The organism is Acanthopleuribacter pedis, from assembly GCF_017377855.1.
Lineage (GTDB): Bacteria > Acidobacteriota > Holophagae > Acanthopleuribacterales > Acanthopleuribacteraceae > Acanthopleuribacter > Acanthopleuribacter pedis.
Window position 1 is genome coordinate 173,014 of record NZ_JAFREP010000001.1, and the last position, 57,671, is coordinate 230,684.

The 57,671-nt window shown below is 54.5% G+C and carries 34 protein-coding genes and 1 pseudogene (1 of these 35 running past the window's edge); 23 read left to right on the plus strand and 12 right to left on the minus strand.

Translation table 11 applies throughout. From position 1 onward, the window contains the following. Positions 1–877 carry the beginning of a pseudouridine synthase gene (locus J3U88_RS00560; RefSeq protein ID WP_207856165.1) on the minus strand. It extends 995 nt beyond the left edge of the window, so 877 of the gene's 1,872 nt are visible here — the first part of the coding sequence; the start codon lies at positions 875–877; its stop codon lies beyond the left edge, outside the window. Positions 878–886: 9 nt separating this feature from the next. Beyond that, complete coding sequence (rnc, locus tag J3U88_RS00565; RefSeq protein WP_207856166.1) at positions 887–1,984, minus strand: ribonuclease III; 1,098 nt, start codon at positions 1,982–1,984, stop codon at positions 887–889. Here rnc and J3U88_RS00570 point away from each other — a divergent pair. The 8 genes from J3U88_RS00570 to J3U88_RS00605 all read left to right on the plus strand — a co-directional run bounded on the left by J3U88_RS00570 (position 1,983) and on the right by J3U88_RS00605 (position 12,733). Further along, on the plus strand, positions 1,983–3,041 hold the full coding sequence (locus tag J3U88_RS00570; protein ID WP_207856167.1) for a GGDEF domain-containing protein: 1,059 nt from the start codon (positions 1,983–1,985) through the stop codon (positions 3,039–3,041). The genes rnc and J3U88_RS00570 overlap by 2 nt on opposite strands. Positions 3,042–3,731: 690 nt before the next feature. Then, positions 3,732–5,168: a fibronectin type III domain-containing protein gene (locus J3U88_RS00575; RefSeq protein ID WP_207856168.1), complete on the plus strand. Its 1,437-nt coding sequence runs from the start codon at positions 3,732–3,734 to the stop codon at positions 5,166–5,168. 232 nt (positions 5,169–5,400) lie between these two features. Continuing rightward, complete coding sequence (locus J3U88_RS00580) at positions 5,401–5,961, plus strand: CarD family transcriptional regulator (RefSeq protein ID WP_207856169.1); 561 nt, start codon at positions 5,401–5,403, stop codon at positions 5,959–5,961. A gap of 407 nt (positions 5,962–6,368) precedes the next feature. Beyond that, positions 6,369–6,863 (plus strand): phosphatidylglycerophosphatase A family protein, encoded by a 495-nt coding sequence (locus J3U88_RS00585; protein WP_207856170.1) that lies wholly within the window; start codon positions 6,369–6,371, stop codon positions 6,861–6,863. Further along, a complete protein-coding gene (locus J3U88_RS00590; RefSeq protein WP_207856171.1) occupies positions 6,860–7,795 on the plus strand; it encodes a bifunctional riboflavin kinase/FAD synthetase in 936 nt (311 codons plus the stop codon). The genes J3U88_RS00585 and J3U88_RS00590 overlap by 4 nt, the downstream gene beginning before the upstream one ends. A gap of 454 nt (positions 7,796–8,249) precedes the next feature. Then, on the plus strand, positions 8,250–9,434 hold the full coding sequence (gene ispF / locus J3U88_RS34570) for a 2-C-methyl-D-erythritol 2,4-cyclodiphosphate synthase (protein WP_207856172.1): 1,185 nt from the start codon (positions 8,250–8,252) through the stop codon (positions 9,432–9,434). Positions 9,435–9,492: 58 nt separating this feature from the next. After that, entirely contained in the window at positions 9,493–12,063 is a 2,571-nt protein-coding gene (locus tag J3U88_RS00600) for a 1-acyl-sn-glycerol-3-phosphate acyltransferase (protein WP_207856173.1), read from the plus strand. 13 nt (positions 12,064–12,076) lie between these two features. Further along, on the plus strand, positions 12,077–12,733 hold the full coding sequence (locus J3U88_RS00605) for a pseudouridine synthase (RefSeq protein ID WP_207856174.1): 657 nt from the start codon (positions 12,077–12,079) through the stop codon (positions 12,731–12,733). Here J3U88_RS00605 and J3U88_RS00610 read toward each other — a convergent pair. Together J3U88_RS00610 and J3U88_RS00615 are read right to left on the minus strand one after the other, a co-directional pair. Then, a complete protein-coding gene (locus J3U88_RS00610) occupies positions 12,730–13,764 on the minus strand; it encodes an NAD(P)/FAD-dependent oxidoreductase (RefSeq protein ID WP_207856175.1) in 1,035 nt (344 codons plus the stop codon). The two genes, J3U88_RS00605 and J3U88_RS00610, sit on opposite strands and share 4 nt — an antisense overlap. A gap of 70 nt (positions 13,765–13,834) precedes the next feature. Then, complete coding sequence (locus tag J3U88_RS00615) at positions 13,835–16,822, minus strand: ligand-binding sensor domain-containing diguanylate cyclase (RefSeq protein WP_207856176.1); 2,988 nt, start codon at positions 16,820–16,822, stop codon at positions 13,835–13,837. A gap of 648 nt (positions 16,823–17,470) precedes the next feature. On the opposite strand from J3U88_RS00615, the gene J3U88_RS00620 reads away from it, so the two are divergent. The 3 genes from J3U88_RS00620 to tmpT all read left to right on the plus strand — a co-directional run bounded on the left by J3U88_RS00620 (position 17,471) and on the right by tmpT (position 25,521). Further along, positions 17,471–22,849, plus strand: a complete 5,379-nt coding sequence (locus J3U88_RS00620) for a trifunctional serine/threonine-protein kinase/ATP-binding protein/sensor histidine kinase (RefSeq protein WP_207856177.1) — start codon at positions 17,471–17,473, stop codon at positions 22,847–22,849. 863 nt (positions 22,850–23,712) lie between these two features. Further along, the gene (locus tag J3U88_RS00625; RefSeq protein ID WP_207856178.1) at positions 23,713–24,711 is read left to right on the plus strand and encodes an RpnC/YadD family protein; all 999 of its coding nucleotides are present in this window, start codon (positions 23,713–23,715) and stop codon (positions 24,709–24,711) included. Between the two features lie 177 nt (positions 24,712–24,888). Then, the gene (tmpT, locus tag J3U88_RS00630; RefSeq protein ID WP_207856179.1) at positions 24,889–25,521 is read left to right on the plus strand and encodes a thiopurine S-methyltransferase; all 633 of its coding nucleotides are present in this window, start codon (positions 24,889–24,891) and stop codon (positions 25,519–25,521) included. Between the two features lie 371 nt (positions 25,522–25,892). Here tmpT and J3U88_RS00635 read toward each other — a convergent pair whose 3' ends face one another. From J3U88_RS00635 to J3U88_RS00660, 6 genes are all read right to left on the minus strand, one after another. After that, entirely contained in the window at positions 25,893–27,509 is a 1,617-nt protein-coding gene (locus J3U88_RS00635) for an MBL fold metallo-hydrolase (RefSeq protein ID WP_207856180.1), read from the minus strand. 313 nt (positions 27,510–27,822) lie between these two features. Then, on the minus strand, positions 27,823–30,168 hold the full coding sequence (locus J3U88_RS00640; RefSeq protein WP_207856181.1) for a glutamine--tRNA ligase/YqeY domain fusion protein: 2,346 nt from the start codon (positions 30,166–30,168) through the stop codon (positions 27,823–27,825). A 172-nt stretch (positions 30,169–30,340) separates the two neighbouring features. Continuing rightward, entirely contained in the window at positions 30,341–33,631 is a 3,291-nt protein-coding gene (locus tag J3U88_RS00645; protein WP_207856182.1) for a two-component regulator propeller domain-containing protein, read from the minus strand. A 14-nt stretch (positions 33,632–33,645) separates the two neighbouring features. Next, complete coding sequence (locus tag J3U88_RS00650) at positions 33,646–37,008, minus strand: sensor histidine kinase (protein ID WP_207856183.1); 3,363 nt, start codon at positions 37,006–37,008, stop codon at positions 33,646–33,648. Positions 37,009–37,444: 436 nt separating this feature from the next. After that, on the minus strand, positions 37,445–40,828 hold the full coding sequence (gene mfd, locus J3U88_RS00655) for a transcription-repair coupling factor (protein WP_207856184.1): 3,384 nt from the start codon (positions 40,826–40,828) through the stop codon (positions 37,445–37,447). 71 nt (positions 40,829–40,899) lie between these two features. Then, entirely contained in the window at positions 40,900–42,588 is a 1,689-nt protein-coding gene (locus J3U88_RS00660) for an AarF/UbiB family protein (RefSeq protein WP_207856185.1), read from the minus strand. A gap of 540 nt (positions 42,589–43,128) precedes the next feature. On the opposite strand from J3U88_RS00660, the gene J3U88_RS00665 reads away from it, so the two are divergent. The 5 genes from J3U88_RS00665 to J3U88_RS00685 all read left to right on the plus strand — a co-directional run bounded on the left by J3U88_RS00665 (position 43,129) and on the right by J3U88_RS00685 (position 48,868). After that, positions 43,129–43,716 carry a hypothetical protein gene (locus tag J3U88_RS00665; protein WP_207856186.1) on the plus strand — a complete coding sequence of 196 codons (588 nt, stop codon included), beginning with the start codon at positions 43,129–43,131 and terminating at the stop codon, positions 43,714–43,716. Between the two features lie 725 nt (positions 43,717–44,441). Further along, the gene (locus tag J3U88_RS00670; RefSeq protein WP_207856187.1) at positions 44,442–45,128 is read left to right on the plus strand and encodes a response regulator transcription factor; all 687 of its coding nucleotides are present in this window, start codon (positions 44,442–44,444) and stop codon (positions 45,126–45,128) included. Between the two features lie 3 nt (positions 45,129–45,131). Beyond that, positions 45,132–46,910, plus strand: a complete 1,779-nt coding sequence (locus J3U88_RS00675) for a sensor histidine kinase (RefSeq protein WP_207856188.1) — start codon at positions 45,132–45,134, stop codon at positions 46,908–46,910. A gap of 186 nt (positions 46,911–47,096) precedes the next feature. Next, complete coding sequence (locus J3U88_RS00680) at positions 47,097–48,125, plus strand: MBL fold metallo-hydrolase (RefSeq protein WP_207856189.1); 1,029 nt, start codon at positions 47,097–47,099, stop codon at positions 48,123–48,125. After that, positions 48,122–48,868 (plus strand): sulfite exporter TauE/SafE family protein, encoded by a 747-nt coding sequence (locus J3U88_RS00685; RefSeq protein WP_207856190.1) that lies wholly within the window; start codon positions 48,122–48,124, stop codon positions 48,866–48,868. Before J3U88_RS00680 ends, J3U88_RS00685 begins: the two co-directional genes overlap by 4 nt. A gap of 42 nt (positions 48,869–48,910) precedes the next feature. Here the strand turns inward: J3U88_RS00685 and J3U88_RS00690 are convergent, their stop codons facing one another. Further along, on the minus strand, positions 48,911–49,291 hold the full coding sequence (locus J3U88_RS00690) for a thioredoxin family protein (protein WP_207856191.1): 381 nt from the start codon (positions 49,289–49,291) through the stop codon (positions 48,911–48,913). Between the two features lie 609 nt (positions 49,292–49,900). On the opposite strand from J3U88_RS00690, the gene J3U88_RS00695 reads away from it, so the two are divergent. The 4 genes and pseudogenes from J3U88_RS00695 to J3U88_RS35195 all read left to right on the plus strand — a co-directional run. After that, a complete protein-coding gene (locus tag J3U88_RS00695) occupies positions 49,901–50,239 on the plus strand; it encodes an FmdB family zinc ribbon protein (protein WP_207856192.1) in 339 nt (112 codons plus the stop codon). A gap of 354 nt (positions 50,240–50,593) precedes the next feature. Further along, positions 50,594–51,085 carry a ribosome maturation factor RimP gene (locus J3U88_RS00700; RefSeq protein ID WP_243435716.1) on the plus strand — a complete coding sequence of 164 codons (492 nt, stop codon included), beginning with the start codon at positions 50,594–50,596 and terminating at the stop codon, positions 51,083–51,085. A gap of 10 nt (positions 51,086–51,095) precedes the next feature. Then, a complete protein-coding gene (gene nusA / locus J3U88_RS00705; RefSeq protein WP_207856194.1) occupies positions 51,096–52,571 on the plus strand; it encodes a transcription termination factor NusA in 1,476 nt (491 codons plus the stop codon). A gap of 49 nt (positions 52,572–52,620) precedes the next feature. Further along, a pseudogene (locus J3U88_RS35195) lies at positions 52,621–52,758 on the plus strand (translation initiation factor IF-2 N-terminal domain-containing protein); the annotation flags it as partial. 423 nt (positions 52,759–53,181) lie between these two features. On the opposite strand, the gene J3U88_RS34095 reads toward J3U88_RS35195, so the two are convergent. Next, positions 53,182–53,964, minus strand: coding sequence for a hypothetical protein (locus tag J3U88_RS34095; RefSeq protein ID WP_243435717.1), 783 nt, complete (start codon positions 53,962–53,964; stop codon positions 53,182–53,184). A gap of 6 nt (positions 53,965–53,970) precedes the next feature. On the opposite strand from J3U88_RS34095, the gene infB reads away from it, so the two are divergent. From infB to truB, 3 genes are all read left to right on the plus strand, one after another. Then, the gene (gene infB, locus J3U88_RS34100) at positions 53,971–55,908 is read left to right on the plus strand and encodes a translation initiation factor IF-2 (RefSeq protein ID WP_243435718.1); all 1,938 of its coding nucleotides are present in this window, start codon (positions 53,971–53,973) and stop codon (positions 55,906–55,908) included. A 386-nt stretch (positions 55,909–56,294) separates the two neighbouring features. Continuing rightward, entirely contained in the window at positions 56,295–56,687 is a 393-nt protein-coding gene (gene rbfA, locus J3U88_RS00715) for a 30S ribosome-binding factor RbfA (RefSeq protein WP_207856196.1), read from the plus strand. A gap of 6 nt (positions 56,688–56,693) precedes the next feature. Continuing rightward, positions 56,694–57,599: a tRNA pseudouridine(55) synthase TruB gene (gene truB / locus J3U88_RS00720; RefSeq protein ID WP_207856197.1), complete on the plus strand. Its 906-nt coding sequence runs from the start codon at positions 56,694–56,696 to the stop codon at positions 57,597–57,599. Positions 57,600–57,671 lie beyond the last annotated feature (72 nt).

Sequence of the window (57,671 nt, forward strand, 5' to 3'; positions counted from 1 at the left end):
GTTTTTTTCCGATCCCGTCGCGTTGGAAGCTTGCGGTTGACTTGGGTTTGCCGGAGGCACCGCGTTTTTGGGTCCACTTTGAGGATTTGGCGGGGCGACGACGGACCTCAACCCCGTAATCGCGCAAAAAGCGCAGCGGGTTGATGGGGATCAGTGAATCGTACTCGGCTTTTTTCAGACGCGCGACCTCGACCTCGTTAAGCTCGCGCCATTCGCCTTGCTCCAGGCCGTTGGTGGTCAGGAAGGCGAAAGCAATGCGTTTCAATTTGGAAACGGGGTGGCCGACAACCTCGAACATCTTGCGGATTTGCAGGTTTTTACCTTCAAATAGCACGACTTTAATCCAGGTGTTGTTGCCGCTTTTGAGGACCTCTACGTCACAGGGGTTGTAGCGGGTGCCTTCCACCGTCAAGCCCCGCTTCAACCGTTCCAGGGTTTTCTCGGAGGGGGTTCCGAATACCTTGACCACATAGATCTTGGGACATTTTGAGGCCGGGGCCAGCAGTTTGTTGGTTAACTCGCCGTCGTTGGTAAGGAGCAAGGCGCCTTCCGTGTTTACGTCGAGACGGCCGACCGGGTAAAGCCTGGCCTTGATGCCTTTGACCAGCTCGGTGACCGTGGTGCGGCCCTCGGGATCGTGTACCGTTGATACGACCCCCTTGGGTTTGTTCAGCAAGACGTAGTAGTTGGCGACCTGATCCAATTGCAGCAATTTGCCCTTAACCTTGATGTGGTCTTTGTTTGGGTCGGCTTTGGCACCCAACTCGGTGATCTGTTCGCCATTAACCGTGACCAAACCGTCAAGGATCAGTTGTTCGGCATCGCGACGGGATGCCACGCCCGCGCGGGCGATAATTTTCTGTAAGCGCTCTTCCAAAATAGGCTCCTATTTGGCCTGAACCGCTTGGTTTGATTCGACTTCATTCCAGAAGTTTGTGTCGTCCAAAAGCAGTCTGGCACTCTCTTGCTGGGCGTTTTTTTTGGAGGTTCCTTCGCCTACCGGTCCGGCATAACCACCGACCTCGGCGCAGACGCGAAAAACACGGCTGTGTGCCGGTCCTTCCTCGCTTTTTAAGATGTACTTCGGCAAGCCCAGTCCTTGTTCTTGAAGTTTTTCCTGTAAAAGGGTTTTAAAATCCACCGCGTTTTTAATTTCTATGGTGGCGTTGGCGATGTCCTCGCCAAAAAGCACGTTAATTAATTCGTCGGCTTTATCAAGGCCGCCGTCCAGAGAGACCGCGCCGATCAAAGCCTCGACCGCGTCTGCTAAAATCGATGTTTTCTTGTGGCCGCCTGCTTTGCGTTCACCGCGACCCAAGCGCAAAACCTCGCCGAGTTGTATTTCTTTGGCTTTTCGAGCTAAGGTTTTGGATGAGACCAATACGGATTTCAGCTTCGACAAGGTGCCTTCATTTTTGTTGGGGAACTGGAGATACAAGTTCCGGGAAACCACATAACCCAAAATCGAGTCGCCCAAAAATTCGAGCCGCTCATTGTGGGGAACAGAACGTTCGTAGCCGTAGGAGGAGTGCGTCAGTGCTTGTAAAAGAAGTTCTTTTTTGTCGAACCTATATTGAATGATTTCCTCTAAACGATCCATGACGACTCCCAATTCAAGCGCTCTATCATAGGGGAAAAGCAGGCGGCTGTCCAGCATCGCAAACGCACTCGGCCGGTGCTTGATTTTGCCGGGGCTGCCGCGCAATTGCCACCGGCAGGAGACCGGCACGTTGTGGCCGGTTCGTCTTGCCGACTGTTGGGTGCCACGGCGATCTTCGCGATGGAACTTTAAAATGATGGAAATCCGCGCCGTTTTGTGGACGACGCACAAAAAATCATTCGTTCGTGGATTAAACCAGAGTAAAATTTGTAGATAACTTTCAACAGTGTGCATCTGTCTCGGTTGTTTACGCGAGCGCGTCTTGCTGTTTGTTCCAGCCAAGGGGCGTACCGGCATCAGCCGAATGATTTTGGGAAAACGCATGAGTACCGCGCTGGAAAAGAAGTACATCGAAATTATTGAAATCATTCTGGAGTCGCTGTTGCTCCAGGATCAGGATGAACTGGAATCCCTGCTTCAACCGCTCCGTATTTTTATCCACGATGTGCCCCGTTTTTCTTCCAACCGCATTTTTGTGTCCAAGTTTCGTGCCTTCCTTGAAACCCGTGATGAGGTGCTTGCCGAGCAAGCCGAGGTACCCGAGGTTGTTCCCGGCAAAGACCAACAGACCAAAAAAACCGTTAACCATTTACTAGACCAGGCCCTGGCCTTGCTCGAGGACGCGTTGCGGTCTTCTTCCAAAGTTGACGACAGTTTGAAGGGGATCGTCGATAAGATTCAAGAGGCCAAAACCGTAAATAATTTGCGGGCCCTGTCCGCGATTTTTTTGGATGCCGGTTCGCGCATGCGGGCTGTCGGTCAGGATTTTCAAAATGACGTCGGTCGGATCGCGGTTGAATTGTCCTTTTACCAGAAGCAAATTGAAATTCTCGAAAATGCGTTGCAACAGAGTAAGTTAGAGGCGGAGCGCGACCATCTGACGCGACTGTGGAACCGTCGCATCTTTGACCGGAACCTGGAGGAGGCGGTCCAGCGGGCCAATCGTTTCCACGGGCCGCTATCTCTGTTGCTGGTCGATATCGATCACTTTAAAGAAATCAACGACGAGTGGGGTCATCAAGTTGGTGACGATGTTTTGGTTAACTTTGCCGGCTTGTTAAACACCAGCTTGCGGGAGCTTGATTTGACTTATCGGCTGGGCGGTGATGAGTTTGCGGTGATTTTCTCGGGCAGTAACGGCGAGCAATCGCTGATGGTCGCCCATCGCTTGCACCAATTTGTCGGTCGCAATCCCTACCACATTGAAAAAGTGCGTTTCCAAACCACCATAAGCGGCGGCCTTACCCAGTACCGGGATGGTGAAACACCTGCCGCATTTTTTAAGCGGGCCGACGATCAGTTGTACCGAGCGAAGCGGTCGGGGCGCAATAAAATCTGTTCGGATGTTCATGATCCACCCGACACCTTTCCGCCCATTTGAGTGATCGGGTGTTGTTTGGGTTCCGTCCCCGTGAAAAAGGGACCTTTTGTTGGGAATGGTGAATCTTTTTCGACTTTTCCAGCGGCCCGCGCGTTTGACTCCCAGACGGTATGGGTGCCTCGCCCGCCACGTCGTGGCTAACCCGCATTTCTCACAAAGATTCGTCGCGAGAAGCTGAAAGCCTTGTGAATACGAAGATTACGACCGAGAGGCGGCACAGGGGGCCGACCTTTCGCGGGGCCGACCTTCCGCGGGAGGCCGCCCCCTCGTAATCGCATGGCTTTCGGCTTCGCAGCAGCATTCCTCGTGAGAAATTCGGGCTAAATTCCGCGGTACCCGCGCTTGGCACGGGTGGCGGGAATGGGTAGGATGATCCCTTGCGCGGTCCCGCCCCCCGATTGCAGGATCCGTCCTTTTTGCCGTGTTTTGCGCTGCGCCCTCCGCCCTGCCGGCCGCAAAGGCCCGGTGTGAACGGTTTTTTGATGGCTGGAGTACAACGGTTTTCGGAAAAACGCGATGGTGTTCCTCCGAGCCGGCCTCTGGATGTTGTGACAAAACCGTTGTTCCGGTGTCTTTTGAGTGATTGATCCACGGAAAATGTGCGCTTCTGCCACGTCTCGAATTGAAGCCGAACGTCCCCTTGTGGCGGAACGGTCCCTTTTTCCACCCCTATTCCAGGAGCCCCGAGAAATGATGAAAAAATGTTGTTGCTTGTTGCTGATTGCTGTTTTATTTGCGGCGTGTGAACCGCTCGAAACCGGTGACCCGCCGACCTTTACCAGCGGTGTCACCGCCACCGCGATCAGCCAAAGCCAGATCGCGCTGTCTTGGACCCCCGCGACCGATGATTTACTCGAACCCGAGGAATTGAGCTACGCGATTTGGTACAGCAAAAGCTCGGAAACCTTTGATGTCGCCACCGACGAACCCAGCGTGATTACGCCCGAGGGTGCCCACGGCTATGCCTTGCTGGGCTTGGACGCCGGTACCGAATACCGGATCAGTGTTCGGGCTAGGGATCGTGGCAACAGCTACAGTGAAACCCTTTCCAACGATCCTCAGACCAAAGTGATTGCGACCGAAGCGGCTAATGCCGGGGCCTTTCGCGAGGAATTGGTGATTGACCTGACCCGCACGCCCGAGGGGTTGGCCGTCGGTGTCGGTGATAACGCACCGCGTGCGACCGTTGCCTTGTTGAGCGGTAATCTGGTGACCTTGCAGACCTTTGACAGTTCCGATGCGGCCGAAACCACGACCGACCTGAATTTTGGTGCCGCCGTGACCGAGGCCCACTTTGTCCGCAATCGCGACAACCTTAATTACGACGATTTGTTTGTTTTGGCCGGTGGTTCCCTGGTGTATCTACCCAACAGCGGAACGGGTTTCGACATCAGCGATTTGGAGCAGCCCTTCACCGGTTCCGCCACCACCCATTCTTTTTCCACTTTTCGCGGTGAATCAGGCGTGCGCGGGGTGATGTACCAAGACAACGCCGGCGCTTACCTTTATGAGCACGATGGTGAGGGTGCCTTCACCCAACAGACCGCGCCGACATTGGACGCGGATGAGCGGGTAAAGCTGATCAATATTAATGGAGACGCGCGTCCCGACTTGGTGTTTTTTGGGCCCGGTGGGGTGGCTGTCGCCTTGGGTGACGATGATGACTTTGGGTTCGACAATCGCGACGAGGTAGACGACGACTTTACCCGAATAACATCGGAGCACACGCTTTATGTGGTGGATTACGATGGCGACGGTGATCAGGATATTTGCATTCTGGAGCGGGACCGAGACGGCAGTCCCGAGACTCAGTTCCACGTATACACCAACAATGAGGGAACCTTCTCCACGCGCACCGTGACCGATTACGGCGATGCCCAGTTGATGGATCCCAGTTTCCCCGTTTTGGGGGCGACGGACGTGCGTTCCTTGCTGTTTGTGCAGGAGACCTCGAACACCGCGGTGCTTTACAGCAGCCCACGCGATACGACGCTTGACGGAATTTACGGTGGATCGGGTCAGGCCGACTGGGTTCGATTTATCGACATCAATGGGGATAACTTTGAGGACTTAGTTTTGCTATCCGCGGCCAGTGACAAGCTTACGGTCCTGTTTGGTCGTGAGTAGGAATTGGACCGCTAAATGGCCGCGACAAGCGCTTTGGGGAGGGATGCTCTGCTTTTGGTAAATGGTTTGGTTGGCGTGGTTTGTAGGTTTTGTGTTGCGCAAAAAAAACGCATGCCACGTAAAACAACCGTCTGCATAAAATGCGCTCGTCTAAAACCTGAACTGCTGTCGGCTTGAATATGAGCCGATTTTGGGGTATCATTGGTCCGACTTTGATAGTAAGGGACGTGATATGTATAAACCTGGAGACCATGTATTCTATCCGAAGGGCGGCGTGTTCGTCATCGAGAAAGAATGCGATAAAACAATCGCGGGTCGTAATCTTCACTTCTACGACCTTGTTTCTTGCGATGGGAAAACGAAAATCAGCATCCCTACGGATAACGTTGAGCGCGTAGGCGTTCGGCGCCTGGTATCCGAATCTGAGCTTCAGCACTGCGTCGAGTCTTGGACGGCCGACCAGAAAATCTCCAAATTGCACCACAAAAACCGCAAAAGTCGTTTCGAGTTGATGCGTCAATCCGGCAACTTCACCGACATGGGTACCGTGGTGGTCACCATCCATCATCTCATCAACAAAACCAAAGCCACCTTTGAAGAAAAGCGCATGTACGACCAGATCCGCAAGCGATTGGTCGATGAAATCGAAATCGTCAAAGACCTGGCCACGGATCAAGCAGATTCCTACCTGCAACAAGTGCTTGATGAGGCGATTACACGCAAAGCGCCAAAGTGCGAAACCGAAAGTGACGAGGGTCAGCCCGTAGAAGAAACAGAAGAGGTTTTCTCGTAGCGCGCAACCATCATTGATCCCTAGAAAACGCAACAACTGTACAAAAAGGACCAGACTGGACGTCTGGTCCTTTTTGGTTTCATGCGCGCTTGTCCGCGCTTGCTCACTTGCTCTGCCTTCCTCGCTTCCTGTAAAGGCATCTTTTGTTTATGCTTATATCTAAGAAGCGCGTTAAGTCGCGGTGGTTTTAGCTAAACCTCTGGGCTGCAACGGCCTGTGAAAATGCTCACCGCACCCATCGGGTGCGGTCGTGCGCGACCCCGGTCCACTTTTTCCAACCCATTTCGCTTCAGATCTTTAGCCAAAACCCCTCGCTCTTAACCCGCCTCTTAGGTTATAAGTCATGCCGGTTTGGTTTGTCCCGCGAACCAAACCACCCCGACCCTCTTATTTTCGACGAGGCTTGTATGGGATCGCTTCCACCCAAAAAATTACCTTATCTGCCCGCAAGTTACTTTCATTGGACTGTTGCCACCGTGTTCGGCTCCGGTTTCAGTTCCTTTGCCCCGGGAACCGTTGGCTCCATTGTGTCTTTGTTGATCATTTACTGGATCTTTCCTGTCTCGATTCCTTTGCAGCTCATCATGTTGCTTGGGTTTACCGCTTTGGCCGTGTACTCATCCGGGATTGTGGCGGAAATGACCGAAACCAAAGATCCCTCCGTGGTGGTGGCCGACGAGTTTGTCGGTATGTTCGCCACCTTTCTCTTTTTTCCACAACCCCTGCGCCCAGATTTGATGATCCTGGGCCTGGTCTTGTTTCGCATTTTCGATATTTGGAAACCTTGGCCCGCCTACAAGCTCGAAACCCTGCCAGGCGGTTTTGGGATTGTGTTGGATGACTTGGTTGCCGGTCTGTATGCGATGACACTGCTCCACTTGGCCGATTGGTGGTTGTTGTGAAGCGAATTTCGGATAACCAGAAATTGGCGGAGCCGGTTGTGCTGATGATCGGCAATTTCGACGGGGTGCATCGTGGTCATCAAGCCATGATTCAGCGAGCACGCCAAAAAGCGTGTGAGCTGGGGGCGGCTTCAGCGATTCTCAGTTTTCAGCCACATCCGCTTAAGGTGTTGGCCCCCGACAAAGCGCCGAAATTGTTGCAGACACCCTTGCAAAAAGAAGCGCTGTTGAAGCACTACGGCCTTGATTATTACGTTGTAAAAACCTTTGATCGAGATTTTGCCAAACTTTCACCGCGTGCCTTTGTGGCTAACCTTTGTGAACACATACATATCCGTGGTTTGATCGTTGGTTTTAATTTTCATTTTGGGTTCAAGCGCGAGGGGGATATTCACACGCTGGCACGGCTCGCCCCGGAATTTGGTTTTGCCTTTGAGCACATTGAAGCGCAACGCTGTGAAGCGGCACCGATTTCGTCTTCGCGCATTCGTGCATGTATCGCCGACGGTCGCATTGAGGAAGCAAGCGCTTTGTTGGGACGCCCCTACTTCTTGCAAGGTCAGGTTGTCAAAGGTCGCCGGCTGGGTCGAACGATAGATGCGCCGACGGCTAACTTAGTTGTCTATAACGAGTTACTGCCGCGTTTTGGGGTGTATGCATCCTGGGCGAGGGTGCGGCATGCCTGGTATCGTGCGATCACCAACGTGGGAACCAATCCGACGGTGGGGGCGACTGGTACACGGGTGGAGACTCATTTGTTTGATTTTAGCGGGGATATTTACGGGGAAGAGTTGGTGCTCTGCCTGGGGCGTTTCATGCGAGATGAGCGCCGTTTTGATAATATGAAAATGTTGTCGGAACAAATACATAAAGATTTCAGAACGCGTCTAACTTATTTAGACCAAGAACCTCCTGTCTTTGCCATTGTTTGAGCCGGCCGCGCTCTTGGTTAAACTTTAGAAGCGCGATAACGCGCGGTGATTTTAGCTAACCCTCTGGGCTACAACGGCCTGTGAAAATGCTCACCGCGCCCGGCGGGTGGGCGTCGTGCGCGGCCCCGGCCCGCTTTTTCCAAGCCATTTCACTCCAGATCTTTAGCGGAAATCCCTCACTCTTATCGCGCCTCTTAGGTTAAAACCCGCGGTTGTTGCCCCTCGGCGAAGACGGCGTCACCTTTTAAACGGCAGACGAGGATCCACCCTTGACGGGGGGGCCGGTTTCATTTTGAGCGAGGCTCAATCGGCGTTTCAGCCTCGGTGCTCCGGTGCTGGCCAAGTACGGGCAACCGTGTTATCGTTTCCGGTTTCAAGGGAATACCGGTTTGAATCATCGTTTGCTTGTTTCTCACTTTCGGCCCTTGGCGGAAGCATCTCGGGGGAAGGTTCTATGGTGCGGCGTTTTGCGATTATTCCAGCCGGCGGGATCGGTACGCGGATGGGTTTGCCCTATCCCAAGCAGTTGTTGCCGCTGGGATCACACACTGTTTTGCAAGAAAGCTTGACCTTTTTTAAAGATGTTCCGGTTTTTGTACCGGTGCCGGTCGAATTTCGCGCACGTTTTGTCGCGCATTTGGGCGATACCGCCGTGGTTGTGGACGGCGGTGATACGCGATTTCAATCCGTAAAAAACGCCGTTGATGCACTGGCGGCCCAATATGCACCAGACCCCGACGATCTCGTGGCGATTCACGATGCCGCGCGCCCCTTTCTCCAACAAGCCGATGTTGCCGCTGCTTGGAAGGCTTGCGAGGAACATGGTGCGCTCATTTTTGCCGCACCGGCGGTGGACACCCTGAAACAAGTGGATGCCGACGGGGTGATCCTTCGAACTCTGGACCGCACCACCACGTATCATGCACAAACGCCGCAGATGTTTCGTTGGTCATGGCTGACGGCATCCTATCAGCGCCACGCGTCAGAGGGTGGCGACGTGGTGTTTACCGACGAGGCGGGTCTGGTGGAGGCCCGCGGTTACCCGATTACTGTTTTTGCCGCCACCCACGGTAACCGAAAAATTACCCATCGCGAGGATTTAGTTTTGTTGGAATCAGCCAAGACAGTCCCAACAGCCGCGGCAACGAACGAAATTGCTTCGCCGCGCATCGGCCATGGCTACGACGTGCATCGGTTTGCCAAAGGTCGGCCCTTGTTTTTGGGCGGGGTGGAAATAAAGGCCGAACGGGGTCTCTTGGGGCACAGTGACGCCGACGTCGCGTTACATGCCTTGATTGACGCTTTGCTTGGTGCGGCCGGACGCGGCGACATTGGGCATTGGTTTCCCGATGACCAAAAAGAATTTAAAGACATTCGCTCGACGGTTTTGCTCGAACGGGTGTGGCGGGATTTGGCCGGTGATGGCTATCAACTGGTCAATTGCGACCTGACGATTCAAGCGCAGGCACCTAAACTGGCCCCTCACCTGGCGGCGATGCGCCGAACCATTGCCGAGCATCTTGAGTGCGCGGTTTCTTGTATCAACATTAAAGCGACAACCACCGAACGTTTGGGGTTTGTCGGACGGGAAGAAGGCATGGCCGCCGATGCGGTGGTCCTGCTGCAGCGAAGACCTTGATCGTGGTGGGTCATGTGGCTTGCGCCATTGCCGTGTGAATTTCGAGGAGCATGCATTTATGTCAGCGGAACAGAAGGATTTTGGTCTTATCTACAAATTGATATGGTTCATTCTGCGGCCTTGGGCGGCTCGTGTCCGAGCCCTGAATGTCGATCTCAATGCGTTGCGGCAAAGCCAAAAAGACGGTCAGATCCTCTTGGTCGGCCACGTGGTTTCCTTTATCAATTTCATGGTGGTCAACGAATACTTGCAGCGCAACGGTTTGCGTCCGATCCGCAACACCCACGGCTTCAGTCCTTTTTGGGTGTTGCCTTTCAAAGAAGCCTGGGCCTGTTACCGTGAGGGCCTCACCAAATCCTTTGAAGAACGCCGCAATTTGGAGTTGGCGCGTGCCATTGAGGCGGTTGACCGCGGCGAGGACGCTTTTATTTTCATGAAACGCGGCGGCCGTTTTGCCTGGACCAAAAAGGTGTACTACTACCACGGCACCTTTGGTCGCATTTCGCGAAATTTAGAAAAACGCGAGCACCACACCACCTTGGTTCCGACCTCGGTTTTTTTGACCCGGCGCCGCAAGCGCGGGACACGCCGCAACTTTTATGAAATCTTCTTCGGCACTTACGATATTCCCGGTCGTTTGCGCAAGTTACTTCAGTTGCTGATTAATGTGAAAAAAGGCGGCATGATTTTCTCTAAGTCGTTGGATCTTAATGCTGAGTTTGAGAAGTACCGCGACTTGACCGAGGATCAAATCGACAAGCGCCTCGGCCGTTTACTCCTGCTTCACCTCAACAATGAAGATGCCGCTTACCGCGGACCCACCAAACGCTCCGTGGAGCGCAAGGTTCGCAAAATCCTCAAAGAACGCCGGCTCAACAACGAACTGGGCGGCGTTGCCAAGCGCACCGGCCGTTCCCTGGAAAGCGTGCGAAAGGAAGCCGAGAAAAACCTGCGCCACATTGCCTCGGATACCAGTGAGCGCACCATTAACCTGTTGCGTATTTTTTTCGGCTACGTGTGGGCCCGAACCATTGAAGGCATTGACGTCAGCAAAGAAGATTTGAACCGGGTGCGCGAGATGACCAAAGCCGGTCCCGTGATTTTTTTACCCTGCCACCGCAGCCACGTTGATTATTTGGTTTTTGCGTATCTATTTGAAAAAGAAGGGTTGAATTACCCGCGTTTTGCCGCGGGGGAAAACCTCTCCAAATGGCCGTTGGGACCATTGCTCCGACGCGCCGGCGCCTTTTTCATCCGGCGCAGCTTCAAGGGCGAGGTGATTTTCCCGCTGGTCTTTGAAGCCTACCTGCGACACATCTTGCGGGAACGGCACGTGCTTGTGTTTTTTATGGAAGGCGGTCGATCCCGAACCGGCAAGTTGCTCCATCCCAAGGTGGGTATGTTGAGCATGGTCATTGATGCATGGCGGCAGGGGATCGTCGAGGATTTGCCTTTGGTGCCGGTCACCATTGACTACGGCAAGGTGTTCGAGGGCCAATCCTATCTGCGTGAGCGGAGCGGTAAGGAAAAAGAGCAAGAGAGTTTGACCTCGGTCATTCGTTCCCGCAAGATTCTCAAACGCAAACATGGCTACATTCGCCTCCGTTTCGACGAGCCGATCTACCTCAACCAGCGCATTGCCGACGAGGGTTTAACCAAAGGTGACTTAGGTTTCAAAACCAAAATTCCTTTTGTTCACCGCCTTGGTTCCGATGTGCTTAACCGGGTGAACAATCGGGTGACCCTCACCGCCGGCAACATCATCGCCGGTATTTTGCTCGGCAACCACCGTCGTGGGATGACCCTGAGCGATCTGAAAACCCTTTTTGGTGTTTCGGTTCGTTACCTAAAAAATCGCGGCGTCGATTTGGCGTTCCCGGAACCCAAGCTGGAATTGGCGCTGATGAATGCTTTGGAAACTTTCAAGACCTGGGAGACGGTGGTCACCGTTGAGGTTTCTAAGCGGACGGTTATCAATATTCCTCAAGACAAACGGGTCGAAATGGAGTATTACAAGAACAACGGTTTGCACTTCATCCTTGAACTGGCCCTGTTCTCAACCGCCTATGCATGCTTGGCACCCGAAGAACGAACTTTTGAAAAAATCCTCACCTTCTCGCGTGAGGTTTTCCAGACTTTGGACGAAGAGTTCATTATTCAAGGTGATTACCCGGCCGAAGCAGACATGGAAAAGGCACTGAAGGCCTTGATTGTCATGGGTGGTGTACGTCGTGAGGGCGAATTGATTGTTGACGGGGAACGGCGTTACGGCCGGGACTTGGTTGCGATTAACGGCCATATGCTGCTCAACTTTTTCGAGTCCTATTTTGTGTGCGCCGAGGTTTTGCTTGAGTTAAGCGAGAGCGAACCCATCGACCGCAAAGTTCTGCTCAAACAGTGCATGAACCAAGGGAAATTGTTTTTTGCCGTGGGCCAAATTCGCTTGCCGGAATCCATTAACCATGTCACCTTCAGTAATGCACTTAAGTACTTTAACAGCCTGAGTTTGATTAGGTTCCAAAACGCAACCAGCGGTAAAGGGCAAGTCGTGGTGATTCAAAAAGACAAAGTCGCCCAACTGATGGCCGTGCGGGATCGTCTGAGCCGCTGGATGGATATGCTGGAGTAAGCGAGGGAAAACCATGGTTACGGAAGTTGCCGTCGCCGATGCTGCTGAAGAGCTCGATATTCTGTTTCAAGACGAGGCCTTGTTGGTGCTGGATAAACCTTCCGGTTTGCTTTCGGTTCCCGGCCGCTCACCTCAACATAAGGACTCCCTCGCTTTGCGCGCGCAACGCTGGTTTGAGGGGGCGCGCACGGTTCATCGGCTTGATTGGGAAACCTCGGGTGTCTCGGTGCTTGCTTTGGATGCCGATGTTCATCGTGAGTTGAGCCGTCAGTTTCATGACCGAGAAGTTGAGAAGAGCTATATTGCGATTGTGGCCGGTCATGTCTATCCCGACGAGGGGGAGGTCGCACTCCCTTTGATTTGCGATTGGCCCAATCGGCCCAAGCAGATGGTCGACCACGAAAACGGTCGCCACGCCTTAACCCGTTGGCAGGTAATTTACCGAGAAATCGATCGAACCTGGATGCGCTTGCGTCCCATTACCGGTCGCTCCCACCAGCTACGCGTTCATATGCAGGCCTTGGGTCACCCTATTTTGGGGGACCGTCTTTATGCCGACCTCGAGGCGTTACACATGGCGGATCGTTTGCAGCTTCACGCGGAGCGTTTGGCGGTAACCCATCCCCAAAGCGGCGAACGGGTGACCTTCTACAGTCCGAGCCCGTTTTAAGCGATGCAATCGGCCGCCAACATTTCACCGATTGCCATGGCGGCGGTAAGACCGGGCGATTCGATTCCGAGGCAGTGGACCAGCCGCCCCTCACGATGAAAAAGAAAGTCTGAAAAGTGGTGGCGGCTGCGTTTGGCGCGAACGCCGGCGTATCCCGGTTGCAACATATTTCGCTCTAGCCAGGGGAGATAGGTGACCGCTGCACGGTAAAAAGCGTCGGCTCGGTTGGGGTCGACGCCGTAACTCGGGGTATCGATCCATTCGATATCCGGGCCGAGATACCATTCGCCGGCCAAGTTGCAGGTGAGATGGATGCCGAGGGTTTCACGTTCCTTGGGCACCGCCGGGTACACGAGGTGGGGCAACTGAATGCCGGGTGGGGGTTTGATTTGAAAGTAAACCCCGCGCGCGTAGAAGTGGGTTGTGTGGTTGCACAGTTGATCGCTGTCCAATCCACCGCAGTTGAAAACCCAGGAAGCGCGGCAGGTTTCGCCGTTAATGGTCAGGATCACGCCGTTTTCCTCGGCCGTGACCGAGGTAACTTCTTGATGAAGCAAGAGTTCGGCCCCGCTCTCCTCGAGGAGCTTGTTGACCAAGCTGTCTTGATCAATGATGGCCGTTGTCGGTGAAAACAAAGCCTTGCGACAATGGACACCGTTGGGTACCTGTTCCGCCGTGCGCCATTCAAGGGGTACCGCACCAAGATTGTGTTGGTATAACTGTTCAAGGGTGGCGCAGGCCGCCGCGTCATGGGCGACGATGTACTTGCCGACCTTTTCGAAAGGAACCCCGTGTTTGGGGGCGAATTCATGGAGCAAACGGTTGCCGCGACGACACAAACGCGTTTTGAGGCTTTCCTTGGGGTAATAAATCCCGGCGTGAACCACGCCTGAGTTGCGGCTACTCATGCCCATACAAGGGCGCGGCGCGCGTTCGAGAACGAAGACCTCCCGACCGCTGTTCCGCAGCGCGTAAGCGACGGCGGCACCCACGCAACCGGCACCGATAACCACAATACCTACTTGTTCCATTGTTTCGCCACGCGTTCTCTCGGGTGTTTGTTCAAAGTGACTTATAGCCTAACACGAAGGGTGGTTTCGATTAATTTTTAGCCCAAATCAGCGTGCTTAGATCGAGGGAGGTTTCGACCATCAACGAGCCGTCTGCCAAACGGGCGGGGATGTCTACGATAAGGTCGTTGTAGTTTTGCTCGGGTTCATTCGAGCCCGCGCGTAAGCCAACCCAGGCATTGCGACCGCTGAATTTGGCGGCGTAGAGCGCGTGGTCCGCGATATTCACCACCTCTTCCCAACTGAATTGGAAGGGGTTGTCGGGCATAAACGGGAAGTGGGCGTAACCGATGGAGGTGGTGATGTGGACCTGCTCGCCGCTGTCGAGTTCGATGGGGTAATCGGCGACCAAATTGCGAATCCGTTCGGCCATGTTTTGGGCGAAATCCTCGGGGGCGTGACGGAACAGAATCAAAAACTCTTCCCCGCCCCAGCGGGTAACCACGTCCGAATCGCGACAGGTCTCCAAAAGCAATTGGCTGACCGACTTAAGAATGATGTCGCCGGCATTGTGCCCGTATTGGTCGTTAAATGATTTGAAGTGATCCAGATCCATCATGAGAAAAAAGATACGTGGGGGGGCTTGGCTCAGGGTGCCGCGGCGTTCTTTGAGGACGCGAGGGGGATGGGTGATTTCCGAAGCCATGAGGTCTTTGAGAAAGCGGCGGTTTTTTAAACCGGTCAAGGGGTCGGTAACGCTCATTTCACGCAATTGCAGCGTGGTTTCCGCCAAGGCGTCGTTGCTGGCTTTAAGCTCGGCCGTGCGTTGATCGATCAGGGCCTCGAGATGGACTTGTTGGATTTGGAAGCGTTTGACTTTGAGTCGAACACCGGCCCATACCAAAAAGATACCTGCAAAAATGCAAAGGATCATAAACCAGGCGGTTTGATAAATATGGGGTTTGACATAAACCGGTAGTGCCACCGCGCCCCCGTGGTATTCACCCTCGCGAATTCCCGACTCCACCAAAAATCGGTAATTGCCGGGTGAAAGGTTGGTGTAGTCCGCGACGCGGTCGTCGTTTTGGTTGATCCAGGTATCGTCGTAACCCTCGAGTTTGGTGCGGAAATGAACGCGATGGGGTAGGGAAAAGAAAATATTGGTGTACCTGAAGCGAATGCGGTCGCTGCCGGCGGGGACGGTTACCGTTCCATCTGTTTCGGGAAATATGGTTTTTTCATCGACGATGACCTGTTCGACCAGAATCCGTCCCTCGCGTTGCCAATGGTTCTTTTGCAAGGGGTTGATGCGGGCCACCCCTTTGATCGTTGGGAACCAGATGTGGCCGTTTTGATCGACCAGGCTGCATGAATTGCCGACGCCGATGCACTCGCGGCTGGGAAGCCCGTCGGCCTCGTTGTAAATCTCCGAAAAAACCCGCTCGCGTTTGCCCTGGATGACGTCGATCAGTGCTTGGCGCTGGACCGAAAAAACGCCGAGGTTGCAGCTCATCCAAAAGGTGTCGTTGGGATCGCGGACAATTTGAAACACACTGTCGTTGAACAGGCCTAAATGCTCACCAACCCCGTGAAAGCGTCCGTTGAATAAACCGAAAATACCGTGGGCGTTGGTGCCGGCCCAAAGGATGCCGTCCTGGTCCAGATGGAGACTGAGCACAAAGGTGTCGTAAAGGCCAAGATCCGGGCCGTAATGTTGGCGGGGTTGGGTTCCTTCGAACATAAAAACGCCGTCGCGTGCGCCGATCCAGATACGACCTTGGGGGTCTTCTAAAATAGCGCGGGTGGTTCCGATTCGGATATCGCTTTCTTTGCCGAAATTGACCACTTGGTAACCGTCGAAAATGGAAACGCCGGTTTGGGTGCCGATCCAAATGCGGTCCTCGCTGTCCTGGAATATCGCGCGGATAAATTTGCTACCCAAGCTGTCTGTCCAAAAGGGTTCCACCCAGCGATCACCCTCGCGAACCACCAGGCCGCTGTCGGTGCCGATCCAAATGCGTCCGTCGCGATCACAATAGGTGCTGAGCACAAAGTTGCTAGGCAGGCCGTCCTCGCGGCGGAAGTTGGTGATGGCGCCACCTTCCATCATCGCAACCCCAAACCCGGCAGTCCCGATCCAGTAGCGCCCTTTGGGATCCTGGGTCAGACAAATGGTCTCGTTGCCGGGAAGGTTTTGACGGCGGCTGAAGGGGGTAAAGGCGCCGTCGCGTAATTGGTTCAAGCCGCCGCCCAGGGTGCCGATCCAAAGGTTGCCTTCGTTGTCCTCGAGCAGGGACAAGACCGCTGGAAACGAAAGTTGGTTTTCAACCGAGAACGTGGCAATGCGGTCGCCGTTGACCCGGTTAACACCCAGTCCGGTGCCGACCCATAAATTGCCGTCGCGGTCCACGGTGAGGGCCGCGATTTGGTTGTTGATCAGCCCTTCATCGCGGGTCAAGGTACGCACCACCCGTTCGCCGTCGAACAACCGCACACCCCAGCCGGCGGTGCCGATCCACAAACCGCCGTCGTTTTGATCCCCGGCCAAGGCGCTGATCGGATAGCCGCGGTCGCGCTGGGTGAACCTCACCACCCGCACCGCGCCGCCCTCAAATCGGAACAATCCTTGGCCCGTTCCAATCCAAAAGGCGCCTGCCTCGATCTCCAAGAAACAATGGATCTCCTGGTTGCGCAGAGGGTGGTCGTCGGCGACCCGCTGCGCTTCCTGGTCGCCTGGTTGGAGGATCCACAATCCGCGGTTGGTGCCGATGTAAACACGCCCGTCGTGATCCTGGTACAAGGCGTTGATAAACACGGCCTGGGTACCTTCGCCGAGGCTGTAATTGATGACGCGGTTTTCGGCAAGGTGGATGAATCCATAGCCCTGACTGGCGGCCCACACGCCTTCCTTGCGATCTGCAAACAAGGCGTTGATTTCCTTGAGGTCGAAATCGGCCATCTCGCGTCGATTGAAGGTATGAAAATGGGAGCCGTCGAATCGCGCCAATCCTTCTTGGGTTCCGATCCAAAGATAACCCGTTTTGTCGCGTACCAGGGTGTTGACCGTATTTTGGGGCAAACCTCGGTCGTCCTGCCATACCTCATGCACATACTGCGAAATCTCACGATTCGGGTCCAAAGCCCAAGCCGGCAGGACACAGCACGTGAAGGCAAGCAGCAACCGCAAGTCCATAAGCCAATTCGGGGAGAACCGCCGGTTCCAACGCATCATGCTCAACAAAAAGTTTCCGTCCAGGGGTGATGACCCATAGTTTAACCGACCCCTTCACGAAGCGCGAGTGTGGTTTGGCCGTGCTACCCGTAAATTTTAAGGATCGGGTGTAAATGATGGGGATTGGGGGTAAAAAAAATCATCAAGCGACTTTGCGAAAAACTGGGAAAAACAGCCGCCCTCAATCGGGTTGAAACGCTTGGGACCTTCCTTGCCCTGCCGTCAACGAATGGGGGCCGAGCGCGAAAGGATTGTTTGTTGATTGGAACCTGTTCCAACACAGCTTCGGACGATTACGGGCAAAGCCCAACCAAAAAATGTGGCACAATACCGTTAACACTCTTTGATTAATTTTTATCAAGCCTCTGCCTCCAATGGGAGACTGTTCCCGCATGCACGTCCCGTGCGCTGATGGGTTTGTGGTTGCCCTTTTCGATACCCGACCGTTCACGTAAGCCGTTTCGTGGCCGTGTTCTTTATTTCGAGGATGATTCAATGTCGCTCGCAGTTCAAGGTTATCGCATTCTTGAACCCATTTATGAGGGGACCAAGTCTTTGGTATATCGCGCCCTACGGGAAAGCGACCAACAGCCCGTGGTACTCAAAACCATCGGTCCGGCAGCCCTTGAGGCAACCGCCTTGCGTCGGCTCAAGCGCGAGTATCAGCTTCTCAAACAACTCCGTCATACGCGCGTGATTGCAGCCTTGGGGTTTCAGGAGTCCGCCGGCGGTTTCGCCCTTGTTTTGGAGGACTTTGGGGGCCGCGCTTTGCATCTTTTTCCAAAAGGTCGCGATTTGGAGATGGACTTCTTTTTCGCCACTGCCTTAGCGGTGATTGAAGGGCTTAACTATCTTTTTGAACAAGGTGTTATCCACAAAAACATCAATCCTGCCAATGTGCTGCTTCACCCATCCAACGGTGAACTGAAGCTCATTGATTTTGGGGTTGCCTCGTTGCTCCGGCGTGATCATTCCCAGTTTCGGGAAGGAGACCCGGCCTACATGGCGCCCGAGCAAACGGGGCGTTTGCGTCGGATGCTTGATTACCGCTGCGATTTTTATGGGCTGGGTATTACCTTCTTTGAAATGCTTGCGGGTCGGCTTCCTTTTTCAGCTCAAGATCCAATGGCGATGATGCACCGTCAGATCATGGAAGCCCCCCCGTTCCTTCACGATCTCGAGGTGATGGTGCCCGAGCCTTTGGCGCGGATCGTTGAAAAATTGTTGGCCAAACATGCGGAAGATCGTTACCAGAGCCACCGTGGCTTGCGCCTTGATTTGGAGGCCTGCCGGCAGCACCTCTTGGGCGCTGAAACCCTTCCCTCATTTTTTGAAGTGGGTCGGGATGATGTGGCTGAACAGTTGAACCTACCGCAAAAGTTGTATGGTCGCGAGCCATCCAAACGTGCGCTTCAGGCACGTTTCGAAACGGTTTGTGACGGCGAGGTCGGTTTGGTGGTTGTTTCGGGTGCCGCCGGCATTGGGAAATCCAGTTTGGTGGAAAGCCTGCGTGGTCCCGTTGTTCGCCGAAACGGCGCCTTTATCCTCGGGAAGTTTGATCAAATGCAACGGAACGTGCCTTATGCCTCTATGGTTGAAGCCTTTACCCGATGGGTTCGCGAGGTCGTTCAAGCACCCGAATCCATACGCTCCGAACGGCGCGCCGCCCTAGTGGAAGCCTTGGGCGATCAAGCGCGGGTGGTTGCCGACGTCATCCCCGAGCTGCATGATCTATTAGGGCCCTGTCCGCCCGTGCCGGAATTATCTCCCGCGGAAACTCGCAACCGCTTCCATCTGGTTTTCCAGCAATTTATCCATGCCTTGCCAACCGCCGACTATCCCTTGGTTTTGTTTCTCGACGATCTTCATTGGGCGGATCGTGCTTCCCTTAAACTCTTGTCTCGTTTGTTGTTGGAACGCGCTGTCGCCTACTTGACCCTTGTTGGTGCGTTCCGAGATCAGGAGTTGGACGTGGTCCATCCTCTTTACGAATTCTTGATGACCCTGGATAAAGCCGGTTTCCAGTACGACACACTTCATCTCACTCATTTGGAACCGCTTCATGTCAATCAATTTCTCGCCGAGACGCTGAACTGTTCCGCGCGTTGTTGTTTGCCGCTAACCGATCTCTGCATGCGTAAAACGAATGGAAATCCGTTTTATCTCAGCCGTTTTATTCGTGATCTCGATACGGGTGGACACCTTTTTTTTGACACCGAGAACCGAGCCTGGTCGTGGGATTTATCCACTGCTGATGAGACCGGGCGGACTGAAAACGTGCTCGAATTTTTAGCGACGGGCATGCGGCGGTTACCGGTCGCGACCCAGAAAACCCTTCAAGCGGCGGCTTGTATCGGTTACCGATTTTCCCTTCCTTTTTTGGCCGCGGCCGTGGCCGAAACCCAGGCCGAAGCCGCATCTTACTTGTGGCCCGCCTTAGAAGCCGAACTCATCGTTCCCCACGATCAAACCTATCGGTACGAAGTTGCGTCGGATTCACCGCCGGTGTTTTACCATTTTCTCCACGACTTGGTCCGCCAAGCTGCTTACCTGTTGATCCCCAAGTCGGACCGCGAGCAAATGCATTACCATTTGGCGCAATGTTCGCGGAAACATCTCAACCCGGAATCGCACGAATCAGGTTTTTTCGACATGGTGAATCACTTCAACAAAGGCCGCGCCTTGGTGACTGATCCCGCTGAACGCGACCAACTGGCCGCCTTAAATTTAGAAGCCGGGCAACGTTCTCTGCAAGCTGCCGCCTATGAGCCGGCTTTTCTCTTTTTTCGGAGAGGCATTGAATGGGTGGGCGATTCGGGATGGTCGCGTTGTTACGCCCAAACCCTGGCGCTTTTTCAGGCGGGTTGCGAAGCCGCATTTTTGACCACCAACTTTTCCGAAATGGACACCCTGGCGGCGGTGGTTCACGAGCGGGCCGGTTCCTTGTTGGACAAAGTGAAAGTGGTTGCTTTGGAAATTGACGCGATGGTGATGCGCAACCAAATGCGCGAGGCCGTCGAAGTAGCCCGACCTTTTTTAAATGAGCTGGGTTGTTCTTTGCCGGAGCACTGTTCCCGGCGGCATTTGTGGCCGGCCTATCTACGCACCAAAATGTTGTTGGTTCGCAAACCGCCGTCCTACTTAATTGAACTCCCGCCCATGCGTGATCCTGCCAAACGCGCCCTCATGGAAGTGATTAGCAGTCTGCTTTCCGCGACCTACCGCGCGGCACCCTCCTTGTTTCCCTATCTTGTTTTCCGGGTGGTCGAGACCACCTTGCGTTTTGGGCAAGCCCCTGTATCCAGTTTCGGCTTTGCCTGCTACGGTTTGGTCCTGTGCGGTGGCATGGGGCAAATTGAGCGCGGCAACCAATTCGGTGACTGTGCGCTGTCTTTGTTGGAACGGGGGGATGAACGGCGCTTTAAAACGCGAATTGCTTTTGTGGTCTATGGTTTTATTCGGCCTTGGCGGCAACATCTTCGCGAGGTATTGGAGCCGCTGCGCGAGGCTTTTGCCGCGTTGAACGAGTCCGGCGATATTGAATATGCCGCCCATGCCGCCTACATTCGTTCGGCTTTTGCCTATTTCAGTGGGGCGCATTTGCCCAATCTGCTGCTGGAAATGCGCAAATACGACGATGCCATGATCAAACTCAAACAACAGACCACCGCTGCCTATCACCGTATTTTTATGCAAACCGTTCATTACTTAATGGTGGTCGATAAAACACCTTGGGTGCTTGCCGGGCCGTTTTATCGCGAGGTGGACATGGTACCCGAGCATGTCGCGGCGGATGATCAACACGCGCTTTTTTGTGTGGCCCTCAATAAAGCGGTGTTGGCTTATATGTTCCACCGCTATGACATTGCCGACCGTGAAATTGAGGCGGCAACCCTCCATCGGGAAGGGGTGATGGGATTTTTTCACGACAGCCGCCTTGTGTTTTGGCGCTGTCTGATCAAGCTGGCGTTGGCGGCGGGGGAACCTCGCGAGGTGGCGCGTCGCATGCTGCGTCACTTGCCCGGCGACTTACATCGCCTGCGCAAGTGGAAGCAACATGCGCCCATGAACTTTCGTCACAAGGTTTGCCTTGTCGAGGCGGAGCGGGAGCGCGTGCTGGGTGACAAGTACCGCGCGGGAGCGTTATTTGACCAAGCTTTATCCTTGGCACGGGCGGCCGACTTTCTGCAGGACCGGGCGCTTGCCAATGAATTATGCGCCACTTTGTATTTTGAGATGGGAAATGAAAAGGTGGCGCGCCACTATCTTCAGGATGCCTATCACGACTACCAGCTATGGGGTGCTCAGGCCAAGGTGAAGCACATCCAATCGATTCACCCCAGCATCGCCATGCGCTCCTACGATTTGGTGCGCAACACTTTGGAACAATCCAGCGGCGGCTATACAGGGACGTCCACCACCATCGACGAAACCATTGAGGCCGTTGATGGTGCTTCCGTGGTTCAAGCCGCCCAAGTGATTTTGGGTGAAATGGAATTAGGGCCCTTGTTGGAAAAGTTGTTGACCCTCGTCTTGGAACACCTTGGCGCTGAAAAAGGGTTGTTGCTGTTGGAGAAGGAAGGGCGCTGGTTGATTGAAGGCGCGTGTCATATTGGGAATCAGTCGCCTTCCTTGCTGCAGGGGTTACCCCTGGAACAAAGCGACCAAATTGCACCGGCCGTGGTGCAGTTCGTGCTACGCACCGGCCGCCATGTGGTTCTCAGTGAGGCTTGTCGTGATCATAGTTTTGGGGAGGAGGCGTATTTTGCCAAGAATCAAACCGCTTCCGTGTTGTGTATGCCGCTGGCCGACCAGGGCCAACCCATTGCGATTCTGTACTTTGAGAACAACCTTTCGACAGGTGCTTTTTCCGCCGACCGCATCGAGACACTTTTGCTCTTGTCTTCCCAATGGGCCGGGTTGATCCAAAATGCGCGTTTGGTTGCCGACATGCGCGCCCGGCAGCGAACCCTGGAAGCCCAGCTTGAGGCGCGTACGCACGAATTGGCCGAGAAAAGCCAGGTGTTGGAGCGGACCCAAATGCAACTTATCGAACAGGAGAAAATGGCGTCCTTGGGGACGCTTACCGCCGGAATTGCCCACGAAATTAAGAACCCGCTTAGTTTTATCAACAACTTTTCAGAGTTGAACCGCGAGTTAATTGAGGAAATGGAACCCGTGCTGTCTTCCCTGTCGGCGCGCTTGACCGGGGAGGAACGAGAAGAGTTTGATGCGACCCGCGTTGATTTGAAGCGAAACTCGGACATCATCTTTAACCATGGAAAACGCGCCAACGCCATTGTTCAAAGCATGATGATGCTTTCAAAGGGCGGCACCCCGGTCCCCCAACCGACGGATCTCAACCAATTGGTGGATGAGTCGATTCACCTGGCCTACCACGGTATGCGCGCCGCCAAACACCGCTTTCCCGTTCAAATCCACAAACAGTTCGCCGAGGATTTGCCCAAAATTGAGGTGGTACCTCAGGATCTTGGCCGTGTCTTTTTGAACTTGGCCAATAACGCCTTTGATGCGATGTGCGTGAAGTTTCAGGAGGTTTCCGACTATCGTGCGGTGCTCACGGTAACCACGCTTGTGGCCGGTGACGGGTTGAACGTGACGGTTCGCGATAATGGGCCGGGGATTCCCGCGGAAATTGTGCAGAACATTTTTCGGCCCTTTTTCTCCACCAAACCCAGTGGGGCGGGCAATTCTGGTTTGGGTCTATCGATCAGCTACGACGTGGTCACCGAGCAACACGGTGGTCGACTGGAAGTGCGTTCGGAAATGGGTTCTTTTACCGAGTTTCAGGTCTGGTTGCCAAAAAAACGGCAGGTTGAGCGGGGAAGCAAAAAAATAGCCGCGAAACAATAAAGCTGTTTCGCGGCTAGCCCGAATTTCTCACAAGGATTCGTCGCGAGGAGCTGAAAGCCTTGTGAGTACAAAGATTACGATCGAGAGGCGGCATAGGGGTCCGACCATTCGGCGTAGCAGTGCTACGCCGAAGGCGGCTCGACCGAGTAAGGCGGATGGCCGCCCCCTCGTAATCGCATGGTTTTCGGCTTCGCAGCAGAATTCCTTGTGAGAAATTCGGGCGAAAAGCTCGGTTCTGGTGGCTCGAGCTGAAGGGATGGATGTTGACCCGTCTTTCTGGGTGGGTTGAAGACGTGCCTTGGAGGGTTGGTTGGGTTGCGTGAGGAGGACTGTGTTGTTTTTGTTTGGTATGGAGGATTCAGGCCGGGGGTTTCGTCGACGCGGGGGTGGAGTGTCCGCTGCCGGGGGAAAGGAAACCAGGGTGTTTTGCGTTCGCTTCAACTGATGTGCCCGTCTGTGTGTTGCGTCCGCTTCCGTCGCCTGACTTCTCTCAATTTGGTCTCCTAAATTGAAGAAAATGCGGAGAAACATTGAAGTTTGAAAGAAATGGTCGAGAAATGGTGCGCGTATGAGGTGGAAGCTTGATCTTGAGACCTAGAGGTTCTGTGCGGTCAAGGTATATATGAGAAATGGTGCGCATGTGTTCCTCGGGGAAATATCGAGACTTGAGTTTTTGCGAGGCCTTCTGTTGATTTGCGCTTCTTGTAACTTGCGACAGAAAAGTATCTTCAAATTTGATGTTGGGGTTTTTTCGAGCCGGTTTAGGGTAGGCGCAACCAGTCTAATAAAAGAGAGACTCCGTCTTGTAAAGGCCCTTGATTGCTTGGCATGGGTTGTCTCTGCTTAGGCTGTAAGGAGGTATCATGCAGGAATTCGACAGTCCTTGGAAGCAGATCAGCGAAACCCTATTCGCCGAAATGTTGGCCTTTTATCGCGGCAAAGTTTATGAAGCCGTTGATTGGTCGCGGCCGGTTCGGTGTTTGGATAAAGAGCTGCCCAAACTGTTCCCGGAAGGGCAAACCGGGCGACGAGAGGTCGACAAATTGTTTGAGGTCCATCGCAAAGAGGGATCAACGCGGCTCGTTTACATACACATTGAGTTTCAAAACCAACAGGATCCCGATTTGCCCGAGCGGATCTTTACCTATTACTACCGATTGTTCGACAAATACCGTAAGCCGATTTGGACCCTGGTTTTGCTGGGCGATTTGGTGCGGGGTTGGCGACCCGATTGTTATGAATCGGAACTTTGGGATTTGCGCTTGTCACTTCGTTACCCGATCATTAAATTGACGGATTATGAGCCCGACTTGGAGGAATTGCTCCAATCACGCGCGGCGTTCGCGTTGGTGACCGCGGCCCATCTCCTCGCACAACAAACCCGAAAAAAACCATTTGATCGGCTGGGACAAAAGCTCACACTTACAAAACTGCTGTATCAGAAAGGGTTTTCCAAAGACGAGATCCTGACCATCTTCCGGTTCATTGATTGGGTGATGCAACTCCCGCCGGACTTAACCCAACAGTTTCATCAAGCCTTAGCGGCGTTCGAAGGAGAAAAGCAAATGCCTTACATCACAAGTATTGAACGACTGGGTCATGAGCGTGGTTGGAAAGAAGGCCGGGAAGAAGGCCGGGAAGAGGGCCGGGAAGAGGGCCGGGAAGAGGGCCGGGAAGAGGGCCGAGAGGAAATGAAACCCGACATGGTCGAAGCGTTGCTGAAGCTGCTCAAGCAACAAAATGTGGTGCTCTCTGAACAGATCCTAAGCGTGATTGAAAGCGCTGATGTGACACAAGTTCGTACTTGGCTAAGGACCGTGATAAACGGTGAGGTGCCGGCGGCCTTGGCAGCACCAAGCTAACCACCGTTACCGGCAGGTCCGTCATTCCAAATGATACGGAGCATGGCTTTTTCGGCTTGATTTAGGGTTTGCGCCCTCATCATTCTGTGAGAGCATTTCGGCCATGTTGCGTTTGGCGGGCCAAGGCCGGCGTCGGACCATCCATCTGTTTTCCTCACAATGGTTAAAGGAGCCTTCATGGAATCTCAATTTTGGTTGTCACGCTGGGCTGAAAACAGGATCGGGTTTCATCAGGACGATTTCAATCCCTTTTTGGTTAAGTATTTCCAGCGATTAAAGCTCGATCCCGGCAACCGCATTTTTGTCCCGCTCTGCGGTAAAACCAAAGACATCGCCTGGCTGCTCCAGTTGGGTTACCGGGTCGTCGGTGCCGAATTAGCCGAGGCGGCCGTCATCCAGCTTTTTGAGGAACTGGCCTTGCGCCCGGAAACCACGACGGTGGGTAACCTGATTCGTTATCATGCAGAAGGGCTTGAGGTGTATGTCGGGGATTTTTTTGCACTCGACTTTGAGACCCTGGGCCCGGTCGACGGTGTCTATGATCGTGCTGCCTTGGTTGCGCTTCCGTTTGAGATGCGTCGCCGTTACACCGATCATTTGCGCAACATCAGCGGTAGCGCGCCCCAACTTTTGATCGCTTTTGAGTACGACCAAAATCAATTGGAAGGACCGCCGTTTGCGATTCCCGCCTCCGAAATTGCCCAACATTACCGCGACCATTACGAAATGGTTCTGCTCGATCAAGAACCCTTGGACGGCGGCCTCAAAGGAAAAGTCGACGCGGTTGAGCTGATTTGGCACCTTCGCTAAAAAACCTCTTTCGGTCTTGACCCGCCGGCACAAAAAAAAATGGCCGCGAAGCGGGAAGGGTTGCTTCGCGGCACGAGGACCTTGGATGAAAGTGAAGATGAGTTTGGTGGTTCTGCTGCAAATGAGCTTGGGTTGCTGAAGTTCGTCTTTTGCCGCGGATTATTTTGTTTTTCAGATTTGTGATGATCACAGAGCACCCCGCCGGTTTATCCCCTCTTTCCTTGCCCGTCCGAAAGTTAGCCGGCGAGGTGTGCCGTGACACTTCCTAAGTTAAGTCCCGAATTTGAAGAAAAATGGGAGAAAAAAAGGAGATTTGCGGATCTTTTGAAAACCTTCGCATTGCTTCGCACTTCGCCGCGCGTACTGCTTGCTTAAGGTTCCCGGGTCTTTGTGCGCGGACGGTTCCGTGTCGCGGCGGTGACGTCTTCCGTTTGGTGGGCGGTGGCATCAAAAGTACCGTTTCCTCCTTCGACCGCGTGGGTCAGCGTTGCCATGGGAACCCAGTTTAAAAAGTTCTCGTGGTCGATGGTGGTCCCGATGGTCTGGACATCGAGCTCCCGTGCTTCGATGGCGGTGTGTAACCCGCGTGCGCGGGATGAAGCGCGATGTTGGGGACGGTCCGGTCGCATCCAAAGCAAGTCCCCCTGAATCAGAAGTTTGAGGTTTGGGAGGAAGGTGACCAAGTATTCTGGTGTGTGGTTGGACAGCTCGCCGATATCGTAGATTTCGAGGTGATTCGTCCCGTCGGAAAGAACCAATGATTCCTTGACCAGGGTGAGGTTTAAGGATTGGGGATCAAGAAAGAGCGCATCCGGTAATACGGCATGTGGATTGGTGGTAACCCGCTGAAGGTAGGGTTCGACAGTGGGGGTCGTAATGATCTCAACACCTCGCTGTACATAAGGCCGAATGCCCCAGGTATAAAACGGGTGGAAATGGGAGATCACTAATTTGGTGACCGGCTGATCCGGGAGTTTTGCGGCCACCAATGCCAAAAGTGCCTCACCGGTTTGGCTGTCGCCGACCGCATCGAGCACGACGCTGTGGTCGGCGAAAGCCACAATAAATACCCTGGCATTATGCGCCGCAACCGTTACGGCGTAGACATGATGGCCCAGCGCCGACCAATGGAATTCATCCGCCGGCACGGGCAATTCCGCGGGTCCACCCCAAATGGCACGATGTTTTTCCGGTTGGTCTTGTTCTTTCTCTACTGCCCGGCGTTGCCAAAGGGTGGCGAGGCCGACCCCGTCACGGTAGCGGCGCTCCTTGATCACAAAAGGAACTTGGCCGCCCGCGATCGCGCGGTAATCGCTGAACCGGATGGTATCGATTTGGTCGCCGAAACCATAATGGTGGAACAGGGTTTCAACGCGGTCCAACAAGCCGGTGTTTTTATGGATGAAGAGGGTTCGAACGAGACCGTTCTCCTCCGACCAACTCAAGACGTTTAACTCGGGTTCATCGGGACTTTCGCCAAGCCATTGTAAGCCGTTTAGGCGTTTCGCCATTCGCGCCAGAAGAAGTTGGGGTTCGAGCAGGTCTAAATTCCGGCGCCACGATTTCCATTCCCGGCCTTCGGAATCTTCGACGAGGGTACGCCAGGCGCTTTTTCCGTAATCTTGGAACTTGGCCGTGTTTGAGACCAGGGCGACTTCTTCGTATTGCGTTTGACCCCCGCGTTCTCGTTCGGCTTTTTGCCAGAGGGCGGTTCCGTCCTCACGGATTGCTTGCCATACTTTTAGCGGGATCTCGCGGGTCGTCCAAGGGGTCGCGTAATGGCCTTCTAAATCAATGGTGACCTGCCACTCGGAAACCAGCCATCCCGGTTGTTTCGGGGCGGGATGTGCGATGCCGTGGCCGTGGCAGGCCTTTTGCCACAGGTTTCGTGCCTTGCGAAAGCGATCATAAGTAAAGCCGGCGGCGGGTTTGCCCTCGAGCGGCAAGGGTTCGGCTAGCAGAAAGACCAGCCACAAAGTGGTTAACATGGGTTCCTCCCCTTTTGTGCTGGTGCGCAGTTTAGGAAAAAACCCTGTTGGGAAGGTGCGTGTCGTGATCGGTCCGTATGTAGGCGGTTTTTGAGAACGGTTGTGGTTTTGTGTGAGTTGTGTCCAACGGGCCGGCCCGGACACACGCCGTTCAAAAAAGAGCGGGTTTCGGGCGTCGGTGGTAGGTGCTTTTTTGGGGGGCGTCCAAGTTTATGTTTTTAAATAAGATGGATGGGCTGAGCCAACAAAAAACCCCGCGACCGGGAAGGCCGATGCGGGGTTTTGGTGTCTGGGTTGGGCTGTTTGTGAAAGCTTAGCCGTTGAGTTTCTTTTGAATCAGTTGGTTGATCATTTTCGGATTCGCTTTGCCTTTGGTGGCTTTCATGGCTTGACCGACAAAGAAACCCATCAGTTTCTTTTCCCCGTTGCGGAACCGGTCGACCTCGGCTTGGTTGGCTGTCATCACGTCGTCAATAACGGCCTCGAGGGCGCCGCTGTCGCTAACCTGCTCCAAGCCTTTGGCGGCGACAATTTTTTGGGGATCGGTGCCGCTGACCAGCATGTCGGCAAGGACGTCTTTGGCGATAGTGGCCGAGATCGTCCCTTTGTTGCGCAAAATAAGAAGTTGGGCCAATTGTGGGCCTGTTGCCTTCAGCGCGCCCCAGCCGTTCTCTTTCAGCTCGCGCGCCATTTCGTTGTTCATCCATTTGGCGATGAGTTTGGCGTCGTCCAGTTCCGCCAAGGCCGCATCGAAAAACGCCACGCGCGCCGCATCGGTGGTGAGCACGTCCAGATCGTTGTCGCCGAGTTCCGCGTGGGTTTCTTTCAGGCGTTTGAAGGCCGCGGCCATTTCGGGAGATTTATCGGCCAGGGGATCGCGTTTCACCGCGGGTTTGGCCGGCGCCGGCGCCTTGGGTGTCGCCTTGGTTTTGGCCGGTTGCGATTCGGATTTGGGTTCGGATTGTTTGGCCCAAGAGTCGCGTAAGCCGACAATACGGTTAAAAACGGGGTGTACGTCGCGCCCGTCTTTGGTGTCTCGGATGAAAAAGCCAATCCGCTCAAATTGAAAGCGGGTGCCTGGCTCCCGGGTTGCGGCCCAAGGTTCGACGAAACCCTCGGCAAGGTCCAGAGAGTGGGGATTGAGGTACTGGGTGAACTCACCCTCGGCGAGGTCGGGCCGCTCCATGGTGAAGAGACGGTCGTAAAAACGCAGGGTTGCTGGGACCGCATGAGCGGCCGACACCCACTGGATGGTGCCTTTTACCTTGCGATCGGTGGGTGTTTTTCCCAAGGTGTTGGGATCGTAGCTACAGCGAAGCTCGGTGATTTGGCCGGTTTCAGGGTCTTGAACCACGTGTTCACATTTAATAATGTATGCGTGCCGCAGGCGAACCTCGCGGCCCGGCGCCAAACGGAAGAATTTTTTGGGCGGCTCGAGCATGAAGTCGTCGCGGTCGATGTAGATTTCACGACTGAACGGAATGGTGCGGCTTCCTTCCAGCGGCACATCGTGTGGGTACAACGAACCCTCGATGTTTTCTTCTTTGCCTTCCTCATAGTTCTCAATCACGACCTTGAGGGGTTTGGCGACGGCCAACACGCGCGGCACTTTGAAGTTCAAATCGTCGCGTACGCTGAATTCGAGCTGGCCGAGGTCCACCGTGCTATTGGCTTTGGCGACCCCGATCATGTCGCAAAAGTTGCGAATGGATTCAGGTGTGTATCCGCGACGTCGGAAACCGGCAATGGTCGGCATGCGGGGATCGTCCCAGCCCTCGACAAGGCCTTCATTTACCAGGCGCAACAGTTTGCGTTTGCTCATGATCATGTTGGTGAGGTTGAGGCGTGCGAATTCGTATTGGCGTGGAACCGCCTCGGTTTCGCATTCAGCAACCACCCAGTCGTAAAGTTCCCGGTTATTCTCAAATTCAAGCGTACAAATCGAGTGGGTGATGTTTTCAAACGCGTCGGACAACGGGTGGGCGAAATCGTACATGGGGTAAATGCACCAGGCGTCGCCGGTTTTGTAGTGGTGCGCGTGGCGAATGCGGTACAGCAAGGGATCACGCATTTTCATGTTGGCGGCGGCCATATCGATGTTGGCCCGTAGGACGTGGGTACCGTCCTCAAATTCACCATTGCGCATGCGTTGGAACAAATCGAGGTTTTGTTCAACCGAACGTGCGCGGTAGGGGCTGGGTTTGCCGGGTTCGGTGACCGTACCGCGGTATTCGCGGATTTCCTCTTCATTGAGGCTGCAAACGTAGGCTTTACCTTTTTTTATGAGAAACACCGCTTTTTCGTAAAACTGCTCGAAGTATTGGGACGCATGGAAGAGATTGGGTTGCCAATCGAACCCAAGCCATTTGATATCTTGTTGAATCGAATGCACGTATTCAATATCTTCTTTGGTGGGGTTGGTATCGTCAAAGCGCAAATGGCATTGGCCGTTGAATTCCTGAGCCAAGCCGAAATTGAGGCAAATGGATTTGGCGTGACCGATGTGCAGGTAGCCGTTGGGTTCCGGTGGGAACCGGGTGACCACTCGGCCCTGGTACTTGTTACGCGCCAGGTCTTCTTCAATGATGGTGCGCACAAAATTATTGGCTTTGGTTTCGCTATCGGGTTTTCCGTTCGGCGCGGTTTCTGCGTTACTCAAGATTCAAGTACCTCTGCTTGCTGAAAAAGTGGGGGTTGGCTGTCGCGGTACAACCAAATTTCCGCCAAGGCAACGGCGTAAGGGGACTAGTCTACCACTGACGGTGGCGATTGGATGCGTGAGGTTCCGATTTGGTTTCGCTTGGTATTTGGGAAGGCCGCCAAAATGCGGTCTAGCTTTCGCCGTGACTGCCGTCGTCGCCGATTTCATTGATGTAGTCCTCATCCTCGTGGGGCTGAACGGGGAGTTGGAGGACGAACAGCATACCGCCGCCGTCTGCCGCGCAAGCGGCTTGGATCTCGCCGTCCATCTCGGTGACGGCATTGGCGCATGCGTGCAAAATGAAACGGTTGGTGGTTGCCCGCGGCGACGCATTTTGGGCGAAAACGCTCACGAGTTCGTTTTCGGGGACGCAGGGGCCGGTGTCTTGAATGGTAATTTTGATCGAGTTTTCCGCGATGCTGCTGGTTATCAGGATCTTGCGTGGGCGCTCTGGGCCGTTGGCGTTCATGCTTTCACAAGAATGTTGCAACAGGCCGAGCAGAACGCGCAGAATCTTGGCACGTTGCAGGTAGAACGTGGGGACCGGGTTGAGGTCTTGAATAACCTCTGCTTGCGTACGGCGCAGGTCTTTGTTTTTGATTTTGACGGCGTCGGCAATCAATGCATTGATGTCCACCGAGTGGGCGACATTGTCTTGCTTGGCATATTTTTGTTGGGCACTTACGATCTGTGTAAGCTGGAAGACCTGATTGTTGATTCGGCTCAGTTGCTCGGCCAAATCTTCTTTCTGTGGGGCAATCGCTTTCAACTGCTGCAAGATTTTGTGACCGGCTTGGTTGTTGGCGGGATCGCGTGCCTTCTCCGGGTCGGTGAGGGCCAGCGCCCAGCGCATCATGGTTTGCGGGGCTTGGTAGGCTTCAAACAGGGTTTTTGCGGTTTGGCTTTCTTGCTCCACACGGCGCACCACATCGTCAACCTGGTGAAGTACGTTACACGCGATTTCGGCCATACCGGCGCGGTGGGCGGCTTCAATGACTTGTTCCTGGGCCGTGATCAAACGTTGGTGGGTGCCTTGTAACACGCTGCTGCGTTCCTGAACCATTTGCTCCAGCAAGGCATGGCGTTCCTGATTGCGACGCAAGCGGTGGCGGTCCAGACTGAAAATGCCGGCGAGCAGAAGGCAAACCACGGCAATACGGGTGGAGGTGCGTTGCCACCAAGCCGCGCGTTTGATGACGGTGATTTCAGCGTAGTCGTCACCCCAGTAATCCGGTTCGTTGCCCGCCCAAACCCGAAAAGAATAGGTGCCGGGGGGAAGATTGCTGTAATGGGCGATGCGTTCGTGTGTGACCAATTGCATGGTCTCTTCGAGACCGACCATTTGGTAGCGAAAGCGCAATCGTTTGGAAAGGGTGAGGTTGACCCCGGAGAAATGAATTTCCATTTTGTGTGGTCCGGGCGCGATGGTCACCGTGGAAAGGTTGTTTTGGTGCTTGCCGTTCAGTTTGACACGCGAAATAAAAACGGGCGGGGCCTCGCCTTGTTGGATTTCGTGCTCGCTGTCAAGCGAGACCACCCCTTCAATCGTAGGAACCCAAAGATTCCCAAAATGGTCCATGGCGGCGGCGGGGAAGGTACCGCCGTTACATTCGTTGCTTTTCATGCCGTCTTCCATGCCAAAGACACGGCCTTTTAGGCGTCCCTCACGACCGATGTCGAGGTAGCGCGTTATATCTTCGCGCGGGATGGAGAAAATACCGCGGTTGGAAGTCATCCAGAACCTTTTGTTTTCATCTTCTTGTAACGCGAGGATTTTATCGTCGAACAAGCCGTCCGAAACGTTAACCGCCTCGAAGCCGGTTGCGGTTTTTCGGTTTAACCCGTTGTCCGAGGTTCCAATCCAAAGCGTGCCGGTTTCATCCTGAAACAGGGCCAAAATTTGGTTGCTGGACAAGCCGTCCCGGCGGGTATAAATCGTGAAGTTCCCGTTTTCAAAGCGGCACAGACCACCGCCGCGGGTGCCGGCCCACAAAATGCCGTCGCGGTCGATGAGCAGGCTGGTCACCAAATTGGTGGGCAAGCCGTTGTGGACCGTGAAGCTTTCAAAAAAGCCGTCGCGCATGCGAATCAGGCCCTTGCGGCTTGCGATCCAAATATTGCCCTCGAGATCCGCCGAAATGGCGGAAATGGCGGTCGCCGGCAAGCCGGACTTGGGCTCATAGATGGTTTTGGCATCCGTTTCGGGTTGGTAATGGATGAGGGCGCGATCCCATATGCCCACCCATAAACCACCTTTACCGTCGTCGTAAAGGGCGGTGACGGAACCGTTGATGCCGAGATCGACGGTGGAAAAGCGTTTGCCGTTAAAACGGCTTAAGCCCGAATCCGTGCCGACCCATATTTGCTGATCCGAACTCTGTAGGACGGTTCGCACCATATCGTCGGGAAGGCCGTGCTTTTTCGTCCAGGTGATCGCGGGGCCGTTGCGGAAACACACCAAACCACCGGACTCAATACCAACCCACACATTGCCGTCGTGATCGGGCAGAAGGGTGGCGGTGTTGTTGTTTGGCAACCCGTCGTCTTGGGTAAAGGTTTGGTGAACAATAAGGTTGGGGGTCATGCGTGCGATGCCGCCGTAGGCCGTGGCAAGCCACATTTCGCCTTGTTGATCTTCTTCGATGTCGAGAATGCCGTGTTCTGGGAGGTTGCCGGCCGTGTCAGCCTTGTGGATCGTCTCACCGTCAATGACGTTTACCCCTTCGCTGCCACCGACCCAAATCCGCCCCTGGATATCTTGCTCCAGGCAGTAGGTGCGATCACTGTTGAGTCCTTGTTCCTTGCCGAAGCGGGTGACGCGATCACCTTCCAGGCGGTACAAACCGCGTTGGGTGGCGACCCACATCCGTCCGAAATCATCCTCGAGAAAGTCCCATATGGGATGGTTGTCGCCCTTTTCGAGGGTGATTTGGCGTAAAACGTTGTTTTCGTAAACAAAAATCCCGTTTTCATAGGTGCCCATCCACAGGGCGCCGTGGCGCGTGGAGACCATGGTCGAGACCCAGTCATCCTCCATTTCGAGAGAAGGACCTTGGCGGCAATTTAGCTGTTCGTCCAGGTAATACAATTTGCCTCGTTCATCGGCAAACCAAAGCCGGTGGTTGCGGTCCTCGGCCAGCGCCGAAATCATGTTGCTCTCGAGGAACGGGATATTTTTGTGGTTAAAAACGCGGAACTCGACCCCGTCGAAACGGACCAGGCCCTCGTGGGTACCGAACCAAATGAAACCCTGCTCGCTCTGAATCATTTTGGTGATGGAATTTTGAGGCAAACCTTGGGCGGTGTTCCATGCTTGCATGACGAACTGGTCGAGGCTTTTGTCGTAGGAATGGGCCCACAACGAGCAATGACCGCCCCAGCCGGCGCCAACCCATAAGGCGATGAGCAGGCCGTACCTCATGCAGTCGCTCGGTTTCATGACGCGGTCTCTGTTTCCAGCGGCATTTTGGCCGCCGAAAGGTTTTCGGTTTCCACCGTAATTTCGGCCGGAAACAGGAGGGTGAACGTGGTGCCTTTGCCTTTTCCTTCGCTTGTCGCCTCGATGCTCCCGCCCATCGCTTTGAGTACATTGGCGCAGTAATGGAGGCCGAAACCATGGCCCTTGGGTTTGGTGGTGAAGCCGTATTGGAATAAACGCGCGAGGTGTTCGGGTTCGACGCCCACGCCGCTGTCTTGAATGATCAGCGCCACCCATTTGGGATCGTGGCTGGTCGTGCGCACCACCAATTGGTGTTCATTGGCGGGCGACGGGTTCATGGCAATGGCTTCACAGGCATTTTTCACCAAATTGGAAACAATTTGCAGGAAATCCGACTTACACAAATGGACCAAGGGAAGGGTTTCAAAATCTTCGATAAGTTCGATGTTCCCGTTGCGAATGAGGTTGCCGTTCATTTGAAGGGCGTCTTCTACCAGGAGGTTGATATCCACCGCCTCAATGGGTCGGTGCTCCTGATCGAAGGTTTCTTGGTTGGCGAGAATTTCACCAATGAATTCAATGTTGCGCGAGAAAGATTGGAGTTCGTGATTGGCTTCGCGGCGCGTGTCGATCAGCACCTGGGCCACCTCGCTTAGGGCTGGGGGCAAACGGCGACCCATATCGTGGTCGCTGAAAAAAGTCGGGTCCATCTGATGTTTTTCGATTAATTGCTCCATGCGCTGCAACAGCCGGTCGCTGGATTCGTCCGCCACATTTTCGATCATCAGTTCGGCCGAGGTCAGCGCTGAATTGAGGGCATTGCCCACGTTGTGAAGCAGGTTTGTGGCGCTTTCCGCCATGCCCGCCAAACGCGCATTTTCGGCCAGTTGTCGGTTCACCAGCAAAACCTCTTCATTCATCGCGGCCAATTCGCGGGTGCGTTCCTGCACCTGATTTTCTAGTTTGACGCGGGTTTGTTCGAGGTGGAGAGAACGCCAGCGGAACATGACCGCGTTGCCGCCGAGCAGGGCGAGGAATGCGAAAAGCATGAACCAAGGTTTTTGAAAGAAAAATGCGTCAACGCTGAAACGAAAGTCTCGGTGGGTACCGATCCAGGGGCCGCCCGGCAAACCGGCTTCCACCATAAACGTATAGTTGCCGTGGGGAAGATGGCTGTAGCCGGCGACACGCCGTTTGTCCGCGTAGACCCAGTCTTCGTCGATGGGTTTGAGCCGATAGCGGAAGCGGATGTTATCGCTGTGGCGAAAATGGGGCGAGGAATAGTGAAACTTAAAATTGGTCGCGCCTGCCGGCAGGTCTGACTCGGCAAAAATGGGTTTGTCGCCCGAATAGGTTGCTTGCTCCACATGAACGAGAAGGTCGCCGTCCGGTTTACGCAGTGCTTTTAAGTCGGCGCGCACCGCGCCTTTGATGGTTGGGAACCAGATATGACCCTCTTGATCGCGGCCGCCCGAATTGGGCCCAATGAAGTTGCACTCGACTGATTTCATGCCGTTGTTGATATCGAAGGCTTGGTAGTTCAGCCGCTCGAGCACGCCCTCGCGGTACAGGTCGAAATCGCGCAGGCGGATCCGAAAAATGCCGTAGTTACTTGAGAACCAGAGGTGTTTTTGATGATCTTCCACGACTTGAAAACTTGTATCGGTGAACAGGCCGTCCTCGGTGGTGAATTGCTCAAACTGTTGGTTGCGGTAGCGAATAAGGCCGTGGGTTTCGGTGGTCAGCCATAGATCGCCGCGTGAATCCCGCCGGATTAAGAACAATTGGTTGGTAGGCAAGCCGTCCTGTTTGGTGTAAACATGCCATGTGTCCTTGTCTTTCTGGACGGCCAAGCCGCGCCCGGTTGCGACCCACATGCGGCCGCGGCGGTCCGTTTCGAAATCGTAGATCATGTTGTCCGGCAAACCCTCGGCTTGGGTGATTTGCGACCAGTTGTTGTTTTTTGGATCAAAAATCGCGATCCCATTTTCATAAGTGCCGACCCACAAGCGTCCAAACATGTCTTCTTCTAGGCAGTTGACGAGTGACCCACGCATAGCGCTGTTTTTGGGGGAAAAGCGGGTAACCTCGCCATTGGACTCGCGAACCAGGCCCGCGCCGTCGGTCCCGACCCAAAAATCGCCGTTTTTGGTGCGCAGGATGTCGTTGGCTAGGTAGCCGCGCGGCATCAAACGCTGGGTGTAGTCGGTGAGTTTGCCGGCGTACCAGTGTTGCAGGGCACCGTTCTCGTAGCTGAGCCAAATACCGCCGCGCGGGTCGGGGGCGGTCATCCAAACCATGTTTTCCGCCAAGCCGTCACGGGGTCCAAATGTGGTCATTTCCCCGTCGCTGAGCAAATGCAGCCCGCGGCCGATGGTGCCAAACCACATGTTCCCTTCGCGATCTTCCTTAATACAGGCAATGCGCCGCCCACTGATGGGGTCGGGGTTTTTGAAGAAGGTCATGGTGCCTGGGAATTGGCTGGGATGGGTGACGACGCTCCAGTTTTGGTTGGAGCGATTGGGATCGAGGCGCATGCGGACCAAGCCGTGGTCTTGTAGGGCGACCCATAGATTGCGATCACGATCCTGCTGAATGGCCGAGACGGTCAAGCTGCCTAACCCGGCGCGTTGGTCCAAAATCATGCTGCGCTTGCGACCCTGAAGAAACCCGCCTAAGGAGGGAAAGACTTGGAGACCCGCGTTTTTGGTTCCGAGCCAAAGCGCCCCGGATTGGTCTAGAACGATGGCTGTAATATGTTGGGAACGGAGGCCTTCTGTGATTCCTTTCCAGATCCAGTTTTCCTTTTGGTATATGCCGATGCCGCCTTTTTCGCTGCCCGCGAGGATTAAATCCTTGTCGATTTTTATCAGGGTGGTGATGAATGCGGGGCCTTCGATTGGGACGGCGCGACCCTGTGTCAATTTGATCAACCCCAAACCCTCGGTTCCGATCAGTAAATCGCCGCCCGGGAGGGCGAGCAAGGCGTTAATGGGGGCTTCCAGGGGTTCCTTGAGGATGGCAACCAGGCTGCCCTGATCCATACGCAGCAATTGGCCCGCGCGATTGCCCGCGATTAAGCGGCCCGCGCCGTCTAGGGTCAAGGCGCGAAAGTCCTGGTTGGTGAGGGCGGGGCTGTTGTATTTGTGCCAAATGCGGAAGGAAACACCGTCGAAACGGACCAGGCCTTCTTGGGTGCCAATCCACAAGTAGCCGCGATCATCCTGACAGAGAACCCGCACCGAGTTTTGTGGTAAACCGTCTTGGATTTGCCAATGACGGTGGACAAAATGGTGCAAGGCTCGGTCGGGATGGAGCATCCAGGTGGAAGCCAGCAAGCTGAACAATAGCGCGCTCAAGAAGAGATCCTTGTGTTGTCTTATTAGGACCTAAGAAGCGCGATAGCTCGCGGCGATTTTGGCTAAACCTCTGGAATGCAACGGCCTATGAAGATGCTCAGGGCCGACGGGTGCGGTCGGGCACGACCCCGGCCCGCTTTTTCCAAGCCTTTCGCTCCAGATCTTTAGCCAAAATCCCTCACTCTTATCGCGCCTCTTAGGTCGGAAACCAAGCCGGTGCCACCGCCAAGATAACACCACTTTGTAGCTTATCGACCGCTCGCGGATAAAACTCAATTCTGAGAAGGGCTTTGAAGCCCGCGGGGCAGAGAGTAAGCGCCCTAAAATAAGCGGTTTGTCGTTTCTGGGAAACATCGGTCGGCCAGAAGTACGCCGGTTTTGCCAGACGGGTCAAAAAGGTTTGTTGCGGGGCACCCTGTTTGTTTTCGTTTTGTCTTTAAGCAGTGCCGGATGCGATCAGTTCTTCGCTCACGTCTTTGATGTAGCCGAGTACGTCCCCCGGGTCGCGGGAGGGCAACGCGAGTTTCAGCACGCCTTCCGGGCTTAGGCTTAAGGCCTTTTTCTTTTGGATCCAATTCATGACCAAGTCGCCGCGCACCTTGGCGGTTTCGTGAAAGCGCAGTTGGAGCTTGTCCCGTTCACGTTCGACGTGCAGTACCCGTTTGCGGCTGAGGAAAAGGCGCAACTTGTGTTCCGCCATGAGCTGGGCGACCTCGGCCGGACAGGGGCCGTAGCAATCCACCATGGTTTGTTGGAGTTCGTCGATTTCCGTGTCGCTCTCCGCCGCGGCGAACTTTTTGTAGTAGTGCAGGCGTTGGTTGGTTTCCTCAATGTACTTTTTGGGGACCGCCGCGCCGAAGTTCAGGTTTACCAGACAGCTAACCTTATCCTCGATTTCATGGCCGCTTAATTCGGCGACGGCTTCTTCCAGCATTTTGACAAACAAGTCATAGCCGATGGCGTTAATGTGCCCTGCTTGGTTGGCTCCCAGCAGGTTACCCGCACCGCGCAGTTCCATGTCGCGGGCTGCGATACGGAAGCCCGACCCAAGGTCCGAGAACTCCTCCAGCGCGGCCAACCGTTGGCGTGCTTGGTTGGACATGCGTGCGCGCGGCGGGACCAGTAGGTAGGCAAAGGCGGGCCGGTCCGAGCGTCCGATACGGCCGCGTAGTTGGTAGAGCTGGCTCATGCCGAACATGTCGGCGCGATTGATGATCATGGTGTTGGCGTTGGGGATGTCCACCCCGTTTTCAATAATCGTAGACGCCACCAACACGTCCGTTTCCCGTTGCATGAATTGCAACATTTGGTGTTCGATGCGTTTGGGATCCATTTGACCGTGGGCAGCTGAAATCCGCAGGTGCGGCATCAATTCACGCAAGCCCGCGACCATGGTGTCCATGGTTTCAACCCGGTTGTGGATAAAAAAGACTTGGCCGCCGCGCGCCAACTCAAAATCAATTGCGTTGCGAATCAAACCGTCACGGGACTCAACCACGTTGGTACTAATGGCGAGGCGGTTGCGCGGCGGTGTTTCAATCACGGAGATATCGCGAATACCCGAAAGCGACATGTTTAGCGTGCGCGGGATGGGGGTCGCCGACATGCTGAGTACATCCACCTGTTTGCGCATTTGCTTCAGGCGTTCTTTGTGGGCCACCCCGAATCGTTGTTCCTCATCAATGATGACCGCGCCGAGGTTTTTGAACTTGATGTCTTTGCTCAGCAAGCGATGGGTACCGATGATGAGGTCGACCTTGCCGTCGGCCAAATCGGTTAATGCTTTTTTGATGTGTTTGCTGGAACTAAACCGCGAAATCCAGTTGACGGCCACCGGGAAATTGCCAAACCGGTTTTTGAAAGTGTGGTAGTGCTGGAACGCCAGCACCGTGGTTGGGCACAGAACCGCCACTTGAAAACCCTCCATCACACACTTAAAAGCGGTCCGCATTGCGACCTCGGTTTTGCCAAAACCCACATCGCCAACCAGCAACCGGTCCATCGGTCGCGGCGATTCCAAATCGGCTTTGATTTCGTTAACCGCGTTAAATTGGCCGCTGGTTAACTCGTGTTCAAACGCATCTTCGAAAGAACCCTGCCATTCAGTGTCCGCGCCATAGGGGGTGCGGGTCACCAGTTTCCGTTGGGCGTAAAGCTTTACCAATTCACCGGCCATCTCCCGCAGGGCTTTGCGCACACGGCCTTTGGTTTTGACCCAGGCGGTTCCGCCCAATTTGTCCAGTTGGACCTGGTTGTCGGCCGAACTAAAGCGCTGAACCAAATGAAGTTGGTTGAGTGACACATAAAGTTTTTGATCACCTTTGTAGGTCAGCGCCATCATTTCGTGGCGGCCGCCCCCGACCTCCATTTCCAGCAAGCCGATGAACTTGCCGATGCCGTGTTCTTCATGAACCACCAAATCACCGACCTTCAGATCGCGGAACTCAGCTTGGAAAACCCGTTTCCCGCCGGCGGGTTTGCGGGCGGCTTTGATCTTGGACCAAATGTCGGGCCCGGCGATGACCACCAACTTACGGTCCGGCCATTGGAAACCGGTCGGCAAGGCGCCTTTGGCGGCATAAAAACCTGGCGCAAGTTCCGTGCGAATCGGCAAGTCGCATGTTTTGACGAAAAAACCTTCGTGCTCGAGTTGTTCTTCCAAGTGCTTGAGTGCGCCCGTGTTTTGCGCCACGATCACCACGGCCAACCGTTTGGCTTGCTGTTTCCAATGATCAATGAAGCGGCGCACATCGCTTTTGTATTGAGGCACCGATTGGGTCAGGAATTCATCCTGAACTTCGGTTAAGCCCAGCGTGTGATGGATTACTGCTGTGACATGTTCTGGTAAATCAATCTGTTTAATGTCGCTTTGGTGGAACAGGGTGCGCAAGGGGGTCTGGAGTTGGTTTTGACCCAAAGCATCGGCTTGGGTTGTTAGCTGGGTCAGGTATTGCTCACATTGTTCCTGGACCGCCTCGTGATCGTCGACGAACAAAAGGGCCGGTTGTTCAACCAGATCCAAGAAATGGTGTGGATGCTCGAAAAACAGCGCGGTCCAGTGAAGAAACCCGGAGAACCGGCCGCGGTCGCGTAACTCGGCGACCAGGGAAAGGAACTGTTTGCGGGCCTCGCTTTGGTTCCACAGCTCACCGCCCTTGCGTGCGAAAACCGCCGCTTCACGCGGCGTAACATGCCACTCGAACATGGGCAAAATTTCCACGCTGTCGACCACGTGCATTGAACGCTGGGTGGCGGGATCAAATTCGCGAATTTCTTCCAGTTCGTCGTCCCAAAAATCGAGGCGCCAAGCGCGTTCATCCACCGAACTGTAGATATCGAGCATGCCGCCGCGCCGCGAAAAATCCCCTGGCTGGCTAACCAAATCGTTGGCGAGATAACCCATTTCCGCGAGGGTGCGACAGAGTTGGGGCAAATCGTAGCGGTCGCCGGACTGCAAGCTCAGCCGCGGTTTGGCGAGGGCGTCGCGGGAGGCGAGCGTTTCGAGGAAGACGCGCGGATGGGTGACGATCATGTCCCAGCGGTTGGTAAGCAAGGCGTCGAAGCAGGCCAAACGGGTTCGGCGGGTGAGCGGGTGCACCGGGGTAAACGCGAACGCCGACCCTTCGAGCGGTGGGAGCTCAAAGACGCGGGCTTGCGGGTTCAAACTCCGCAAGGCGTTGGCGGTTGCGTGAATGCGTTTCACATCCGCGGTCACCAAAATCGTTGGTTGTTCCTGTTGGGTAAGGTAATGGAGCGCCGCGGAGCCGCGTAACCCGTGGGCATGGCGAACCTGCTCCCCTCGCAACTGAAAAAAAGACATCACCCCTCCCTCCAGCCGCTTATTCTAACCGCTCTCGTGGCAAAGTAAGAATCGGATGTGGTCAAGGGTTGTCAGCCTCTCTTTTTCATAATGGCGCGCAGCATACTAAAACCCATGACCGCCGAAACCACGTACCCCGCCAAGCCGATAATCGGGATTTCGTGCCACAGGGGGGGGACTTTGGCGTGTACGATCAGCGAAGACCCGATAATCAATGATGCCAGAACGATGGCCGAGGCGATTCGGTTGCTGATGCGATCCAAGGTGACCATAAGCGGGGTCAGGCCCAGGTGCTCCAGCTCCATTTTGGCTTTACCTTGCTTCAACTGCTTCAGCAGTTCGCGCATTTCACCCGGCACCTCTTTAGCCAGGTAAATTATGTCCTGGCTGGTTTCCCATAAATTGCCGGCCAGGCGGCGTGGGTGGTACCGGTTGACCATGATACGGCGGATATAAGGACCCGCTTCTTCGCTAAACGAAAATTCGGGATCGAGCTTGCCGCCCAAATCCTCCATTTGCGTGATGGCTTTCAGTAATAAGAAATAAGGCGCGGGGATCGATAGCCGGTACTTGACCGTTACATCCAGGATCGCCCGCAATAATGGGCCTACTTCTAGGTCTTTAAGGCTGCGGAAGAGATGTTGGTCGATGAGTTCGTCGATTTCCCGTTCCAGGGACAGGCGGTCCACCAATTTGTGACTCTGGGTCAGTTTGAGCAGGACCTCGGCCGCTTTTACGGAATCCGCTTGCACCACCGCCAAAAAAAGATCGGCAAACCGCTCGCGACTCAGGCGATCCAGCCGCCCCATCATACCGAAGTCCAAGTAGCAGATGACATGGTTTGGCAAGACCATGATGTTGCCGGGATGCGGGTCGGCATGGAAGAAGCCATGCACAAAAATTTGTTCGATGATCAGCTTGGCGCCCCGTTGGGCGATCTCCTTGGGATCCATCTTGAGGGATTCAAGTTCCTCGCGCCGGGTAGGTTTGGTGCCGTTGATGAATTCCAATACCAGCACGCGGTGGTTGGATAAATCATCGTAAACCCTGGGGACGTGGACGATGGGGTTGTCCTCGAATTGACGCGCAAAACGTTTGAGGTTGGCCGCTTCGAATTCGTAATCTAGTTCATGATCCAGTGTGCGTGCAAATTCCTCGACAATTTTGGTCGGGCGATGGATCTGACCCAATTCCATGTGCTTTTCCATCAAGGTCGCCATGTTGTGCATGATCTGCACGTCGACCTCAATGATTTGGGCAATACGAGGCCGGCGAATTTTAACGGCGACCTGTACACCACTTTTCAATGTGGCCAGATGCACCTGGCCGATGGAACCGGCGGCCAAGGGTTTGTGATCAAAGGAGGCGATCTCCCCGGATTGTTCACCCAGCTCGAGTTCCAGAATCGCCTGGGCCCGTTCGCCGTCAAAAGGTGCCACCCGGTCCTGAAGTTTGGCCAACTCGTCCAAAATATCTATGGGGAGCAGGTCGCTACGGGTGGAAACGGCCTGGCCCATTTTGACAAAAGTGGGGCCGAGCTCTTCCAGCACGAGCCGGATCCGTGCCGCCCGCGAGAGATCCTGGTTGCGAAACCATTTGGTCTTGTTGAACAACTGCCATCCCATTTCCAGGTAATGTTCGATTTGCATCGCGTAAACCAAGTCCTCGAAACCGTACTTGATCAGGACGGTCAAGATCTGACGGTAGCGTTTGACAACGGCATAGGTGCGGGTAAAGAGACCCAGTTTTCGGGAAATCACGAACGCACCTCCGAGGGTAGGGGGGCAGAGATGAGGAAAGATGGGCGCAAGGCCTATGATAACGGGCTGTCCCCGATTTCTCAGTAGGAACGTCATGAAAAGCTGAAGTTATTGCAAGTGTGACGGTTAGAAGAGAGAAAAATCGCGAATGTGACCGTTGACAAAGTGGAACCAGAGTGACTGTTGTACTTTGGTTACTAGGTGGCGAAGTGGTTTTGAAAAAAAGCGGTTTTGTTACTTTTTTGGAAAGTCGGTTCTGGTTGTTTGGGCTTTCTTGATCCAGGCGATGAAGGTTTTTTTTGGGTTATCAGTGAGCTACCTGGTGCTAAGCCAGTAATTTACCTTGAGTAGGTGAGCTTTTGTCGGAGCTTGAATTTGCCGCGTTCTGAATCCCGCCGGATCCGCCTTGAATTCTTCTCTTTTCGGGGACCTAAAGCAATGTCTTTCGAGAAAATTGTCCATTGAGCCGGAAAAACTTTTTGTTCTCGTGGTACTATCCTAATTCGGCCCGTGGGCCGGCCACAATTAGGAGGTGGATGCGTGGAAACAGCCGAGCTTGTCGCAAGTCTTAAGCTGTCGGTTCAAGAAATTCCCAGCCTGAAAAAAATTAAAGAAGGTTTTCACAACCCTCACGTGAAGGCCTGGAAAACCAAACTCGAGGACATCCTCAAGGACGGTGGTTCTTGCTGCAGAAAATCATTGGATACATTGCATCGCATCAAGCAATCGCTGAGCGGCTCCAAATTTATCCAAGAGCAGACGTACATCAATCAACTGGAAGCATTGGAGCGAACCCTCAAGCAAACCATTCAAACGATTGAATTTCTCGGGCGTCCTGAGGATAATGACATCCTTCCCCACTGGGGCAAACCCAAGAGCCAACACCAAGCCGCCGGTCACTTGATGGTGGGTGATGAAGAGATCGCGGTAGAAGAAATTAACATTCATGAAGTTCTTGATTGTTTGGTTTCCCTGGCTGAAGATTCCGATCACTTGTCGGCAGGCATGCGCGCACGGCTGATTGAGCCGTTGACCGCCATTCTTGAGGACGATTTGTTGCAGCCGTTCCTTAATCAGGATATCGGCGTGTTATTGGGCCACTGGCCCGAGTTTTCAGGCAACCGTTAACCGTACTTTCCGCAAACGGGCCGCGGAATGTCATCAAAACCTCTCCCTTGTGGAGGGGTTTTTTTGTGCCTGGATCTTTGGTTTTTATCGCGTGATTTTGTGGGTATCTCATTATTTCTCAGGGGACTAGGGTGGAATCTGGATGGCGAGGTACGGATTTGCCCTTGCCCGCCCAACAATGTTGGGCTGGATGGATGGCGCATGCGGATAGGGCCGCTGCTTCGTTGAACGCCATTTACTTTTGGCATGGTTGTTCAGCCATGTTCCACGAATTGTGATTCAGGTGAACCCATTCATCCGCGGCGCCTCTTTGCCCGGTCCTTATAAAGGCGCCCTGCCTATCCTGTAACGATCCACGCATCCTGAGGATGAAAGAAATGAAACCAAGCCGGCTTTTCCAGCGCGGCTGAAAGCATCGCAAATTTGCCGGCCCGAAAGCAACCTAGCTCCATCAAGCGCTGATCTCACGAAGGTTTAACAGTGAAGTTAACTTGTTGTAAAGTAGTAGCTTGAGTTGTTTTCTTGGGTGTTGAAGGGACCACTTTGGTCCCATTACTCGGACATAGAGGTTTACCGCCGACCTCGCTGTGTTAAGATCCTTCGCGAAGAAGCTCAGGGCTTGGGGCGTAAGCATTCAGCCCGGATCGGCCACCACCGTATTCGGCTTCTCTTATCTGCTATGGGTGCGTTTGCACCCATTTATCACGACTGGGGTGGGAACACTCATGCCTAAAGAACGCATTTTAGTTGTAGAAGATGAACGAGATATTCTTGAACTGATTACATACAACCTCAATCGCGAGGGATACACCGTCCACGGCATTACCTCCGGTGAAGAAGCGCTTCGCGTGATTCCCGAATTTAAACCCAACTTAATCGTTTTGGACTGGATGCTGCCGGGAATGGACGGCTTAGAAGTCTGTAAGTTTATTAAACAGAACAGTAAGACCGCTGAAGTTAGCGTCATTATTGTGACCGCCAAGGATGCCGAGGCCGACGTGGTTACCGGCCTTGAAGTCGGCGCGGATGATTACCTCACCAAACCTTTTAGTCCCCGTGTTTTGCTCGCTCGTGTTAAAGCCTTGCTGCGTCGCAACCGCAAAGCTTCCGCCGATGCCGACGCGGTGTTGACCATTGAAAATATGGTGATCCACCCCGGTAAACGCGAGGTTCGTATCGACGACCGCCGTGTGCGGCTTACCAACATGGAATTTCGCATTCTGCATTTCTTGGCCTCGCATCAGGGGTGGGTCTATACCCGTTCCCAAATTGTGAGCGCGGCGCGCGGTGAAGACTACGCGGTTACCGACCGCTCCGTTGACGCCATCATTGTTGGGCTGCGCAAAAAGTTAGGGCCCGAGGCCCATTACATCGAAACAGTTCGCGGTGTTGGTTACCGATTTAAGGAATAAGCGTTGCGCAAACGTAAACTTCTCTGGCGGATCTTTTCATCGTTCCTGCTGATCACTTTGGTCGCGCTACTGCTGGTTTCTTCTTTCGCCACCACCTCTTTTCACAATTTTCACCTGCGCCAAACTGAACAAGAACTGCGCAACAGCGCGGTTCTTGTCGGGGCGCGTATGTCCGATTGCCATCCCGACGAAAGTTTTCAAGAACTGGATCGGCAATTCAAACGTCTGCGCCAGGATTTAGCGCACCGTATAACCATCATTCGTGCCGACGGTGAAGTGGTTGCCGATACTGATTTTGATGTGGCGCAGATGGACAACCACGCCGAACGGGACGAAATTCGCCAAGCCATGCGCGGTGAAATCGCCGTGGTGCGCCGTTTCTCCAATACCTTACAGCGCAAGATGTTGTTTGTCGCCATTGGCCGTGAGATGCCCGACGGCTCGCGGGTAATTGTCCGGGTTGCCCGTTCGATGACAACCATCGACCGTGCCTTGCGCACGATCCAAATCAAAATCGCGGTTGCCTGGCTGATCACGGCTGTTTTGGCGACCATCATCATTCTCACCATTTCCCGTAACATTAGCCGCCCGTTTGAAATGTTCAAATCCGACGCGGAGCGTTTGTTCCAGCGCATGCCGGGCGAAGATTATCCCGAATCCCAGGCGTTGGAAGTCGAAGAGTTGGCCGAGGCGATGAATGTCATGCTCGACCAGCTCAATGAACGCAGCGATACCATCGCGCACCAACGCTCTGAGGTTGAGGCGATTCTGTCCAGCATGACCGAGGCCGTGTTGGCCGTTGATTCCGAGGGACGGATTCTTAAGATCAATCAGGCGACCGCTGATCTGTTCAGCTTGGATTTGGAAGCCTGTCGTGGGGTCCGCTTGCAGGAGCGCATTCGCAACCAGCAGCTCAATGAATTTGTGGCGCGGATTCTGGACGGCGAGGCGCGCGGCATGGTTGAGTTCACCTTGTTTTCCCCTGAGCCCAAGTACCTTGAATCCCATGGTGCCTTGTTGCGCGACGAGATGAACCATGTTCTGGGGGCCGTGATCGTGATCAACAACGTTACCCGGTTGAAACGTTTGGAAACCATGCGGAGTGAATTTGTCGCCAACGTTTCCCATGAATTGCGCACGCCGGTGACCGCCATCAAAGGGTTCATTGAAACCTTGCAGGATGGGGCGGTTCATAGCCCTGATGACACGCGCCACTTCTTAACCATTATCGACCGCCACGCCACCCGGCTCAGCGCCATCATCGAAGATTTGCTTAGTTTGTCTAAAATTGAGCAGAACCCTGGTGAATTGCATGTTGAAACCCGTGCACTCAGAGTCGTCCTGCAAAACGCGATTCGGACCTGTAGTGAGAAACACAACCGGCCGATTCCCATCCATCTGAGTTGTTCAGACACGATCGAAGGTCGTTTTAACTCCAGTTTAATGGAGCAGGCCGTGGTGAACCTGATCGATAACGCCGTCAAATACAGCAGCGACGACCAGGCCGTCGAGGTGCGCGGTTTTGTGCACGGCCAGGCCCTGTTTGTTGAAGTTGAAGACCAAGGCCGCGGCATTCCTGAAAAACACTTGGCGCGCCTGTTCGAGCGGTTCTACCGTGTGGATCGTGCCCGTAGCCGCGATGTTGGCGGCACCGGGTTGGGGCTTTCCATCGTGAAACATATCGCGCAGGCTCACGGAGGCACCGTGTCCGTGACCAGCGAAGTGAACCGCGGCTCGACCTTTGCCATCACCATTCCACTTCGGCAGGATGAAGCGCCCTGAGCTCGGTTTGAAACACATGTTTCATGAAGCAGTGTTTCACGGGCGTTTCACGGGTGTTTCAATATAAGCCGTGAAATTTTAGAGATTTGGGTAAGGTGTTGTGAGTGTTGCGTTTGTTTGGATTTTAAAAAGTGGCATTCGCTTTGATATACATGACCCCGACTGAAGAAATGGTTGGAGGTTGTTATGTTATTTCGCCAGTTGTTTGATCGTGAAACCGCGACATTTACCTATGTACTTGCCGACGAGCAAACCCGTGAAGCCGTCATCATTGATCCCGTGTCCCATCAATTGGAGCGCGATCTGAAGTACCTCAAAGAGCTGGACCTCGACTTGCGCTATTGCTTGGAAACCCACGTGCATGCCGATCATGTAACCAGCAGTGGACCGCTTTCACTTTGGACAGGTGCCTTGATCGGGGTGAGCAAAGCCGCCGAGGTGGCGTGTGCCGATTTGGCGTTGGTTGAGGGGGATCGTCTTGCCTTTGGTCGTTACCCATTGCGGGTTTTGGCGACGCCGGGGCATACCCACACCTGTTTAAGTTATGTGTTGGATGATCGCATGGTGTTTACCGGTGATGCCCTGTTGATCCGCGGAACCGGTCGTACCGACTTTCAAAGTGGGGATGCGGCGTTGCTTTACCGTAATATCACGGAGAAGTTGTTTTCGTTGGGTGATGATGTATTGGTTTACCCCGGTCACGATTACCGTGGTTTCAGTTGCTCCACGATTGGAGAGGAAAAAAGAAACAACCCGCGTGTGAGTGGAAAAAGCGAAGGCGCTTTTGTAGCGATCATGGACCGGTTGGCGTTGCCCGCGCCCAATCATATCGACGAAGCCTTATCGGGCAATATGGCCTGTGGTCTCAACGCGGGGGTTGCCGTGCCGGATCCGAATGCCTTAGAGGTGGATGGGGCTTGGTTGCGGGCGCATCAAAGCAAGGTTCGGATTATCGATGTGCGTAATGCGGAAGAGTTTTGGGGTGAGTTGGGGCATATTCCGGGCGCCGAGTTGTTGCCTGCCGAAGGATTGCAGCAGGCGAGTGGCGCGATGCCCAAACATCGGGCCATGGTCATGGTGTGTCGTTCGGGACGCCGCGGTCTGGCCGCAACCAAGGCGATGCGGGCGCAGGGCTTTTCGCGGGTTTGGAGTTTGCGCGGCGGTATGACCGCCTGGCGAGATGTTGCCAATCAAACGAAACCGGTGATGTCATGATTGTTGTGGGTTTGGTGCTTTCGCTTTTGGTCGGTGTGAGTTTGGGATTACTCGGCGGCGGTGGCTCCATTTTAACCTTGCCGATCCTTCTGTATGTCCTTGGAGTGGAGGTACATGCCGCGATTGCCATGTCGCTTTTTGTGGTGGGGGTGACCGCCGTGGTCGGCGCGGTGCAACACGCTCGCCGTGGGAATGTCCATTGGCGCACCGGTTGGTGGTTCAGTGTTGGGGGCATGGGTGGCGCATTTTTGGGCGGCAAGTTGGGCGCGCAACTTTCGCCAACCCTGCTGTTATCCCTTTTTGCTGCTTTGATGTTGGTAACTGCCGGTCTGATGTTGCGTGGTAAAAAGACGCTAGTTACGCCGGGTGCCGCGCCGCGACGGCAACTTGTGCGGGTGCTGTTGGAAGGCTTTGTGGTCGGCGGTTTTACCGGGATGATCGGTGCAGGCGGCGGTTTTTTGGTCGTGCCCGCGCTGGTTCTGCTCGGGGGTCTGCCGATGAGAGAGGCGGTGGGTACCTCGCTGATGGTGATTGCGCTGAAATCCTTTGCCGGACTCGCGGGTTACCTCAGCCACATTGCCATCGACTGGGCGCTTGCTTTGGGGGTATCGGCCGCCGCCGTCGCTGGGAGTTTCATCGGCGCCCGCGCGGTTCACCGGGTGGCGCCGGATCAACTACGGCGGGTTTTTGCGTGGTTTGTGCTGGCGATGGGTGTGTTCGTGCTCGTTAAAGAGTGGACCTGATCGCGGTGCCGTGAAAAACGGCCGACCCCGCGATCAGCGCGGTTACTCCAGAGAGCTGTTGGCCCAGTTCAGGAACTCGCGAGGCGGTAGGTAACCCATGCGGCGGTCGATCAGTTCGCCTTCACTGTTAAAAATCAGGATGCAGGGGTAGCCGGCCACCTTGTATTTCTTGGCGAAATTTTGGCCTTCCCCTTTCTCCGCGTCGATTTTCATACTCACGGCGTTTTCGGTGAGAAACGAAAGAACTTTTTCGTTGCTCCAGGTGTTGCGATCCATAAGCTTACAAGGCCCACACCATTCGGTGTAGACGTCGACGACCACGACCTTCTGTTGCTCTTTGGCTGTGCTGAACAAATCGTCGACAGAACCTTTGAAGAACTGGGTATCGTTGAGAAGTAATCCGATGAACAAGGTGGTCAACAATGGGCTCTCCTTTGGCGGTGTTTTGGGTTGGAATTTCTCTATCGGCGAACCGGTCACGAATCTTAAATCGAAACGGCGCGATGAGCGCGAGATATTTTCACTAAAGGATTGGAGCGAAAGGGTTTGGGGACTTTGAGCCGAGGTTTCACTCGACCGCACCCGGTGGCCCTGAGCATTTTTTTTTCAGGCCGTTGCAGCCCAGAGGTTTAGCTAAATTCTCCGCGAGTTATCGCGCTGCTTAGGTTAAGGGGTGACGGATGAAGATCCCATCAGAGTGACGGAACGGGCGAAAGCGACCGCGTGGGCCGGGTCGGTGTTCCGGCCCGAGACGAACCGATCATGGGTTGTTGTTGGTTCCCCTATTCTAACCAAAGAATCACAAATCTACCTCACCCAAGTGGATTTTATGATTGTGCTTGGGTGCTTCGGTTGTTGCGCGTTGCGACTGGAACGCGTTATTTTTATCGAGCTGTCCGGGCGTAGGCCGTGTAACCTGTTTGGAAAGGCTTTGGCCGACAGGATGTCTCGGTGGCCGCGGCGGGGATGACCTGATCATGGACGCCCCGGCCGACCTGGATTCGTTGCGCTGAAATGATGCTGGAGGAAACCATGCCAACCTATGATTACCGCTGTCCCGCCAACGGCCAAGTGGTCGAAGTCATGCACGCCGTTGCTGAAAAAATGGAAACCTGGGGACAGTTGTGCGAAACGGCCGGTCATCCGCCGGGTGAAACCGATCCCGGGGCCCCCGTGGAGCGTTTGGTTTCCGCGCCGGGTTTGGCGTTCCCCAAAACCAACAGCGAACTAAAAAATATGGGTTTTACCAAGCTGGTGAAGCGGGACAGCGGTGTTTATGAGAACGTGACCGCCACGGATAATGAAAAGCGCTATACCGTGGCCGGCGATCAGTCGAGTTACCCCGACTTCCGTTCTAAAATCGGCGATTGAGCCAAACGGGTTCTCGGCCCGCGGCGATTTGCCGTTTCCGAATGAAAAAAAAGCGCTTGGCCTTGTCAAAGTAAAAGGTTTGTGGTTAAATCCGACGGTTGCTTAGTCGCGTGGGTCTTGCTCGCAACGCTGCTTGGTGTACGGCTGTCTCCTTTGAACTTCTAGTAAGGAGCCTACAGCAAGCACCCGAGCTAATGGAAGCCGCCCAGCCGTCTCTTTGCTTGGACTTCGTTCTTGCGTCGTGCCCTGTTTTTTTGTACCATGGCACCGTATCTCCGAGCTCCGGCATCCGATGCACGCGCTAAAGATTAGAACCCAAGAAAGTGGGATCAGCCCACTTTTTTTTATGCCTTCATGACAGACAAACAAACAAACGGAAAGAGCAAAACCAAACAATTTGATAGCATTGTCCGGGACACCCTGGCAAATACCGATCTGGAAGTTGTGCTTACTGAATATAAGCGCGAGGGCCAAGAGTGGGTATTGCGCGTGTTCATTGATCACCCTGACGGTGTGACCCTCGACCATTGCGGTCAAGCAACCCATCTGGTGGCCGACGCACTGGAAGAAAACGATCCCATCGCCACCGCTTACCGCATTGAAGTATCCTCGCCGGGCGTTGATCGGCCGTTGGTCAAGCTCGCTGATTTTGAACGTTTCCTTTCCGAACGCGTTTTTGTCAAAACTCACAAGGCGTTTGAGGGTAGCAAAAAGTTTACCGGCACCTTGCTTGCCTGTTCCGCCGAATCCGTGCGGGTTCTCAACGAACACGATCAGAAGGAAGTCGACATTCCTTTTGAGTTGATTTCCAAAGCGACCTTGAAACCGATTTTGAACTTTTCTTAGGAGCCCAGCGATGACGTCGCAACTATTGCCCATTATTGACCAGGTAAGTCGTGAAAAAGGTATCGACCCTGAGATCATCATCTCGGCGGTCGAAGAAGCCGTCATCGCCGCTTCCAAGAAAGTTTTCAAAAACGATGAAAACTTTGCCGTTCAGCTCGACCGCGGTACGGGTGAGCTGGAAGTGTGGGCCATCAAAGAAGTTGTATCCGAGGTGGTGAATCCTCGCCGCCAGTTGCCGATTGAAGACGCTCAGCTTTACTACGAAGGCGTTTCCGAAGGCGACATGATTCAAATCAAAAAAGAAACCACCGAGTTGGGTCGGATCGCCGCCCACGCCGCCAAGCAGGTCATTCTGCAAAAGGTGCGCGACGCCGAGAAGGAAAAGGTGTTTAAAGAATTTTCCGACCGAATGGGTGAGGTGGTTACCGCCGTGGTCCGTCGCTTCGAGCGCGGCAATGTAATTGTGGACTTGGGCAACAATGTCGAAGGCATTATGCACAAGGACGAGCAGTCGCGCAATGAACGCTACAGCCAAAACGACCGTACCAAAGTGGTCATTGTTGGTGCCGACCGCAGCACCAAGGAGCCGCAGGTAAAGGTTTCTCGTTCGGACGCCCGTTTGCTTATCAAACTGTTTGAAATGGAAGTACCCGAGGTTTACGACCAGACGGTGGTGATCAAAAACGCCGCGCGGGAGTCCGGGGATCGTTCCAAGATTGCGGTTTACTCAACGGACGGTGACGTCGATCCGATCGGCGCCTGTGTTGGTATGGGTGGCTCGCGTGTGCGTAGCATCATCCGTGAGTTGAAGGGTGAGCGACTGGACATCATTCGCTACTCCGACGACATCTCCCTCTTCGCTTCCAACGCTTTGAGCCCTGCGAAAATCAATCGGGTCATCATCGCGGATCCTATGGATCGTCGCTTGGAAGTGATTGTAGACGAAGATCAGCTTTCTCTGGCCATTGGCAAGAAAGGGATTAATGTGCGTCTGGCGTCCAAGCTGGTCGGTTGGACGATTGAAGTAAAAACCGAAGAGCAAAAACGTGTCGAGGCAAGCGAGGCTATGGAAGCTTTGTCGGCACAAGCTGCTGAAGAACCCGAAGTAACTGAAGAAACCGAAGCGTCCCTGGAGCCCGCCGCCGAGGCGGTAGACCCGGATAATGAGGTAGTACCCGCCGATTACGACGATGAAGTGGTCCCCGACGATGAGGACGGCTATGTACCCGGCGAAGATGACGATGAGGAAGATGAAGAAGGCGACGAAGGTGTGTCGCTGGTTTACCTGGACGGCTTGTCGGAAGAACGGCGAAAAGTCTTGGAAGCCTACAGCATCTTCTACATCGAAGACCTGCTCTACACCGATCCGGGTGTGCTCAATAAGATCCCAGAGCTTTCGGAAGACGACGTAAACGAAATCATTCAGCTCGCCAAAGCTTATGAGCAGGAGTTTGGCGAGGAAGACGACACTGAAGAAGAAGAGTAAGACACGATTTGATCAGACAGTATGTTTGTAGGGTGATGGAGGTCCTTGAATGGCTGTAAGGGTGTACCAAATTGCGAAGGAGTATTCGCGCTCCGCTGAGGAGATAATGGATATACTCCGTTCCTCGGGCATCCCTGTTTCATCGCACACGGCGGTTTTAGACCAACATGCCCTCCACACCGTGCGCGCCAAACTTGGGAAGTTCGAATTGACCGTGGTTGACGGCGATAGCCGTGCGACTATTGGGACGCGAAACGAGAAAAAAAATAAGGGTGGAAAAGGCAAGCAACAGCAAAAGCCTGCCCCGAAGCTTCAGGTCCGCATCATTAAGAAGGACCAAGCGCAGGAAACCGCTGAGGCGGAAGAAAGCGCGCCGAAGGAAGCTGAAGCGCCCAAACCGAAACGACCTAAGCTGAAGAAACGCAAGCGCAACACCTCATTGGAAGAGCGCATTAACCAGGCGGCCCGCCAGGATGAGGCACCCGCGAAACCCGCGGAAGCCAAACCTGAAACGGGTTCAGAGTCTGCCCCCAAGGCGGCACCGACCGGGGCGAAACCCGCCCAGAGTGGTGCGCCCGCGGCCGAGCAGAAGCAGCCTGAGCGTCGCGACTCACGCGAAGGCGGTCAGCGCGACAATCGCGGTGGTTACAACCGCGACGGTGATCGTCGTGACAATCGTGACGGTGGCCGACAAGGCGACAACCGCGGCGGCTACAACCGTGACGGTGGTCCGCCACGCGACAACCGCGGCGGCTACAACCGCGACGGTGGTCAGCGCGACAACCGCGGCGGCTACAACCGCGACGGTGGTCCGCCACGGGACAACCGTGGTGGCTACAGCCGTGACGGCGGCCAAGGCGGCCAAGGCGGTGGTTACCGCGGCGGCCAAGGCGGCCAAGGTGGTGGTTATCGCGGCGGTCAAGGCGGCCAAAGCGGTGGTTACCGCGGCGGCCAAGGTGGCCAGGGCGGCCAAGGCGGTGGGTATCGCGGCGGTCAAGGCGGCCAGGGCGGCCAAGGCGGTGGTTATCGCGGCGGTCAAGGCGGTCAAGGCGGTCAAGGTGGCCAAGGCGGTGGTTATCGCGGCGGTCAAGGCGGCCAAGGCGGTGGATACCGCGGCGGCCAAGGTGGCCAAGGCGGCCAAGGCGGTGGATATCGCGGCGGCCAAGGTGGCCAAGGCGGCCAAGGCGGTGGATATCGCGGCGGCCAAGGCGGCCAAGGCGGTGGTTACCGCGGCGGCCAAGGCGGCCAAGGTGGCGGTTATCGCGGCGGCCAGGGCGGCCAAGGTGGACGTCCCGGCGGTGGGCAAGGTGGTGGTTACCGCGGCGGCCAAGGTGGCAATCGCGGCGGACAGCGTTCCCGTCAGCCTGCTACGACAGATATGTTGCGCGAACAATTTACGATGGCACAGCCTGCCGCGGGTGCCGCCAAAACCAACACGATGCGGCTTAAAGGTCCCAACAAGCCGCCGGGTCGTAAAAAGAAAAAGAAGAAAAATCGCAATGAAGAGCAGACCCACAAGATCAGACCGGTATCGGTAAACAAGGTTGAATTACCGTCCGAGGAGCTTGGCATTATCATGCTTTCCGAGGGTGTTACCGTAAAGGAACTGGCTGAGAAGGTGGATCGCAAGGCCAAGGACGTCATCAAACGCCTGTTTGAGAAAGGTATTATGGCGACCTTGAACCACGTGCTTGAGAGTGAACTCGCGATTGAGATTGCCAAGGACTTTGGTTACGAGGCCGAGATCGTCAGTTTCGAAGAAGATCTGCAGTTGCAGGAAGACGAAACCCTGATCTCCAACGAAAGCGACGGTACCGATAGCCTCATCGAACGCGCGCCGATTGTGACCATCATGGGTCACGTTGACCACGGTAAAACAACGCTGCTTGATGCGATTCGTTCCACCAAGGTGGCCTCGGGCGAAGCGGGCGGCATTACCCAGCACATCGGTGCTTATGCGGTACAGCACGACGAAAAAGACATTGTGTTCCTGGATACACCGGGTCACGAAGCCTTTACCAAAATGCGTGCGCGTGGTGCCTCGGTGACCGATATCGTCATTCTGGTTGTCGCCGCCGACGACGGCGTCAAACCGCAAACGATTGAAGCGATTAGCCACGCCAAGGCGGCCAAGGTTCCCATTATCGTTTGTGTCAACAAAATCGATAAGCCGGAAGCGAACCCCGAACGTGTGAAGCAAATGCTGACCGAGCACGAGTTGGTCGTTGAAGACTTCGGTGGCGACAGTCCCTGCGTTCAGGTTTCCGCCAAGAAGGGTCAAGGCATCGATGAATTGTTGGAAATGATTCTGTTGGTTGCCGAACTGAACAATTACACCACCAACCCCACGCGGAAAGCGCAAGGTACGGTGATTGAAGCCAAGTTGGATCGCGGTCGCGGTCCGGTTGCGACCTTGATTGTTCAAGACGGTACCTTGAAAATCGGCGATTACTACATCACGGGTTCGACCTACGGTAAAATTCGTGCAATGCACGACGATCTCGGCGCCAATGTCGAGGTGGCCACGCCAAGTACCCCGGTTGAGGTGCTCGGTATCCAGGAAGTACCCGCCGCGGGCGATATCTTCCGCGTGGTGAACGACGAAGCCACGGCCCGTCAGGTTTCCGCGTTCCGTAAGGAAAAGGTCAAAGAAGACCAGTTCCGCCGTCAGAAACACACCTCGTTGGATCAGCTGTTCAGCAACCTCAAGCAAGACGAAATCAAAGAGTTGCGCTTGATCATCAAGGCTGACGTACAGGGTTCTTTGGAAGGTATGGCCTTCGCCCTGAACAAGTTGGAATCCGAAAAAGTCAACCTTCGCATTGTGCACCAAGGTGTTGGTAGCATCACGGAAAACGATGTCTTGTTGGCGGCGGCTTCCGATTCAATCATCATCGGTTTCAACAACAAAGGCGAGAAGAAGGCCATGGATTTGGCGGAACAAGAGCAAATCGACGTTCACTTCTACTCGGTTATTTACGAGGTTGTTCGCGAGATCGAAGCGGCAATGGTTGGCTTGATTGCACCTGAGTACCGTGAGAAAGACGTGGGTAAAGCCATTGTCAAGCAGGTCTTCAACGTGGCCAAACTTGGCGCGGTTGCCGGTTGTTCTGTCGAGACCGGTTACGTCAAACGTTCTTGTGGCGTGCGTGTCATGCGCGGTGAAGATGAACTCTTCAAAGGCGAATTGGCCACACTCAAGCGCTTCCGTGACGACGTTAACGAGGTCAAAGCGGGTACTGAATGTGGTATCGGCATTAAAGACTTTTCCGAATTCCGCGAACAAGACCAATTTGTCTTCTTCGAAATGGAAAAAGTGTTGCCAACCAAACTGTAGCGCGCCCGCGTGCCCAATCCTACGGCCGTGTTTTACACGGCCGTTTTTTGAACCCATCACAAATAAATCGGCTGATGTCCGGCCTACAGCGCTTTCCTCGCGGTTTCCGCGAGAAAAGAGCCTCGCGCAATGTCCTGTTGCGTTAGGAGCGCCGTTTTTATTCCTGTCCGCATGGTTTCCAAAGATTTCAACCAAAAATCCTTGTGAGAACAGCGTGCTTGCGAATGAGAACGGCGCTTGTTGTCGGCAGGCCCGGTTTTCTTGGTGCGGCCTGACTGCTTGCGCCCGGTTCTTTTGATTCCGTGCCGGCCCTCGGTCGCTTTCAGCCCGTATGTCTCCTGGTGAACCCTTGCTAGGCATGTGGGGCAGCGTGGAAGGAGGTCTCCATGTCGACACATCGTCTCAACAATTTAGCTGAACAGGTCCGTCAAGTGCTTAGTTATGCGCTTAGTTTCGAGATGCGAGACCCCGGCTTTGACGGGGTCACCATTACCCGTGTTCGTCTCAGCCCCGACCTACAATTTGCCGATGTGCTTTTTACCGAATTGGATGACGATACCAATCCCGAGGTACCGATCGAGTCGTTTCGTCGTGCCAAGGGTGCGTTGAAACGCATTGTGGCGCAACGCGTACAGATGCGCCGGGTGCCTGAGTTGCGTTTCCATGTCGATGAAGACGTGGTTGCGGAACGCCGTATTGGGAAAATTCTCGAAACCATGCACCAAAACGACGATCAAGCCGACGCGACCGACGCGGCGTCCGGCGAAACCCAGGAATAACGACTCATGAATCAAGCTTGGTATCCTTTTGTTTTTCTGCCCATCCACAAACCGGTTGGGCCGACATCGCACGACATGGTTGCCCGCGTTCGCCGCTTGTTGCCACGCAAAACCAAGGTGGGCCACACCGGAACCTTGGATCCGTTTGCCTCGGGCATTTTGTTGATGGCGGTTGGGAAAGCGACCAAATTCGCCGACTTTTTACATGAACTTCCCAAGCAGTACATGGCCGAAATCCGTCTGGGCGTGCGCACCAACACGCTGGATCCAACCGGGGAAGAGGATTTGACCATGCCGGTGCCCGCGTTGACCCCGGAGAAACTCGAGGCCGTGCGCCAATCCTTTTTGGGGCCCTACGACCAAATTCCACCCGCCTTCTCTGCCAAAAAGGTGCAGGGCAAGAAGAGTTACCAACTGGCGCGGAAAAACCAAGCGGTTGATTTACCACCGAAACGGGTAACCTTGCATGAATTAGAACTGACGCAAAACGCCCCGGATCGGTTGATGTGTCGTGTGGTTTGTTCGACCGGTACCTATGTCCGTGCTTTAGCGCGAGATATCGGCGAAGCTTTGGGAACCTGTGCCTCCCTGACCACCTTGGTGCGTGACAAGGTGGGCGATGTTTCCTTGGATGCCTGCGCCGACGTGGACAAACTCACCTTTGAGGAGCTGGGTCGCTGGAGTTTGCCCGTGAGCCAGGTGCTGTCGCGTTTTCCGGAAGTGGCCTTGCCCCATCGTGCGTACACCTTTTTTATCGAAGGTCGCCCATTCCACACCGACCAATCGTTGCCGTCCGAATTTTTGGCGGTTTTCAAGCGGGGCGAGGAAATGGGGGCCGTGTTCCGCTGTAAGGCGGACAAGGGGACGGTGGCGCCGCGTGGTTTGTGTTACTTGGCACCCGACCTCCAATAGGTGTGGAAAGGATGTCGCCGCGCGGCGAAGTGCGCTAAGATTTGACCGCGTTGCATAGCGGCCCGTTTTCGG

Coding starts and splice junctions, on each gene's coding strand:
- ispF (WP_207856172.1), top strand. CDS start 8,250: ATGGTGCGGCGTTTTGCGATTATTCCAGCCGGCGGGATCGGTACGCGG.
- J3U88_RS00645 (WP_207856182.1), bottom strand. CDS start 33,631: ATGAGGTACGGCCTGCTCATCGCCTTATGGGTTGGCGCCGGCTGGGGC.
- J3U88_RS00695 (WP_207856192.1), top strand. CDS start 49,901: ATGCCAACCTATGATTACCGCTGTCCCGCCAACGGCCAAGTGGTCGAA.
- J3U88_RS00600 (WP_207856173.1), top strand. CDS start 9,493: ATGTCAGCGGAACAGAAGGATTTTGGTCTTATCTACAAATTGATATGG.
- rbfA (WP_207856196.1), top strand. CDS start 56,295: ATGTCGACACATCGTCTCAACAATTTAGCTGAACAGGTCCGTCAAGTG.
- J3U88_RS00585 (WP_207856170.1), top strand. CDS start 6,369: ATGGGATCGCTTCCACCCAAAAAATTACCTTATCTGCCCGCAAGTTAC.
- J3U88_RS00620 (WP_207856177.1), top strand. CDS start 17,471: ATGTCGCTCGCAGTTCAAGGTTATCGCATTCTTGAACCCATTTATGAG.
- tmpT (WP_207856179.1), top strand. CDS start 24,889: ATGGAATCTCAATTTTGGTTGTCACGCTGGGCTGAAAACAGGATCGGG.
- J3U88_RS00685 (WP_207856190.1), top strand. CDS start 48,122: ATGATTGTTGTGGGTTTGGTGCTTTCGCTTTTGGTCGGTGTGAGTTTG.
- infB (WP_243435718.1), top strand. CDS start 53,971: ATGGCACAGCCTGCCGCGGGTGCCGCCAAAACCAACACGATGCGGCTT.
- rnc (WP_207856166.1), bottom strand. CDS start 1,984: ATGCGTTTTCCCAAAATCATTCGGCTGATGCCGGTACGCCCCTTGGCT.
- J3U88_RS00625 (WP_207856178.1), top strand. CDS start 23,713: ATGCAGGAATTCGACAGTCCTTGGAAGCAGATCAGCGAAACCCTATTC.
- J3U88_RS00605 (WP_207856174.1), top strand. CDS start 12,077: ATGGTTACGGAAGTTGCCGTCGCCGATGCTGCTGAAGAGCTCGATATT.
- J3U88_RS00575 (WP_207856168.1), top strand. CDS start 3,732: ATGATGAAAAAATGTTGTTGCTTGTTGCTGATTGCTGTTTTATTTGCG.
- nusA (WP_207856194.1), top strand. CDS start 51,096: ATGACGTCGCAACTATTGCCCATTATTGACCAGGTAAGTCGTGAAAAA.
- J3U88_RS00635 (WP_207856180.1), bottom strand. CDS start 27,509: ATGTTAACCACTTTGTGGCTGGTCTTTCTGCTAGCCGAACCCTTGCCG.
- J3U88_RS00580 (WP_207856169.1), top strand. CDS start 5,401: ATGTATAAACCTGGAGACCATGTATTCTATCCGAAGGGCGGCGTGTTC.
- J3U88_RS00680 (WP_207856189.1), top strand. CDS start 47,097: ATGTTATTTCGCCAGTTGTTTGATCGTGAAACCGCGACATTTACCTAT.
- mfd (WP_207856184.1), bottom strand. CDS start 40,828: ATGTCTTTTTTTCAGTTGCGAGGGGAGCAGGTTCGCCATGCCCACGGG.
- J3U88_RS00570 (WP_207856167.1), top strand. CDS start 1,983: ATGAGTACCGCGCTGGAAAAGAAGTACATCGAAATTATTGAAATCATT.
- J3U88_RS00700 (WP_243435716.1), top strand. CDS start 50,594: ATGACAGACAAACAAACAAACGGAAAGAGCAAAACCAAACAATTTGAT.
- J3U88_RS00670 (WP_207856187.1), top strand. CDS start 44,442: ATGCCTAAAGAACGCATTTTAGTTGTAGAAGATGAACGAGATATTCTT.
- J3U88_RS00610 (WP_207856175.1), bottom strand. CDS start 13,764: ATGGAACAAGTAGGTATTGTGGTTATCGGTGCCGGTTGCGTGGGTGCC.
- truB (WP_207856197.1), top strand. CDS start 56,694: ATGAATCAAGCTTGGTATCCTTTTGTTTTTCTGCCCATCCACAAACCG.